Below are 57671 nucleotides of genomic sequence, written 5' to 3' on the forward strand. Positions count from 1 at the left end.
ACCCACTGACTGGCGAGCCGTATGCGGGAGAACCGCACGTACGGTTCTGAGGGAGGGGAGTCCGGCTCAACCGGACTTCCCTACCCCTATCAGGTTGAGTGGCTTCGAAACCACCGTTCAGCGAATGCGACGAATCAAGCAATTCGAGGAAGACCGGTTTGCTGATTCGTCCTGCTCGCCAATCCAACACATTTCCTTGTGAGTCGCAAACGATGGTGACCGGCGGACCTTGAACGGCGTAAGTCGCCATGACCTCCGCGTTTTCCGGATCGCCCACGTCGATTGCTACCGGAACAAACTCCGCATTGACCAATTCCTTCACCTGCAAATCGGCCCAAACTTGACGCTTCATGACCCGGCAGGGAACACACCAGTTGGCAGTGAAATAGAGAAGAATCGGTTTGTCAGCCTTGGCTGCTTGCTGCTTCGCCGAGGCGTAGTCATTTGCCCAAGCAATCTCGTTCGCGGGAACGTAGAAGCAATGCCAAGCATAGCCCAGCGACACCACAAGAAATGTCAGCCAGAAGCAACGCCAAAAATGAAACAGGGGCTTTGGCTGCGGGCTTGGATCCATCGATTCAACGGGCGGAAGGTCCGATTTGGTGTCGTTCATGATTGTTCTCGATTGACGGTCGGGTAAGTCCTCTACCTGACCCCCGCCATTTTCCCTCGCTGCCCGACACCGATTTTCAAAAAAAGATCTTTCACGCATTGCCGATTCAGATCCGCCCGCAGTTCAGCGAACAAATCGTCGCCGCACTCCGCCCGATTTCGAAGGAGAATCGTGGGCGAATCGGAAGCAGGCGACGAGACATGGAGCATCGTTCCGCTCTGGCGGTCCAAAACTCGGTGCACCGGCGCGTGCAAAAGATAGCTCCGAAACTCGCTTCGGTCCCCGCCACCACGTGCCATTCGTAGACTGCATTAGACACTGAAGTTTGTCCAACCTCCGTCGGTTTGATGTTGCCTGAACTCACTTCGGTCAATGAGCTGGGGGGCAAGACCACTCTAGCGGCGTGTCATTTTCTGTACCTATATCGAACTCCAATTGGATGGGCATTCGGATGATCGAAGTCAACACTTTTAGGCGTCAATGGCAAGCGAAACTACCGAGCAGAACCCCGATTGATGTTGACCGATGAAGATGCGTTGACAAGGCTGTTTACTAGATGTCGTTCAGGAAAATTTCTGCGGCGTTGCTTGTGCGGGTTTCAATAACGTTTCGGTCCCATCTCTCGTATGCGAGGACTTCAACGCTTCGTGGATAGTCCGTCACCCTTGCCTCCAAATACTTGGCTTTTTTTCGAGCCAAATCGAAATTCCCTGCCGACGAGTTCTTGCTTTTGCTCAAGAGGACCAGATTGCCAATTGAATTGACATACTCGTGCATGGAGTCTGCATCATTCCACTCAAGCCAATCACTCCCCGACGCAGGATTTTGCGGAAGCACATGCTCAATTGACTTGGCATCAAAAAGCTTTAGCACATCGAACTCGCACGATAGTAGTTCCAGCTTTAGCAACGCGTATTTGGCAAACCCGGCGCCGTAGATTTTGCCAGCGGATAAAGCCTCAATAATGGCGTCACGATTGTACGGCATTTCACTCAATACGCCCTCGGCATTCGTTGCCGTGTCAATGGCCCCTAATAGCCTGGCATAGACGGCAAATCGCTCATCCTTTCGAACGCCGAGTACCCATTGTTCCAAGTAGATCTTTTCTATCCTCTGGAGAAAGGATAGAATCGCGTCCTCGTCGTCAAAACGCTTGGCAAATTCCATTAAACACGCTCGCCACTCAGACGCAGGAAACTCCTTGTCCATTACGTAGAGTAGTGAAATGAACTTGCGACCTTGGACAGATTGATCGGACACAAAGTCTCGATCGACAAATAGTGCAGCGTAAATCTTCGAATAACAGAACACCAAGTCAAAAAACGATTCTCCCTGCTGCAGTTTTCTCGCTTTGAAGATTCGTTTTTCGAACTCCTTGAGAAGATCTTGTTGGGGCTTGTCCTTTAGTAGGATGAGCCGAATATGGTGAAAGACACTCTCAAAACGTTTTTCCCCAAGTTCCTTCTCCAGTTCCTCCCATCTTTGTGCAAGACGACTCCTGACAGTGTCCTTCGATATAACATCTGGTGCAATGTTGAGTGATTTCAATACATCAATTCTGCGCAGTTGTTTGCCACGATCATTTACAATAGTAAAGAGACGAAATGCGTCATCGAAGGTGGTTGCGGCGAGACAGATCACGACGCACTTTTGATTGATGAATTCAATGAGTAATTGCCTGTCTCGCTCCGAAAGATCTTCAATCTTCTCTCGGAAGACTTTAACAGCGCGAGCATACCGCCACTCCGGTTCCGGAAGATCTTTCTCACGCAGTTCCTGCGTAGTACCGTTAAGAGCCACCACGAATTTATTGAATATTTCTCGATCCTTTACTTCAAGGCGGATCTTCCTTGGGATGTCGTCGACAACGTCAGGCTCTTGCACAATCTTTTTTTGAATTCCGTTTTTGTGTTGTTCCGACTCAACTAAATCTCGAAGACAAGCAAGCAAAATTAGCAGCGAAGTCAGTCGCTGCTGACCGTCAACGATGTCGTGGTTGCCTTGATCATCTTTTCTTTGGAGAACGATGGTTCCTAAGAAATACTCTTGTTCTCGAGAGGCTTCGATTAAGTCCGAGATCAGGTCGTGAAAATGATCGTCTTCCCAAGAGAATGGTCGTTGGTAGTCCGGAACTCGAAAAAAGAAATCGCGGCTTAACAGCTTCCCGATCTGTAGTGTCTCTCCCTTTAAATCTTGCATTTTTGTTTCATCACTCGTTGTTACGCGGCAGACCTAGCTTTGGAGTACTACCAGTTTACCGGATGGCTCAGTAACGAATAGCTCCAATTAACCTTGGGTGTGCAATCGACCTAACAATGCCAAATTTTGCTTGTCCTTCGTTGATTTATTCTGGTTGAGCATCTGGTGGGCTGCGAAGTCCCGGAGGTGGGCGCAAACGCCTACTTGGTTAGACGAAGATCTTTAACCTGCCCGAGTGGCCGCACTGGAACTCAAGATGCATTTGGTTGGCCGAAACCGCTGCTGGTTCTTCGCTGCTCAAACGCACCGCGGTTGCATCGTCCGCTACCTCGAAGCGTTCGGCCGAAGTTGCTTCGATGTCTCGAAAGCGGAGACACCGACGCGCTGAAACAATTGCCAGGAACCTGCTCCGGTGGCCAATACCGGTGCGTGCGAGATCACGTGGGTTTGGGTGCGGAGGTGTGTTTGACCGACGCGGAGTTGGGTGGATGGGAATCCGCCTGGGCTGGTGCAACTCCGCAAGATGAAAATGCTCTCACGACATCCAAACCGAAACGATGATGAACAGGAGAGCAGCGAGGGCGAATGTGAACATCAGCCCTCCACAGCCAATGGAACTGTCGGATCCGCTCACATCGCCGAAAAGATCGAAGTCGTCTAGCAAGGTGCGGACTCATTGGTGGGTGGAGCGAAAGGCCGAAGTCCGTGAAGGCTGTTTTATTTTAAGCAGGTACGCAGGTGTCATCGGGTATGTGAGCCGTTTGGCGTTAGCCACGGTTCCCACGCAAAACCGGGGCTAACGCCCAAACGGCTCACAAGGTGAAACCCAATCATTCCTGCTTACCTGCTTCACCCGCAACAGGTCGGCAAATGTCTTTCGGCATTTGAAATGTCTTGGCAAGCGTGGTTGCTTCCACGTCCAACCGGGGCGAACGCTGGACTGCCAAATGTTTGGTGTTGACGCGGAAGATGCGTTGTTGGTTTCTGTTCTTTCCTCCGCCCCAACGGGGCAGATCTAAGATAGCCCCAGGCATCGCCTGGGGTTTCGTTACGGAGATTCCGACACAAGCCCCAACGGGGCGGCCCTAAGAAAGACTCCCCAAAACCCGCTAGGACCGCCCCGTTGGGGCTTTGTAATCTTGGTCCCGCCAAACCCAGGGCGTTGCCCTGGGCTGGCGTAGGGCTGCCCCGTTGGGGCGAAGTCGAGGAGCAAAACCTCCGCAGCTTAAAACGCTGTCAACGCCAAACATTTCGCAGTCCAGGCTATCGCCCAAGCGGCATCACATGCTGATGCCCGAACATTCCTGCCGATCTGCTCAAACAGTTGACGGGGTCGCTGCCGACGAGAAGAGGCCCGCAGAAGGACTGTCTTGTCAGACTGATTCGACTGATCTTCCCACCTGGAAGTTGGGCAAACCAACCTGAAGAACCATTCGTCAAACTCTTCCCGATAAGGAACCATTCGGAAACAACTTCGGGATTCAAAAGGTAGTGGAAGGGCGCGAGCCCTCCGGTGACACACCGGGCGGTTCGCGCCGCTCCGCTACAGCCGAACTTGATTCCGAACGGTTCCTTACGGCACCGCTATCGCGCGCGGGAACCCGCGGCTGGTTTTCACTCCCCGAAGTCAAAGCGTTTCGTATCTTCCGACTGGCCTTCGACCGGTTTGTCCTCGGCTGCTTTGGATCCATGTTGGCTGTGGAGGATCATCCGTCGACATTCTGGACAAAGCGAGTCCAAATCACTCGGCCAATTTCCTACGGAGTCAACGCGATGCGTTGGTTCCAGGAAATGAAAGAGACGACGACACTGCTGGCAATTGTTGAACGGCATCCTTTCATTGTAGCGGGCCGCTCACTACTTCAACCGGATCAGGACTTCGTTGCGACGCAGAGCCGCGGGAGTGAAGGGCGGATCGTAGGAAGCGGCTTCGACTCCGCTAGTGTTGTTCGACTCATCGTCTTCGTTGACGGCTGCGGTCAGACCCTTGGTCTCCATCCAGGCTCGTAGTTTGGCTTCGGATTCCTTGGCGAGCTTTTTGTCCAACTTGCCGGGGAATCGGAGCACGGCAAAGCGTCCGCCGGCTCGTTTGCGGACATCGACGTTGGGACCGGTTGGTGAGGGAACGCCTTCGACCGCGACTTCCTTGGGCATCACAAATCCCATCTGGACTTCGGAATCGGCTTGGTCGTTTTCCATGAAGACGGGAGTCGTCATGGAGATCTTTTGCTCGGCTTCGTTGGCTCCCGAGATGTAGCGAAAGAGCTTCATGAAGCTGCCGTCTCGGCCTTGAGCATCGATCTTGGTTTTCGTTGCGACCAGCATCAGATCGGGATACTCGCGGATTTCGAACTCGCCGTCGGACTCGATGACTTTGTATTCCGCCGATTCGTAACCCGCTCGCGTGGTTCGGCTCAGCAGGAACACTCCGCCGGTGACCAAAACGGCGATCGTTGCGACAGTCATGATTTTTCGACGGGACATCGGATTGCCTTTTGTCTGCGCTGGTTGATGGCGACAGATCGGAAAGCGAATCGTCGGCCAATGAACGATAGATGGCTGGCTAGTTCGATCGAATCGAGCTCGTTCAACACGGGAGGCTACCCCCTAACGTTTTTCGCGATTCCGCGAAGCATGACGGGGAAGACGAGGCCGTGCAGCGGCAACACCGCGTACCAATAGGCGAGTCCCAGCAAGCCCTTGGGACGGAACCTTGCGGTCATGACGACTTGTGTTGTTTCTGCCCCGGACGGTTCCAACTGGAAGTCGAGTTCCGCTTCGCCGGGCAGCTTCATTTCGGCTCGCAAGGTCAGGCGTTCGTTGGGAACCAGTTTCGTGACTCGCCAAAAGTCGACCGCTTCGCCGTAATGCAAATCACGCGGATGGCGGCGGCCTCGTCGTAGACCGGGACCGCCGATCGCTTGATCCATCCAACCGCGAACTTGCCAGAGGAAACCGGCGCCCCAGTATCCATTGGCTCCGCCGATCGATCGAATCTCCGCGAAGGTTTGCTCCACAGAACCTTCGACCGTGATTTCGCGACGGTCGGTCAACGTCGTTCCCCCGGACCAGTCTGGATCGCCCGGGATTTTGCCCGCGGTGGACCAGCGTGTTTCGATATCGCCTTGTTGCGTTTTACCCAACGCGGCTTCGATCGCGGCTTCGATGCCCAGGCATTCACCAGGCATCAATCGCACCGCGTCATCATTCCGGCACACGGTGCGGTTCTTCAATCCTTCGGCGAGTGGTCGGGCGATGCTGCTGCTGACCGGCGTCACCAAACCGATCCAGAGGCTGCTGAGGTAAGGAGTCAAATCGGGAACCGGCAAAATGATTCGGCGACGCAGTTTCAGCTTCTCCGCCATCACCTGCATGACATTGCGATACGACATGACGTCGGGGCCGCCGATGTCCAAGGTCTTGCCGGCCGTTTCGTCCACATCCAAACAAGCGACGAGGTAGCGAAGGACGTCACGAATCGCGACGGGCTGGGTTTCGGTTTTGACCCACTTGGGAGTGACCATGATCGGCAAACGTTCCACCAAGTATCGCAGCGTTTCAAAGGATGCGGACCCGGAACCGATGATCATCGCGGCGCGGAACACGGTGGTGGGCACCCGGCCGGATTGCAGGATTTCTCCGACTTCGTGTCGACTGTCGAGGTGTTCGGAAAGGTCCGCACCCAACTCGCCCAGCCCACCGAGGTAGATGATTCGTCGACACGAAGATTCCTGGGCGATGTCTCGGAAACCGGTCGCTAGCTCACGGTCTCGCTGAGCGTATTCACCCTTGGCGGACTGCATGGAATGAACGAGGTAGTATGCCACATCGATGTTCTCGAGAGCACGTCGAGTGGCCTCGGTGTCTTCCAGTTCGCCTTGGACGACGGTGAGTCGCTCGTGTTGTCCCCAAGAAAACTTGGTCAGCTTTTCGGGACTTCGTACGAGGCAAGTCACCTGGTAGCCCTCTTCCAGCAACCGTCTGGCCAGGCGTCCTCCGACATAGCCGGTGGCACCGCAAACCAGGATGCGTTCGTTGCGAGAAGCAGATTCCGACATGAACTGAACCGGGTTCAGGAGACTGGAGTTTGTGCGTTGTGACGTGCGATTCTTTTCGCCGCAGTTTGTTCGCGGCCGTCAACGCTCTGCAGAAAGGTTAGCAACGCGTGAACAATCAGTGACGATGTTAGCGGTGTGGCGCAAGCCGCCCGGTGAGGAACCGGAGGGCTCGCGCCCTTCCGCTACATCACTTATTGTTCACGCGTTGCTTCGCGGGAGGAACAGGTGGCGACATGGTTCATCCACAGAAAGGATCCGCCGGTTGCCGGGGAGTTGGCACGGGCTTTGCGAAGTTGGCTGACCATGTGCCGCTCGTCGGCGTCTGAATCGCCGCCAGCCTCCTACTGTTCTACGATGGATCTTCTCGCTCACCTCGATCGTTGCTTCGGGTTCCAATCCTTTCGTCACGGTCAACGCGAGGCTTGCGAGTCGATTGTGGCTGGCAAGGACACGATTGTGTTGATGCCAACCGGGGCTGGCAAAAGTCTGTGTTACCAACTGCCTGGCATTTTTCGCGATGGAGTGACGTTGGTGGTCAGCCCGTTGATATCGCTCGCGAAAGATCAGGCGGAACATCTGAAGGAGGCTGGTCAGCCAACGGTCGTGCTCAACAGCACCCGGACGGCGAAACAGATCGAGTCCGCTCGTTCAAAGATCTCGGCGGGAGAGGTCAAGTTCGTTCTCACGACGCCGGAACGACTTCAGAAAACCGACATCTGCGAATTGCTCGCGGGCGTGGGAGTTGGTTTGATGGTGGTCGATGAGGCTCATTGCGTCAGTCAATGGGGGCACGACTTTCGTCCGGACTATTTGTGCTTGCCATCCATTCGCGAGCGGTTGGGCAATCCGCCGCTGGCCGCGCTCACCGCAACCGCTTCGGAACGGACACTCGATGAAGTGCGATGCTCGCTGCGTTTGAACGATCCAACCATTGTTCGAACCGGAATCGACCGACCCAACCTTCGAATCGAAGTCGTTCGCTGCTACTCGGCGGAGGACAAGTTGAAGGAATTGCATCGTGCTCTCGAGATCGAGGGCATGCTGGAACGCACCGAGCCAGCGATTGTCTATTGCGGAACGACCAAGACGGCTGACCAGTTGGCGAAATCATTCGGTGGATTGTGCTACCACGGCAAAATGCGAAAGGCCGAGCGTGCGGAAGCCCAAGAGCAGTTCATGAATGGTCGCCCGAGCGTGATGTTTGCGACCAACGCATTTGGATTGGGAATCGACAAGCAGGACCTCCGACAAGTCATCCATGTTGAGTTGCCGGGTTCGTTGGAGTCGTACTATCAAGAGATGGGACGAGCCGGGCGAGATGGCAAGCGATCGCGTTGCACGCTGTTGTATGACCCGTCCGATGTGGATCTGCGGAAGATGTTTGCGGGCGGGATGATGGAGGCGAGCAAGATCATGACGGCGCATCACACGCTGGTTCGCGGAGTCAACGAGATTGGCAAAGACGGCGAGGTGGCTTTGTCGAAGCTGGCCCCGATCAGTCCGCTCGGCCGCGTCACGTTGAAGAACTGTTTTCAGTTGTTGTCGTCTCGCGGCATCGTTGCTCCCGCCGGACGAGGTCGATGGCGTTTGATTGTCGAAGAACTCGAGCACCGTATGGCTGATCGGCTGGAGGAAGCGACTCGGGTGAGATCCGAGGATCGCCAGGTGGCGCTACGTGAGATGGTGGAGTTTGCCGAGTCGTCCAGGTGCCGGTGGCAATCGCTTCGTGAACACTTTGGCGTCAGCGAAACGACGGGCTCGGATTGTCTGTGCGATCAGTGTGGAACTGTCGCGTCCGCGAGTGCTTGAGGGGCTGGTGGGAGACGCGTTGAAACCGGCGGCCGGTTTTCTTTTGCAGCTGCCATTGTGCGGTTGGCTGGAACGGCATATAGGCATTGTCCAAACACTTCTCAACCCAGGTGTTGTGGTCTTCCAACACGAAGGCCGCAGCCGCTTCCGCCAGTCCAGTTCATGAAACGTTCCCACGACTCGCTTCAAGGTTTTTTGCATCTGCTTCGGGCACTCATTCGTGAGCCGTCTGTTGTGGGCGTGGAGGACGCGTTCTTTCGGGTGCTGCGCCGCGAGTTGGAAGAGTTTCCGGTGACGATCACTCGCTACCACGGGCTGCTGGTGGCGCAAGGAGACGAACCGGAAAGCAACTATCTCTCCGCTCACGTCGATCGTCATGGATTGCTGTGCACCGGGCCGCGTGAGTTCCAATACGCGGCGTTCATTGCCGGGAACCGCGGGGAGCTGAATGGGGATTCGATTTCGGAGCAGTTCATGGAGTTGATCGCCGGCCGTTTTCGCGGCCAACGTGTGCAGGCTCACACGCCCTACGCGGGATCTTATCTCGGTCAAGGCACGATCACGGAATCCTTCATTTGCCCGCGCCGAAAGAACTTGATCTTCGACATCGATGGGTTGGACTTCCTTCAACCAGGAACACCCGTTTCTTTTGTCGATCGACTGAGAGAAGACGACGGGCAGATCTCAGCCCAGCTCGACAACGTCGTATCGGTCGCGATCTTGATCGAGATGATTCGTCGCGGTTTTCGTGGGACGGCGTTCTTCACGGCTGGCGAAGAATGCGGGCGGAGCTATCGATACGTTGCGGAGTGGTTCCAGCGATTTGATTTGAAGACTCAGCGGTTGGTCGTGTTGGACACCAGTCCCTTTCCAACCCAAGAAGACTTGAACGCACAAGAAGTGGTGCTTCGCAATCGCGACTCGGTGGCCGAGTTTGAGCCCACCGTGACAACCGAACTAAGAGAGATCTGCGATCAATTGAAGGTGACGCATCGATTCAAAGACGAATACGTGACTGAGATGAACAAGACTCGCGAAAAGCAAAGCTCGATCGGACGGACGGAGCTTGGACGATTGATCGACGCGACGAATGGCGAGGTCACCGGAACAACGTTGCAGTTGCCAACTTCGTCCTATCACACCCAAACCGAAACAGCCAACCTGTCCAGTGTCGAGGCGGTCTTGAAAGTCTTGACTCGGCTGACGGGTGCGGATCTGAAATCGTGAGATTTGTTTGGGAGCACCAGCCATCTCACTGATCGTTTGTCATTTGAGTTCGCAGTTGCTCGAAACGTTGTTTCTCAGGCAAGAGCCTTGAGCGAATTTCTCGGTTGATTTGCCAAATGGCCAGTCCCATGCAAATCGCAAAGGCGGGACCAAAGACGAGGTACAGCAAGTATCGTCGGGCGGGATCGATGATGAACAGGGCGATGATCAGTCCCAACACGTTTGGGACGGCGAACCACCAAACAAAGTTGCGCATTTGAGAGATGCGGTCATCGAGGCCATCGATCGATTTGTCGATCAACCCCCGCAAGGATTGTTCAAAGCCAAGGTGGCGATGTTGGCGATCCCTTCGCCATTTGAATAGCCAGCCGGCGGCAGCGAGACATACGATGCCAGGAAGGATCAAAACCAGATCGTGTCCCTGCAAAACGGGATCACGAAAGAACATCACGGCGACAAACAACAGCGTTGCGATCATGACTCCATCCGTGATGGCGGTGAGGCGTCGCAGCGATTGTTCTTTTTCGACCACCGCAAGCAGAATGCTTTCACGCTCGAGCGATTCTTTGGTCGCGGCTTGGGAGTTCCAAATCAGTTGAATTTCGTCAAAGTTCATTGGTGGTTTCCTGGTCGAGGAGCGAGGACAAATGTTTCTTGATGCGGTGCAGGCGGACGCCAACGTTGGTCACTGAAAGACCGAGTGTTTCGGCGATGTCACGGTGCTGGATTCCGTCGAGCATCATCAAGGCGAGCGAACGATCGATGGGATTCAGTTCGGCAATCTTTTCGTACAACCAATCCACGCGAGGATCCGGGTTGGGCTCGTTCGCGATCGGTTCTTCGGCAAGTGTTTGTCGCTTTTCGCGATGCTTGGAATCTTTGCGAGTCCAGCTGATGGCGGTGTACAACGCGACTCGGTAGATCCAGGTGGACTCGGCGACATCGGGGTTCAGGTTTGGAATCGAACGCCAAAGCTGCAATCCAATTTCCTGCAACAGGTCGTCTTGGTCATGTCGGTTGCGAGCGAAAGAACGAGCGACTTTGAGCAACAAGCCTTGATGTTTCTCCAGCCAAACCTGGAGCTGTCGTTCCTGCTGGCGTGGATTCATAAGAGATCATGGAAAGCGAGTGAGAGACTTGGTGACTCTGATGAACTAGTCGCGAGTGAGTGGCGGGATCTTACAAAGAAGAGCAGACTCCCCTCAATTTTTGAACGTTTTCCGGGGGACGAGAGCCGTGGTAGGGAAAGCTTCCGTATCGTCGACGCGAATCTTGAAACGCGGAGATGCGGAGGAGCGGAGTTTCGCGGAGATTGAGGGGAGAGTGTATTGAATCGGTGGTGTTTGAGAGGGAATCAAATGAAGTTGGCCGATGTGGTCATTGGTGGAGCGATCGAAGTGCTTCGTTGGCTTGGTCTTCTTTGCGTTTGATGAATCTAAATGCTTGCTGCTCAACAATTTTCACGAAGCAAAGTTCTTCGACGGTCTACATCGCATCGTCAAGCGATACGGAGGTGGCAAACCGAGTTGATCGCTGACCTCTCTCCGCGAAGCTCCGCCCCTCCGCATCTCCGCGTTTTAAATTACCCGCTGGTTTGGAATGTCGTCATTGGATGACGATTCGGGCCAGCCGCCCGGAGGAAAAAGCTTGCCGTCTTTCCGATGGGTGGGTTGGAATCTTTGACCTCCGACCAATTGCAACGGGGCGAGCTTGATCGATGCGAATCTTGAAACGCGGAGTGGCGGTGGAGCGGAGCTTCGCGGAGATTGGAGTGAGAGCGTTTCGAGCCATTGGAGATTGAGATGGAACCGAATGATGTGACTGACGTAATCATTGGAGCCGCGATCGAAGTGCATCGCCGACTCGGCCCGGGGCTCTTGGAGCATGTCTATCGGCGTTGCCTGGCCTACGAGCTTCGAAAGCGAGGCTTGGCGGTTGTGGAAGAGAAACCGGTCGCAATTGATTACGACGATCTGCACGAACCGTGTGCTTTTCGAGCTGATCTATTGGTGGAGGAACTGGTCGTCGTTGAACTCAAAGCGAAAACTCAAATCCACCCCATCGATAAAACGCAGACTCTGTCTTACCTGCGTTTAATGAATCTCAATGTTGGGCTGCTCATCAATTTTCACGAAGCAAAGTTGATCGACGGTCTGCATCGCATCGTCAACCGATACGGCGGCCCCAAACCAAGTTGACGCTCACCTCTCTCGGCGACCCTCCGCTCCTCCGTTTCTCCGCGTTTAAAGTTGCCTGCTGGTTTGGAATATCGTCATTGCATGGCCATTCGTGGATGACGATTCGGGCCAGCCGCCTGGAGGCAAGCATTGCCGTCTTTCCGAAGGGCGTGTTGGAATCTTTTACGGCCGATCAATTGGAACGTGGTGTTTTTGATCGACGCGAATCTTGAAACGCGGAGTGACGGAGGAGCGAAGCTTCGCGGAGTTGGGGTAGGAGCGTTTCGAGCTGGTGGGAATTGAGATGGAATCGAATGACGTGACTAACGTAATCATTGGAGCCGCGATCGAAGTGTATCGTTGGCTTGTTCTATTTGCGTTTGATGAATCTGGACGCTTGCTGCTCATCAATTTTCATGAAGCAAAGTTGATCGACGGTCTGCATCGCATCGTCAACCGATACGGCGGCGCAAAACCGAGTGGATGACGCACCTCTCTCCGCGAAACTCCGCTCCTCCGTTTCTCCGCGTTTAAAGTTGCCCGCTGGTTTGGAATGCCGTCATTGCGTGACCATGCGTGGATGACGATTCGGGCCAGCCGCCCGGAGGCAAACATTGCCGTCTTTCCGAAGGGCGTGTTGGGATTTTTTACGGCCGATCAATTGGAACGTTGTGTTGTTGATCGACGCGTCTATTGAAACGCGGAGAAACGGAGGAGCGGAGCTTCGCGGAGTTGGGGTAGGAACGTTTCGAGCTGGTGGAAATTGAGATGGAACCGAATCAAGTGACTGATGCAATCGTTGGTGCAGCGATCGAAGTTCATTTCCGACTTGGTCTCATCTGCTTTTGATGAATTTTGATGTTGCCTGCTCATTAATGTTTGCAAAGCGAAATTGAGCGATAGCCAATGTTGTCAACCGATACGCGGGCCCAAGCCAAGTTGACGCTCACCTCTCTCCGCGAAGCTCCGCTCCTCCGTCACTCCGCGTTTCAATGCTTCTGTGTCCGCTTGCGTAGTTGACGTTGAGTTTGCGGGTTGTTTGGGAGGGACTGCCACCACTCCGCAGCCACGCTCATGTTGAGCGGGTCTTGTTGTCGGCGAAATCAAAATGATGCCGATGAAGCGTGTGACCCCTACGATAGGAATCACTGGAATGCTCAAAATGAACCGTTCGACCCATGTCAGTCTTTCATCCCGTTCGCGTCGCTTACGACGAAACATCATTCGGGGGTTGGTCGCAGGTTGTTTGACATTCGCCACGCCTTTGGCCGTCCAATCCGCAGACATTGAGGTCGTGAACACAGACGACAACGGAGACGGGTCGCTCCGTCAGGCGATCGCCAATGCCGAAGCGGGTGACCGGATTGTTTTCAACATTGCCGGAGGTGGCACAATCAACTTGGCGTCTGATCTACCGGAAATCACCGACAACCTCTCATTCGCAAATCAGAACGTGGCGGCCGTCATTATTGATCGCCAAGGAAGGGCACCTCTCTCTGTGACAGGAGGCATCATCGATTTGGGTGAGTTGCAGGTCATGAATTCCGGTGGTGGACTTGTCGTTGACATTGAACTTTCCACGGCAGCCACATTGATTGGCAACGATGAACAAATCACTGCCAACGTGCAGGCAGCAGGGACCATCGCTCCAGGTGACAGCAGTGCCGCGGGCAGCATCGGTGAGCTGATCATCGATGGAGATCTGGATGCGAGTGATGCGACCATTCAGGTTGATGTGAACGGTGCCGGATCTCCAAACGATCTGGTTCAAGTCAGCGGGAACGGGACGGTGACCGACGCGACGCTGAGGCCCAACTTCATGGGCTCCAACTATTCGATCGGAGATACCTTCACCGTGTTCACTGCGGGGACTGGTTTAACGGGAACGCTGGCCAATTCTGCCGATGTGTTTCAGCTGTCTTCGAATCCATTCTTGGAAGCCATCATCAACTCCAATCCAAACGACCTGCAGTTGTTGATTCAAGACAACGGCGAATCCTTCACGACGGTCCTTCAGGGTTGCGGGCAAATGGGGGCGGTCACCGAGATCGATCGATTGAGGACCGCGGGGACCGTGCCTCAAATGAACGCGATCAGCAGTTTGCGGAACAGTTCAACGTTAGAAATCAACCAAGCGGTGGGACAGTTGGCAGGTGCGATCTATCCATCTCTGGTGGACGCGGAGATCAACGAAGTTCACAACAGTATGAACGGGATTCGCGATCGAGTGCTGTTGCAGCAAACGGATCTCGGCACGAGCGGTCATTGGTCACCCTGGGTTCGTGGCTATGGCATGACGTTGGACACCGGCGGCGACGCTTGTATGGCGGAAGGCTATCGCCGAACGGTCGGCGGGATCGAACTGGGGACAGGATATCTGGCCGCTTCCGGTCTTGGGGTGCATGGCTTTGCACAGTTGGGCGCTTGCGACACGGAGATGAATTCGCTTGGTCAAGGTGCGGACACGGATTCGTATCGCTTCGGCGGAACCGTGCAATATGTCGGCGACTATTTATACGGGTTTGGCTCGGGAGGGTTTGGCATACAAGAGCATTCGATTGATCGTTCCATGTCAGTTTTGCAACCTGGAACCACCGCAACCAGTGAGTCGGATGGTACCGCCCAATTCGCCTCGGTGGAGTTGGGCACCGTTCACCGAAGTGAGGATTGGTTGTGGTTGTCGTTTGTTTCGTTGCAGGGTGTGCAAGCGGACTTGGATGGCGAAACGGAATCGGGAGATTCTGATTTCAGGTTGACTGCCAGCGACGTGGACGGCGAGTCATTGCGAAGCATGGTGGGGGTCTCTTTGGCGGGAACGAATCAAACCGGGCTCGGGCCCGCGACCACGCAGCTGCGATTTGGTTGGCTGCATGAGTTCCTGGATGACCAGCAGTCGGGAATCAATGCAGTTCAGGCTGTCGCTCCTGTCGACTTTTTGGCGCAAAGTGCGGACACGGGCCGCGATTGGTTGTCGCTGGGGGCTCAGCTTGATTGGGGGTTTGTGCTGGGCGGTCAGTTCACGCTGGCTTACCAAGGCAACCTGAATAGCGACTCGACGTTCCAAAGTGGCATGGTCGGAACTCGCTGGATTTGGTGAGCGGTGACTTGGGCAGGTGGCTGGCACCTTCCGATGGCACTGGACTGCTGATCAATTTTCACGAAGCAAAGTTGATGGACGGTCTACATCGCATCGTCAACCGATACGGAGGAGGCAAACCGAGTTGATCGCTGACCTCTCTCCGCGAAGCTCCGCTCCTCCGTATCTCCGCGTTTAAAGTTGCCCGCTAGTTTGGAATGTAGTCATTACGTGACCATTCGTGGATGACGATTCGGGCCAGCCGCCTGGAGGCAAACATTGCCGTCTTTCCGAAGAGTTGGTTGGGATTTTTGATGGCCGATCAATTGCGACGGGGCGTGGTTGATTGACGCGAATCTTGAAACGCGGAGTGGCGGAGGAGCGGAGGTTCGCGGAGATTGGGGTAAGATCGTTTAAGCTGATCGCTTACTTCAACCAACGCCGAATTCTTGGTCTCCCCGTTCCATGTCTGTTGAAAACGAATCACCGCGACGGATCGGGCGGCCTCGGAACTTTGATCGCGACGAGACTTTGCTCGCGATCGTCGATGTGTTCTGGCGGCTCGGGTACAACCAAACCAGCTTTCGCGAATTGGAAGCCGCGACCGGTGAAGGCCGCCAAAGTTTGGTGAACGCGTTCGGTGACAAGGCGGCTATCTTTGAAAAAGCCATTCAGTGCTACATCGATCACCGCGTTAATGAAGTGATCGAGTTGCTTCGCGGCGAAGGCGAACCATTGGACCGAATCGCGAAAGTGTTGGCTCGATGGGAAGCCGATGCAAAGGCACCCGACCATCGCGGATGCTTGTTGGTCAACACGGGCGGTGAGATTGGCCCGAAAAATGCGGCCATCGCGGATCGGATGGCAAACTCGACCCAACGTTTGGTGAACGAGTTTGCCAAGACTTATCAACAAGCGATGAAAACAGGTGCGATCGCGACCAAACCATCCGCGAAATCGTTGGCTCGGCTCACCGTCGCGTTGGGCGATGGGGCGTTGTTGCAGGCTCGCGTCAGTGGCGATGCAGCAGCCGCGAAGCAAACGCTGGTGACGCTGGCGGAATTGATTCGCAGTCGCTGATGCGACAGTGAATGGATCGAACGCATGGCGGACTTGAATCATCGCTGTGCATTTTGGTTTTGAACACGCGTTCAAAAACGATGTGCATTTCCCTTTTGATGGAGACTCCGATGAATATTCAAGAATTTCGAAAACGTCAACAAACCATCTCGCTCGATGGCGTGATCCATGAACCGCTGGACGTCGCTTACACCGACGTGGGCGAGGGCGAGCCCATCCTGTTGTTGCATGGCATCCCAACCTGGTCGTTTTTGTTCCACGATGTGATTGACACGCTGGCTCAGCATTACCGAGTCATCGCGCCGGACATGATTGGTTATGGGTACTCCGATCGCCGCGACCAGTTTGATCGTTCGATTGAATTTCAGGCTGACTTCCTCGAGCGTTTCCTGGAACACTTGGACGTCGAAAGTGCCCACTTCGTTGCTCACGACATCGGTGGTGGCGTCGCATTGATCTTGGCCGACCGAAAGCCCGAACTGGTGCGATCGATGGTGTTGTCCAACAGCGTCGCCTACGACAGTTGGCCTGTGGATGAGATGCTCGCGATGGGGCACCCTCGCAACGCGAAGATGAAACCGGAAGAGATGACCGAGAAGTTGGTCGAGAGCTTCCAGTTCGGTTTGACTCGTTCGGAACGACTCACCGAAGAGTTCAAGGAAGGCATCGTGACGCCCTACCAAGAACGTGATGGAATCGTGAGTCTGGTTCGCAACGCGGCGAGTTTGAACACGAACCACACCACTCCACTGACCAGTCGTCTGGGCCAGATGCAGCAACCGACGCTGCTGCTGTGGGGCGAAGACGACAAATGGCAGCCGATCAGCACGGCGGAGCAGTTGGTGAAGGACATGCCTCACGCGGAACTGCATCCGATGAAGGACTGCTCGCACTGGGTTCCGCAAGACAACCCGGAAGAGTTCGCCAGTGCGACGCTCGAGTTCCTGCAACGGGTTCCTGTGGCCGTGTAGGGTGATTCAATCGCTGGCAACGGGATGGTTCAGGATCAAGATTCGGAAACCATCTCCGCCAGGGACTTTCACCGCCGGCCATTGTTCGATCTTCTGCTGGGTCGTTTCGCTGGACGTGCCGTCGAAGGGATTGAACCAGGTCAAGTTCATCGTTTGCCCGCGGACTTCGCTGGGCAGTCGCAGTCCCAAGAAGTCATTTTCTTTGGGGACGTAATAGAGAATTTGCCCGTTGTCGTTGTGGAGGCAGAAGCCAGCGTTGCTGCGTTTGTCACCGGCGATCAAATTGCCAAGGTCGTACTTTTCGACCAGAGTTTGCAGGTGGCGGTAGTAGTCCAATCGCGGGCGATCTTCGGGTTCGAGTTGGGTGATGTCGGGAACGATGACGTTCCACGCGGCGCCTTGCCAGTAATGAGTAGGGAACGTGCCTGCGAAGACGCACTGGTAGGCTCGTTCGAGGCAGACTTCCGGTGATGTGTAGTTGCCGTTGAAGACGACGTAGGGGCCTTTTTCGTAGCCGCCGTGTTCGATGTTGAGGATCGGTTTGCCAGGGATGTTTTTGCAGACTTCTCGCATCACGTGGTAGAGCTCGGATTGCCAAAGCTGAACGGAGACAAAATCAATTTTGTCGGCGAAGCGTCGGCAGTAGCCGTAGTCATGCACGGTGATCAAACGTTGGTAGGCATCCAACTCACGCAGGCGTTCGATCCGTCCGTGGATGTAGTTGACGTCGTTGTGCCCGTATCCGAGAGCTTCTTTGGAGATGTCCCAAATCAGGTTGGGATAGGCTTGGTAGCGGCGGACGACGTAATCGAAATAGCGGTTGTCGGCCTCGGAGTTGGCTTCTGGCCAGTTCACACGTTTGTTCCAGACGTAGACCATCAGGTGAGCGGCGATGCCCTTTTGATCGAGGTATTCGATCACTCGGTCGAGTCGTTGGAAGTACTCGATGTTGAGCTTCGAATGATCAGGTGATTCGTTGTCGCCCGCAAACGGATAGACGTTGGGGCTGCCGTATTCGTACTTGGAATCCAGACGATCGTCCTTGGCCCATTTGACGTCGTAAGCAAACACGTTCAGGACGACTTGGTTGAATCCGTTTTCGGCCAGCGTGTCGACGAACTGCCGCGTCTTGGGGATGTCGCCCGCGTTTTCAGCGTCGAGTGCAAACAGCCAATCGCATTCAAACGCGATCGGGTAATAGCGGTTTCTGTTTTGAAATTGGAACTGGCGGTCGTTGTCCGGATCGAGCTCGATTCCGCCACGACGTTCGTCGGCTGAGGCGGCTACATTCAGCGTGCCGGTTTGAGCGTTGAGCTCGGTGTTGGGTGAAGCCGTTTGGTAGGTCCACTTGCCTGCTGCGGACGGCGTGAAGCGGATGCAATAGGTTTGGTCGCCGTCGTAGAAGCCGGGGACTTTCAGTGTTTGGCCGACTTCGTTTGAGAAGGTTGCTGAGAACGGTGTGTCGACGGGATTGTCTGCCAGCGTGTCGACTTGGAAACGAAGCTCGGTGACCTCCCACTGCCTCGGTGTTTGGGGAGACGCTTCGTCGGCATGAACGAAGGAATGGCCGATCACGACGCAACTGGCGAGAAGCAGGTGGAGTGCGAAAGCTGGCAAACGCATGGGATTCATCTGGGGAAGATGGGGTGGGGAAGCGAGACGAGGCATCGTATTCCAGCCGGTGGGCGGCTTCTATTCGAGCGGACAGAAGAAAACCAGAAACGCCGTGATTTCCAGGGTGAGACGCGATCGGATTGCGCAAGGACTCTATGGATCGTGCCGGGTGGGGGATCGGCGGATGTCGAGGGAGAATCTGCATTGGTAGAGTTTGTGATCATCTCCCCCACAACCACAGGAACACACCCATGCGAGGCGTCTTGGTCACGAAGAACGACAAGGATATCAGCGCGACGTTGCAAGACATTGAGGAGCAACAATTGCCCGAGGGCAATGTGACCGTGCGAGTGCACTGGTCCAGCTTCAACTACAAAGACGTGTTGGCGATCACAGGAAAGATGCCGGTGATTCGTTCGTACCCCATGGTGCCCGGAATCGATTTGGCTGGCGTCGTCGAATCCAGCGACGTCGATCGCTATCAAGTCGGCCAAGAGGTTTTGGTGACGGGCTACGGAATTGGCGAAGCCCACTGGGGCGGGTACGCCGAACTGGCTCGTGTGCCGGGCGATTGGTTGGTGCCGCTTCCAGAAGGATTGACGATGCGTCAATCGATGGCGATCGGGACGGCTGGCTTCACCGCGATGCTGTGCGTGATGGCATTGGAACGTGGCGGTGTCACGCCCGACCAAGGGCCGATCTTGGTGACCGGTGCTGGCGGGGGTGTTGGCAGCGTCGCGATTGGGTTGCTGTCGAAACTGGGGTATGAAGTCGCGGCGGTTTCAGGGCGTCCAGAAGCGGCGGACTACTTGAAAGAACTTGGTGCGAGCGAAGTGCTGCCACGGTCCGAGTTTTCGCAGCCCGGCAAACCGCTGGGCAAAGAACGTTGGGCGGGCGCGGTGGATGTCGTCGGCAGTCACACGCTGGCGAACATCTGTGCATCGACGAAGTACGACGGCATCGTGACGGCGTGTGGGTTGGCCGGTGGCATGGAATTTCCCGCGACGGTGGCTCCATTCATTCTGCGAGGCGTGACGTTGGTCGGCATCGACAGTGTCCAGTGCAAGCAACCTCGACGCTCGGAAGCTTGGCAGCGTTTGGTGGAAGATTTGGACCTGGCGAAATTGGAAACCATGACCAACGAGATCCAACTCGACGACGTGATTGAGACCGCGAAAAATTGGGGCCAGAGCGATCACCGCGGACGTGTGGTGGTGGCGGTTCAAAGTTAGTTGGCCGCGAAAATATTAGCCGCACGGCGTTAGCCGCGGTTACGTGCAAGAGAGAACCGCGGCTAACGCCGTGCGGCTGATTGTTGTGCCGTTGGTCATGACAGAATCAGCCGCAAGCTGGTCGGCTTGTTGGAGGTTCAGGCCTCGGAGGACCCGAAGTCATCGACGATGGTTGGTTGGCGATGGATGCGAACCCAGTCGAATTGACCGATCAGTTTTTGGTGGATTTGATCGAGCGTCATGTCTTTCAGCGAGTCATCCGAATCGGGGCAAAGTCCCGATGTTTTCGCGGCCCAGCGGACGATCGTTTCAGGCGTCATGCCTTGTTCGCGAAAATGTGACAGGCGTGTGTCGCCGTGACGTTTGGCGAGCCGGCGACCGTCGGTGCCGGTGACCAGCGGCACGTGTGCGTGGCTGGGTGGGGAATGCCCCAATGCTTCGTAGAGTTGAAGTTGCCGAAAAGTGCTGAGGATCAAGTCGTCGCCGCGGACGACTTCCGTGACTCCCGCGTCGATGTCATCGATGACGACCGCGAGTTGATACGCCGCCAAGCAGTCTGCGGCTGTTTCGGCTTTTCTCGTGATGGGAAAATCGCCGATGTCTCGAATGGGATCGCAAGTGACTTCGCCGTGGACTCGATCAAAAAAACCATCGGGCGTCGCTTGCATTCGAAAGCGAAAACAGAACGGTTTGTCTTCCGGCAACGGGTCGCCGTTTTTCCAGCCCGCACAGGTGCCGGGATAGACCGGTGCATCGGGCGTCCATCCCGAGGCGGTGCTTTCATGCGGGGCTGATGCGGCGGCTTCGATGTCGCGACGCGTGCAACTGCATGGGTAGACGCGACCGGCGCGGAGCAATTGTTCGCGGGCTTGGTCGTACAGCGGCGAGCGTTCGGTTTGGATGATCGGGTCGCCGTCCCAATCCATGCCGAGCCATCTCAGGTCCGTGATGGCTTGTTCGGTGGCCCACGGTTTGATGCGTGGCGAATCGATGTCTTCGATCCGCAGAATCAAACGCGCGTTTTGGGAGCGAGCACTCCAGTACGCGATCAGGAATGTTCTCGCGTTGCCGAGGTGCTGGGCTCCCGTTGGCGAAGGTGCCAATCGGCAAACGGCACTGGACATCAAAATTCGGCGTTGCCCGGCGTGCGTGGGAACGGGATCACGTCGCGAATATTGGCCATGCCGGTGACGTACTGGACGGCTCGTTCCAATCCCAAGCCGAATCCCGCGTGGGGCACGGTGCCGTAGCGACGCAGGTCGACGTACCACCAGTATTCCGATTCGTCCAAGCCGCCTTCGGCCATGCGGCGTTGCAGCACATCAAGACGTTCTTCACGTTGCGAACCACCGATGATTTCGCCGACACCGGGAACCAAAACGTCCATCGCGGCGACGGTTTTGCCATCGTCGCTGACTCGCATGTAGAACGGTTTGATCGAGGACGGGTAGTCCGTCAGGATGACTGGGCCCCCGACGACGCTGGTCAAATACCGTTCGTGTTCGGCTTGGAGGTCCGTGCCCCACTCGACCGGGTACTCGAACTTTTCATCGCAAGCAAGCAAACGCTCGACCGCATCGGTGTAGGTCATGTGTTCGAATGGTTTTTCGATCACCGATTTGAGTTGGTCGATTTTTCCTTTTTCGATGCGCTCGTTGAAGAACTCCATGTCTTCGCCGCAATGCGAGAGGCAATCCGAGAAGACTCGTTTGAGGAATCTTTCCGCCAATTGCATGTTGTCGTGGAGGTCGTAGAAGGCGGCTTCGGGTTCGACCATCCAGAATTCGGCCAGGTGCCGCGACGTGTTGCTGTTTTCGGCGCGGAAGGTGGGGCCAAAGGTGTACACGCGAGACAACGCCGTCGCGTAGGTTTCCGCTTCCAATTGCCCGCTGACCGTCAGATGGGTTGGCTTTTGAAAGAAATCCTGTTTGGTGTCGAAGGGGCGATTCGAACCAGCCAGTTTTTCCAGGTTCAGTGTCGTGACGCGGAACATTTCGCCGGCGCCTTCGCAGTCGCTGGCTGTGATGATCGGCGTGTGCAGGTAGTTGAAGCCTTCGTCGTCGAAGAAGCGGTGGATCGATTGGCTGATCCGGTTGCGAACTCGCATCACCGCGCCGAGGGTGTTGGTTCGGGCTCGCAGGTGCGACCATTCGCGAAGTTTTTCGAACGAGTGCCGTTTCTTTTGCAGCGGGTAGGTTTCTCCATCGCACCTGCCGATGACGCGAACGGAGTTGGCGTGCAGTTCAGTGGCCTGGCCTTTGGCGGGGGACTCGACTAGTTCGCCTTGGACGACGACGCTGCATCCGGCCGTCAATTTTTGAATTTCTTCGGCATAGTTTTCCAGCTCGGCCGGGGCGACGACTTGCAGGTTGCCCAGCGAAGTGCCGTCGTTGACTTCCAAGAAGCTGAAGCCGCCTTTGCTGTCACGTCGTGTTCGAATCCACCCGCGAATTTCGACTGGGCGAGGCAACTCAGTGCTGGTGCGGCAGGCGTCAATCGTGGTCCAGTCCATGGGAGCAATCATCGAGCGTTGAAGGGAGGCAAAAGGATGAACTGTGTATCGTAGCGAATTGGTTCTGGATCGCCTCCACCACAACGGAAGCGATTCCCATTAAGCTAAGGGCTGACGTGTTTCCCTCCCCGCTCCTCGATTGCCCCCATCCTGACCCATGCCCACCGCGTCCGCGTCTGAATCCAGTTCCAACCAACCCGAATCCTCAAATGCGTCGGGATCGATCGATCACGTTTTGGTGGAAGACCGTTTGTTTCACCCGTCGGCCGAGTTCACTGCAAAAGCGGTGATCTCGACGGAGGAACAGTACGAAAAGCTGGCCACCGCCGCTCGCGAAAATCCGGATGAATTTTGGCGAGCCGAAGCACTGGAACATTTGCATTGGTTCGAACCGTTTGACACGGTTTGCGATTGGCAGCCACCACACGCGAAATGGTTCGTCGGTGGCAAGACCAACGCCAGCTACAACTGCGTCGACGCCCACGTGGCAGCGGGACGCGGCGATCGGACGGCGATCATTTGGGAAGGGGAACCCGTTGAGGACGGAAAGCCTCGCGATCAACGCACGCTCACCTTTGCTGAATTGCAAACCGAAGTTGCCAAGTGCGCCGAGGGGCTGACTCAGTTGGGCATTGGTGTTGGCGACGTGGTCAGCATCTACATGCCGATGACTCCGGAGCTGGCCATCGCGATGTTGGCGTGTGCTCGCATCGGTGCCGTTCACTCGGTCATCTTTGCTGGGTTCAGTGCCGCTTCCATCGCGGAACGAAACAATGACGCTTCCGCCAAACTGATGATCACATCGGATGGGCTGTACCGTCGCGGCAAGATTTTGCCACTCAAAGAAACGGTCAACGAAGCACTCGAAAATTCGTCGACCGTTGAGCACTGCTTGGTGCTTCGACGCACCGGTGAAGAAGTGCCGATGCAAGAAGGTCGAGACGTTTGGTGGCACGACGTCGTGGACAGCCAGCCGGGTGAGATGGCAGCGAAGCCGCTCGATAGCGAAACGCCTCTGTTCATCCTTTACACGTCAGGCAGCACCGGAAAACCCAAGGGCATCCTGCACACCACGGCGGGTTACAACTTGTGGGCCAAGCGAACTTTTCAGTGGGTGTTCGACCACCGCGAAGACGACGTGTATTGGTGCACGGCAGATTGCGGATGGATCACCGGTCACAGTTACATTGTGTACGGGCCGTTGTCCGCCGGGGCGACTTGTTTGATGTACGAAGGCGCGCCGAACTTTCCCGCGGAAGATCGGTTCTGGGACATCGTTGAGCGTCACAAGGTCAACATTCTTTACACCGCACCAACCGCTGTTCGAGCCTTCATCAAATGGGGCGACGAACATGTCGACAAGCACGATTTGTCGAGCTTGCGATTGCTGGGCAGCGTCGGCGAAGGCATCAACCCAGAAGCTTGGATGTGGTACCACAAAAAGATCGGTGCTGAGAAATGCCCGATCGTTGACACGTGGTGGCAAACCGAAACGGGCGGCATCATGATGAGCCCGCTGCCGGGGATCACGCCAACCAAACCAGGATCTTGCACGCGGCCGTTGCCAGGAGTTGTGCCGAGCATCGTCGATGAACTCGGCAATTCGGTGGACAGCGAGCACGGCGGAAAGCTTTGCATCTCGCAACCATGGCCCGGAATGTTGCGTGGGATCTACGGCGACGAAGAGCGATTCGTTGAGCAGTATTGGTCGGACGTTCCGAACAAGTACCTGACCGGCGACAACGCTCGCTGCGACACCGACGGGTACTACTGGATCATGGGACGCATCGATGATGTGATCAATGTGTCCGGGCACCGGTTGAGCACGATCGAGGTGGAATCCGCCTTGGTTTCTCACCCCGATGTTTGCGAAGCCGCCGTGGTGGGACGTCCGGATGATTGCAAAGGGCAAGCCATCGCGGCATTTGTCACTTCCAACGACCGCGGTCACGACGATGAATTCCGCAAGGAGCTGAAACTACACGTGCGAAAGGAAATCGGTGCGTTGGCTCAGCCCGACGACATCCGCTTCACCGCCGCACTGCCCAAGACGCGCAGCGGCAAAATCATGCGGCGTTTGCTGCGAGATGTTGCCGCGGGACGCGAATTGGTGGGTGACACATCGACGCTGGAAGACCTTTCCTCGCTCGCGAAATTGCAAGAGGAAGACTAGAGTGGTGGGGCCCTGACCTACTCCTTTGAACTTCAAAATCGGTTCCCGCGTGAACCGATGCATGCTCCATGCCCGGTGACCCGAAACGTCCTGACAGGCTGAATTCGATCGGCGGGTCGTCGATCAGTCGGTCCGTGGACGGTCGTTTGGCCGACGGAACGAACTCTTCGGAAACTCTCGGGAACGGCGGGCCGTTTTCATCTGCGATCTCCGCGGTTGGTGCTCAGGCGAATGCCGGCGAAATCTCAGATACCAGTTTGCGGACTTCGATGCAGCCGGCCCCCTGGTTCACTCGACGGCGGGTCGCGACTGGGATTTCCGCCCTGGTGATTTTGGTGATCGCCTGTCTGGCTGGGTCCATTTTGGCTTCCGCGATTCAGCGTGCGACCGAGAACCTGGTCGCTCACTCGTTGCAGTCCGTTTTGGCGGCCAACGTGCATTCCCTGGAGATGATGTTCTCCGATTTGCAGGGGGAATCGGAACGTTACGCTCAGGACGAAAACGTTCGCCAACTCAGTTTGCAATTGCTACGCAACGACGACCAGCCAACCCCGTACGAACGCGAGTCGATTCGGCAGAATTTGTTGTCGACCATTCCGCAACTGATCGGAACCGTTCCGTGGCTGATCATGGATCGCGATGGCGTCGTCTTGGCGAGCAGTCTCGAGTCGATGATCGGATTGAGGGTCGAGTATTCGAAGGTCAATCACGAACGATTGATTGGCGGGAACTCGACGCTGGCGATGCCACAACGTTTGCCGGGTTGGGAGAATCAAACTGCGATCATGGTCTCGATGTCGCCGCTGATGGACCGAAACCAATGCTTTGGTGCGTTTGGATGGGTGATGGAAGCGGACGATCGTTTCAGTGATCTGTTGGAAATCACACGGTCGGGTGCAACGGACGAGTCCTACGCGATCGACGGTCGCGGACGGATGTTGTCGACCAGCCGTTTCCAAGTCCAGTTGGCCGAGAAAGGATTCCCGGACAACAGTGTGCTGAACTACGAGGTGCGAGATCCGGGATCGGATATTTTGGCTCACGAGGCGATTGCGACTCCATCCCAAGCGTTGCCTTTGACTCGGATGGCCGATCAAGCGACCCGGCGTGCCGATGGAATGGAATTGGAAGGCTACCGGAACTACCGGGGTGCGATGGTCGTGGGGGCTTGGAAGTGGTTGCCTGAATTTGACATGGCGGTCGCGACTGAGATCGACGTGGCGGAGGCTTATGAGCCAGCAACCATCCTACGACGAGTTTTGATTCTGACACTCGCCGGCGTTGTCACGTTATCAAGCATCGCCTTGGCGCTGATCGCATATTCGAGACACCGTGCCCTTCGCAAACAGCGTCTGGCGGAAGAAGACGGTGATGGTCGACGGATCGGTCAGTATCGGATTCTCGAATTGCTGGGCGTGGGAGGCATGGGATCGGTTTACCGCGGAAGGCACGAGTATCTGCGACGCGACGTCGCGATCAAGGTGCTCGAGGGCGAGCGTTTGTCGACGCGATCGGTGGCTCGGTTCCATCGCGAAGTTCAGTTGACGTCGACGCTGCGTCACCCGAACACGATCGCGATTTACGACTTTGGTCAGTGCAGTGCGGCAACGGGCGAATCCCAAATTGGCAATTCGCGAATCGGTGACGAAGTCGATCCCGAAGAAACGTTTTACTACGTGATGGAATACATTGATGGGGTCTCGCTTCAACAGTTGATCGATTACTACGGGCCTCAAACTCCCGAGCGGACTGTTCACTTTTTATTGCAGATTTGCGGTTCGATCTCAGAGGCTCACAGTACCGGTTTGATTCATCGCGACATCAAGCCGGCGAACATTTTAGTGAGCGCCCACGGTGGGCTTTGGGACCACATCAAAGTGCTGGACTTTGGATTGGTCAAAGACATCGGTGGCGATTCGAATTTGACGCTGCAGGAAGGCGTGACCCATGCGGATTCGATGACCGGCACGCCGCTCTACATGGCCCCCGAAACAATTCGCGATCCGTCCGCCGCGTCGCCTCGCGCGGACATTTATTCGATCGGATCGGTCGGCTACGCGTTGCTGACCGGACGTCCGATCTTTGAAGGTGATTCGGTGATCGATCTGTGTTTGAAACAGCTCGAGCAAAACCCACCGCGTCCTGAGGATCGGTTGCAACGTCGATTGCCCGGAGACCTGCAGGACATTTTGATGCGGTGCCTGGATCGTTCCGCGTCGAAGCGATTCAAATCCGTGGCGGAATGCACCGCGGCGCTCGAGTCTCTGCCAGAAGCCGGCCGATGGACTCAGGCGAGGTCGGTCGAATGGTGGGCCAACGAATTCGATCAGGCGGCGAGAACGCAGCCGGGGCAAACCAAGAATCCAACCGTTGACGACGCTGCGTTGACGCGATGATCGGTTGGTGGCGAAGACGATGCGTCAGCGTTCGCTGCCAAAGCGTTTGTTGCCGCTTTGGAATCACGTCGACGGACTTGGAAGTCCATCGTACGGGGAACAAGTGCTTGTAGCGACTGGGCCGGAGCCGATCAGGCGGCTCGGCGAGTGGCGCGAAGCGTTGTCGAGTTCGACGCAGTGGATTGCCATTTGCCGTTGGTTTGACGCAGGATCATCGTGTCGGCATACGAGACCTTGCTCAGCACGGTGTCGAGCTCCGCCAACGTTTCGGCATCGAGCGATGGATCGAGGATGATTGCATCCATCATACCCAGGCGATGCAGAACCGTGACCACACCGCGAGCGGCGGTTTCCGGGATGATCGAGGGGCGAATCGCCAGCCCCGCCAATTGCCCGTGGAAGTCGCGAAGTTTGACGGTTCCGCCGACCATCTCAAACTGATCGATCACGGCGTACTTGAGCGCCGGGTTGGCTGCGGCCAAAGCATGCACCACGGCCGGAGTTCGTGAACCGTCGCCAACGCCGATTTCCAAAACGCTTGATGGTTGCAATTTGGTCAGCTGTTTCACCAAGCCATCGTGCTCGCCACGCGACAGCATCGACAGCACGCCTCGCGACGGACTGGCTGGTTTCGCCTTTGCAACCGGAGCGGGCGCGGCGGGCTGCGCGACTGGAGCGGCAACCGGTTTGGCGGCAGCGGTTTTTGCTTTGGCAGCGGGCTTGCTCGCTGACCTTTTGCGTTCCGCCGGTTTCGGGGCAGCAGCTTCCGGCGCGGTGACCGCAGGAGTCGGCTCGGAAGTCACCTTCGGTTGGGAAGTGACTCCACGCAGAGAATTCCAGAGCTTCTTCAGAGGCATTGCCTGAGATCCTTCCTAGCTGGCTCGTCTGGCGACGTGCATTGGCGGTGACCGATCCATCCAATGGTTCCCATCGGAATAAATCACACCGGAATTCATCGTCACAAACCAGAGTCTGGTTAGGCAAGATTGGAAAGAACCGCCGGGGCAGCTCACCCCATCCAGGCGGCTCGGTAGCTGAGACCAAGATTGAGGATTCGTTGGATCAGCGATTCATACGGGATGCCCGCGGCCTCGGCGGACTCAGCGAAGTCTTCCCCGTATTCGATGTTGGGGTTCGCGTTGGCTTCGATCACGTAGACCTCACCCGAGGGTGTCATCCGCAAGTCCATGCGAGCGTAGCCGCTCATGTGGAGAGCCCGGTAAACGCGTTTGCAAAGCTTGCCGATGTGTTTTTGCTGCAGTTCCGTCAAACCTTCGGCCGCGTGGCAGGTGATGTCGTGTTTCTCTTGGTATTTGCGGTCCCACTTCACGCGACTGGTGGCGATTCGAGCAGACTCGTCGGGCATTTTGCCAAAGTCCATTTCCCAGGCTGGGAACGTGACCAGCCGTGTGTTTCCCATCACGCCGACATACAATTCGCGGCCCTCGATGTATTGCTCGACGATCACGTCGCCGCCAGTTTTCTCATGCAGGAACGTGACTCGTTCGGCGAGAGTTTCATCGGTGTGCACGATCGAGGCTTGAGCGATCCCGAAGGAAGCGTCCTCGATCGTCGATTTCACGAACAGCGGGAATTCCAGCTTCTTCGGTCGACGCACCGCGCGACCGTTTGGGAACACGGCGAAACGTGGCGTCGGGATGCGGTGATACATCAGCAGCTTTTTCGACAAGGCTTTGTCTTTGCTGAGCATCAATCCACGTGGGTTGCAACCGCTGTAAGGTTGCTGCATCAGCTCGAGGTAGCTGATCACGGCGAAGTCGTAGGTGACCACGCCGTAGAACTCTTCCAGCAACATGTAGGTGATGTCGGGCTGGAAGTTTTGCAGAGCGGCACGAATGGGTGCCAAGTCGTCAAAAATTCCCAGCGGCAGCACCTCGTGACCGAGTCCACGGAGGGTCTCGCACACGTCGTATTCGGCCTTCCAGGGATCGGATTCTTTGTCGGTGAAACCATCCAGCGAATCAGGAGGAACGTTGCCTTCGCGGACCAACACCAGCACGCGCAGCTTGCTCATGACTGAGCTCCTGCGGCGAAGAGGTCGTGCCGTTTTACTTCACCCTCCCCTTGGAAGGAGGTCGTGCAGTTTTGAAGTGCCGTGCTCGCAAGGTTGAAGTCACCCTCCTGAACGGAGTTGGGGAGGGTCGGAATGCGAGCGTTCAGCGAGAATTCCGGGGAGGGGAGTGAGCGTCGTTTCCCATGCTCGGCCCTCACCCTCGCGTACGCCTGAACGGCGTCGCTCGACCTCTCCCCAAACTTCGTTTCGGGAGAGGTACGCCGTGTGTAAATCTGCCGAAAAGCGGCACTTAAAAACTGCACGACCTCGAAGGGTCGAGGGGAGCTGGATTCGCTCGCTTTAAACCGCTGCACGGTGGCCTCCTTCGTGCAGGAAGTTCGTCGTGCGGACGGCGACCAAGATCATGGCATCGCGTTTGGTTTCTTCCGGGGATGCACCAAGGCGAAGTTGCAATTCCCGGCAACGTTCGATCATTTCCTGAATAACTTGATCGATCGTGTAAGCGTATTCACCGGTCCACTTCGCGACTGATCCGCGAAGTTCCGTGCGAATGCGGCTCAGAAACGCGGCCGCGGTGACGTTGCGGCGGTGAGCGTCTTCGGAAGAAAACAAACGACGCAAATCGTTGTCGTAGACGCTGGGCAGATCCAATCCGTAGTGCTGGCGTTTACGCTCGTAGTGCGTTCGCAGTGTCCTGCGAATGCGACTGAGTGGATCCAAGGTCGCTCGGCATTGCACGCTTGGCTTTTTGCCCTGAAGCGACGTCATGAGTTCGTTCACCATCTTCAACTTTTCGATCGCTGGCCAATCTTTGTAGCGAGTTCGCCAGCGTGAACCGGGTCGCAACCAAACCGCGAACGTTTCCGCGAAATCCTCAAGCGGGTGGACTTGAGCGTACCACATGTCCAGGTGCAAAACGTAATCGCGACTGGATGGTTTGGGTTGATAGTATTCTGGGTAAGGCAGCGAGGTTTTGCCGAATGTGTTGCGGTAGATTGCCTTGCGTCGCAACCGGAACGCGGTGTCGATCGCATGCCCGGCTTCGTGCCGCAAGATCTTCATGCACCACTCGTGTGTGCCACCTTCGACCTCGAGCAACTGCTTTCGTTCCAGTCGCATCAGTCGGGGATGCGCCAAATAAAACGGAATGGCGATCCCAGGGATTTCATCGGGTGAAAACCAATCCTCACTTAACCAACAGTGGGGAGTGAATCGAAGATCGCGGTCGGCAAGCTCGGCGGTGAGTTGCTCGATGCGTCTCTTCAGCGGTGAATTAGCGATCGTGACCCCCAAGTCACAGATTCGCAGATCGAGCAATTGCTCGTCCGAGAGAGAATCGAGATCCGGTTTGCGTTTGGCCATCAATCCGTGGTGCTAAGAATCCGTTGAGGGAGTGGCCACTCAGGAACGTTCCGCCGAGACGTTTTCCTGATGACGTTCAGTCAATCCCCGCTCAGTGTATTCACGGTCCTTGCAGATGCGAGTTCAAAGACGATTGAAAGCGAACTCGTGAAACACGGGCGTGCAACTTTGTCAGTTGCCTTTGCTCTTGCCCTTCCAGCCGCGACTGCGTTCTTCGGGATAGAGTCGCTCTCCATTGCGTCGCGCGTGACTTCGCGGGCTGGGGTCCCAGTTTTTCGCGTCCCCTTCGGCGGTGATCAACGCAATGTCATCGAGCGAAATATCGTGCAAGGCGGCCAACTGACGCATCGAATTGTCGTGAATCGCTTGTTGGCTTTTCTCCATGGTGGAACGCACCGCGTTTCCATCCGGGACCAACAAGGGAGCCTCAATCGTTGTCCGGGCCGAGTCGCGAATTTGATCGTAGATGCTTTTGCGTTTGTCTTCGGGGACGTTCGCGATCGGCAGTGCTGCGAGTTCCTCTTCGCTGAGCACGACCAAAACGGGTTGGTCACTTTCCGCCGGTGCCTCGCCCGATGACGCTGAATCGCCGTTTGACGTTGCCGACGGGTTCGATTCAGGCATGAACGTCATCGCCAAAATGCCAATCAAGGCGATGAAGACGACCCCGCCCATCACTCCGGCAATGAGCGGTACGTTGATGTCACCACTCGACGAGGACGACGTTTTCTTCGTCGGCTTCGCAGCCGCGGATTGTGGTGCCGCGGCGATTTGAGCTGATTCGACGCTGAACACCTGGCCGCACGATGGGCATCGAGCGGTCACCACCGACGCGGGAAGGTTGGCGGTCGTTTTGCACTGCGGGCAGCGGACGGAACGGTGGCTCATGGGCGAGTCAGTCTGGGGTTGGGCGGAAATCAGAACGGAGCGAATGAATCGGACGTTGCTCAGCGGGTTGGCAACAACGCCGCGGAAAGTGAGCCGACCATCGGCAGCATCTGCTCAAAGCGTTGCTGGATCGAGTCAGCTCGATGCCCGGTCAGCCCATGCGAATCAATGTGACCGATTTCGTCCGCGAGGTCTTCCCAGATCTCGGCCAACTCCGCCGCCGTGCGTTGCAATCGATCCAGAGGCTGACGTCGGTCCAAGTCTTCGTGCAGTTTCTTTGCAACCTCGTACAAACGATCGGTCCCGCGAAGAACGTCTCGCTCGTAAGAATCCGGCGTCAGGTAGCGGGCGTAGCGTTTGAGGTCGGCTCGGAAGTACTCGGCCGATCCTTCCAGCGAAGCGGCTTCCGACATCAAAGCTTGACGTGTCCGAGGCGACAATTCGCCTTGGTTGGAGCCACCGCCTGGGAAACCGGGGCCGGGATAGCCCGCGCCGGGATAACCCGGGTATCCGGGCGACGGATAGCCTGGACCGGGAAGCGGCGTCGGGCGAGGCGGCGGAGGCATCCACAACAACGCATAAGTTTGGTCGCCACACTGAGCGATTCGGGCGATTCGGCGATCCAGAACCGGGTCACGCAAGGAAACCAATTCGTTTGCGTAGTCTTGCCAGCGAGCAACAAAATCGGTGAAGCGGCTGACGATCTCGTCGTACTGAATCGACTCGACTCGGTTGGCTTCTTCCAAGATCGCTTCTCGTAGCAAGCGACCTCGGTGCACCAGGTCATGGGCTTGGTCGGACGAAATACGAGCGGTTTCGACGTCGTCCAATAACGCTTGCATGTACGTCGCCGCGATGATCATTTGATCGTGCAATTCATGGCGATCAAATTGAGGTTCGATCTTCATCAGTCGCGAAATTTTGCGACCAGATTGGTCACAGCTGGCCACGATCGCTCGCAGTTGATCAGATCGATCGGGCAGCGAACGAACCTGGAAGGAAAGCTCTCGCCAACGTTGGTCCAAACTGCGATAGGGATCGCGCAGCCGCGAAAGCGAATTGGCACCGTCGCATTGATGCAGCACCGTTCGAGTGAGTGCCTGAACTTGGTAGGTCTCGGGAAGCAACGCACGCACGCCTGCATCGCGTCGTGACAAGGTTTGCAGGGCGTCTTTCAGGGCCGCCAATTCGCGATCCATTTGAATCAGCAGCTCAGCGAACTGACGAACCTCTCGCGAATTGGTGCGGATCGTTTGGGGGCCGTTGTTGCGAGGGTCCTCGCGAGGTCGGTCAGGCCGTGTTGGCGGGCGACTGCTCGGCGGGCGATTGGCTGGTACAGCGGGGCCAAGTGGTCCAGCGGGAAAATCACCGGGACGTGCCGGGGACGCGGGAGGCCGACCGCCACGATCGGTTTCGCGTTTGGACCGTTCTTCCTCCAGCTTTTTTTCAGCAATGGACCGAAACAAGCTTTCGAGGAACGATCCGTTCTGCGCACTGGCGGAAGGTGCGGTCATCAAACTGAGCGTCATCGCCGCCAGCAATATTCCGATAACGTCAATGGGCGACCGGTCAGAGGCATCCGAAGCACAGCGAGTCGAAGGGCCGCTGAGAAGAGAAGAGAGCATTTGGGGCCCGCCTGATTACAGGTCGTGGAAGGCTCAGCCGTGGATGGGGTGACCGACGCAGAGCAATTGAAATGATTGTTGTTATCGTAACACTTTGCCAACGCCGCGCCGTCGTTCCGTCTGGTATTGCCGCCAAGACCTAGGCGGCCAACCGAAGGTGGGTGGAATCTTTCCACTTGGCGGGGTTTTGAGCTCAGTTGAGACAGCAAGAATGTCGTTGGCACGAGCATATGAATCGCTCTGCAACCAAAATGAACGAACGTTCCCCTCGGTGGGCAATCGGTCGCTCGGCTTACGCGCCGATGGTCGACCGCAGTGTTGCGTTGCGAATTGAAGACGATCGTTTGATGCTGGTGATCGCCAGCAAGTCAGCCGACGCGGTTCAATTGAACGAACCCGCTGATGAGATGATCGTCGATCAGGTTCGCTGTTCCGATCCAGGTGGTTGGATCAATAGCGGCCGATGGACCGAGATGGTGGAAGCTCTGGCCAAGTTGAAGCAGCGCCATCAAATTGGTGATTCGCCCGTCGCCGTTTCGCTCAGTGGTGACTTTTGCGTCACGCGAATTTCGGTGGGGACGGTGGAAGACGTCGACCGCGATCTCGCTGCCTTGGCGGGACGCATTCCTCGTTACTTGCAGTTGGGACCGGGCGGCAAAGTCACTGGCCACACGAGGGAAACGATCGGGCCGGGCATGGAGCATGCGTTGACGGCGGTTGGCAACCGCGTGCGTTTGCAAAACTTGTACGAAGTCTTTCGGATGTGCGATGTCGAGATCGCATGGGTGGAGCCTTCGCTCGTCAGTTTGTCGCGATTGGTCGGATGGTTGGGGTTGGACAACCACGCTCCCGTTTTGATTGCCGATTCATTTGGTCGATCGTGGGAAGTTGGAATCTCGTTCCAAGGTCGTTTGCTGTTGGACTACCGACCGGCCGCGGCTCGTGATGGCAGTGAGTTCGCAGACGCGATTGATCATCACCTCGAACGATTGCAGCGTTTCTGCCAGCGTCACCGCGGGATGTCGGATCACCGTCTGGATCAGTTATTCGTCGGTGGCGGTGTCGACAAAGTCACGCCCGTCGTTCGGCGGTTCGCCAATGATTCGAAGTTGTCGGTTTCAGCGATCGATCTGACAACGGCTGCTTGGAAGATCGAGCGGAACAAAGTTGACTCTGGCGCAGATGAAGATGCCACCGTCTGTGAAGTTCCTGTTGCGGAGACCGACACCGTCGCGGTGATGGCAGCGGTGCTGCCTCTGATCACCAACCCTGAGTTACCGAAAACGGATTTGCTTCAAGAGATTCGGCGTGATCGAGGCAAGTCACTGGTTCGTCGCATAGCGAGTACGTATTGGCCCGTCGCTGCAGCCATGGTTTTGCTGATGTCGGGATTCGCGTTGGTCGCCAATGAACGCTCGCGATCAGACCGGCAGAGTCAGCAACGCGATTTTGTTGAAACGCAAATGCGGCAAACCCAAGTGCGAATGTCGGGTGTGCAAGAAATGCGAGAGTTTGTCACTCACTTACAAACCATCGAATCGAAGACGTTTTCGCCGCACGTGAATCAGATCGTCACTCAGATGGCGCAGTGCTTGCCCGCACAAACGCGTTTGCGTTCGATGGTGTTGGATTCTGAACGGCATATTCACTTGGAAGGCTGGACGGCTCAGGAGAACGACATCTACGACGTGATCAGCTATGTCCGTCGTGTGCCAGAGATCAATCAAGTCGCGTTGCTGGGGACCAATGCCAGCGCCGACGACGATGGATTGGTGTTCCAGATTCGGTTGGGAATGCGTACTGACCGCTCGGCGGATCAACCGGGAGAGGCTCGATCCCATGAATAAACCGAACGACCGGCTAATCCGGGTGATCGTCGCCGCTGGAAGTTTCCTTGTGTTGATAGTGATCGGAAAACCACTGGTCGATGAATACAACGAGCTTCGTGCTGGACACAGAGAACTGTCAAAGCTCGAAGAAGAGTTTGACACGCTGCAATCACGCGATGTGCGTTTGCGACGAATCGAAACGACGTTGAAAGAAGAACGCGAAAAACTGTTGGAACGGTCGACCACACCGGACAAAATTCAACAGGTTCGTGACACTGTGATCGGCATCGTTCGGCAAAGCAGTGCCACACTGCGAAGTTTAGAAATTGAAGACGGGCAACGTCGACGTTGGGCAATCGACAATGATGATCCACACAGTCGGCGGTTGCCCGAGATGGACATGGAATCAGACTTCGAGTTGCATTCGCACTCGTTGACGCTGGTCGCTGACGGGACGTTGGATGCGATCATGGAAGTGACGGAGAAAATCAACGGGCAGAAGTGGCTGATGACCGTTGAGACGCTGGGATTGGAACCAGCCGGAACGAATGGAAAGTGGATTGGTTTGGAGTTGCGGATCACGCTGTACGGGCTGCAGCGTTCGGTTCGCGAGAAGGACGATCTGGTCGCTGCGAAAGCATCAACGCGGCTGAAGTGATCCAACGCAATGTTGGGTCGCACAATTTTTACCTTTAGGAATCAACGCATGGCCAAGGAAGGCTCCGCGTCACAAGCAGCACGCGTCATTTCAACTCCGAGCAATTTGCTCGCGAGTCCGGTGACCCTATGTCGTTCGAAAGTTCGACGTGCGATTGCTTCATTGATTCATTCTGCGTCGATCGGTGCGGGATTGTCGTTGGCGATGTGCGCGACGACTTGGAGCGGATCTGAAGCCATTGCCGCTGAGTCAAACGTTTCGCCAAGCGTGGCCGCCGGTGCCCCATCCGCTGAAGTCAACGCTGATGCGGTTTCAAATTCGCTACCGGCAACCGAAGTTGCGTCACCAGCGGCCGCTGTCGAAACCCAAGTCCAGTTGACTGGGCCACCACTTGCCATTGATGAAGTTCTTTCGCAACGCGGCAGCATCACGTTTCGCAAGACATCGCTGCAAGAGGTGGTGTTTCTGCTGTCGGATCTTTGGAACATCAACATCGTCGCCGGTGAGAAGGTGACGGGAAACGTCTCGGGAGTCTTCAAAGAGGCACCGCTTCGAGATGTGTTGTCAGCGATCCTGACATCATCCGGGTACGGCTACATCGCGGCAGGAAATAGTCTGGTCGTGTTGCCGCTGGATGAAGTGGGCATCGGGCATCCCGACTTCGAATCGCGTACGCTGCGTTTTCAAGCAGCCGACGAAACGGAAATGACCGCAACCATCGCGGCGGCGCAATTGTTGTTGTCCGATCGCGGGCGGATTCAACCGGTCGGTCGCGGAGCGATGTTGGTGGTCGACAAAAAGACCAATATCGATCGTGTGCAGCAAATGCTGATCGCGATGTCGCCGCAGGCTTCGGGGCAACGCTTGAATGATTCGGGCGATTCATCGTCAGCTGGGATGCAGCGTTCGGCATCCCCAAACGTCTACGATGCGATGGCGACCGAGCTCATCTACCTGACGCCTCAATACACAGAAGCATCGGAGATGCGCGAGTCGTTGGAAGCGGCACTCGGTGAAGACGCGATCGTCGCGGTCTATGAGGCTGAAAACCGCATCATGGTCAAAGGCAATCGTGCTCAGTTGCAATTGGCGTCGCAAGCATTCAAGCAACTCGATGTGCCTCGCGCGCAGGTTCGAATCACCGCGTTGATCTACGACGTGACGTTGGCAGAACTCGAAGAGCTCGGGGTGAATTGGGGCCGTGATTTTCGCTTGAACACCACGGACGAATCGGCACTCGCTGACTTCGCAGGCAACATCGAACAAGCGGTCACGTTTGGAACCCTCGGTTCGGGCGGAGCCACGTCGATGGGCATCCGAACTTTGACGGACAACTTCGACACAAGCTTTTTGCTCAGCGCTTTGGATAGCAGCGACGAAGCCAAGCTGCTGGCTGACCCATCGATCACCGCGATTGATCGACGTGAAGCCTCGATCAAGATTGTTCAGCAAATCCCGATTATCGCCGCGAACGCCGCGGAAGGGAGCAATGTCGTCTACGCTCAGGTTGAGTTCAAAGACGCCGGGATCATCCTGAAGGTGACACCTCGGATCAGCAACGACAACACAATCGAGTTGAAAGTTCAGCCCGAATACAGCGTCCAGGTTGGCGAGATCGAAAACAATCCGGTGATCGACAGCCGGACCGCAGAGACCACCGTCCGGGTTGCAAACGGTCACATGTTCACGTTGGGTGGTTTGCGACAAAAGCGAATCATTGAAGACGTCAGCGGCGTGCCTTACCTGCGAGATCTGAAATACATTGGCAAACTGTTTCGCAACCACAGCACCCAGGTGCGTGAGAGCGAACTGATCGTGTTTCTGAAGCCAGAGATCATTTCGCCTTACGACCATGGGAACCAACGATCTCGACAAGCCCAGTGTGTCGCGACGCGCCAGTTGGACTCGATCCCGTACGCGTCGGTATGCCCGCAGACACCCTACTGTCATGATCTGAATTGTCCCAACCACCATCCGCGACCTCGTCTCAACGGTGGGACCTACGATCTTCAAATGTTGGGTGGTGAAGGCATGGCACCCATGGAGCTGTCCTATCCCGGATTGATCGATCCCGGACCAGTCGTCACAGGACAACTGACGCCAACGTATGAACCAGAAGAGGTGATCTCGGATTCCTTTCTGTTCGATTCCGATGCGGTGATGTTGGAGTCCCCGACTCCGAGTGGTTCGACGGATTCGTTGCCAGTTCCGATGCTGAATCATGGATCGCAGATGATGCAGGGGCGACTATCCAGCCCGAGACCTTCCGGTTCGACGGTTGCTCCGACGAGTCTTCGGAACCAAGCGAGGTTTCAACGAGACTCGATGATCGTGGCACCGGCTTCATCCAGGATGACACCCGTGAAAGTGGAGTCGTTTCGATCGCTGATCAACGAGCCACTGCGTGCAGATGTGCCCAACGAAAGTGCGAAAGATGAATTCGCAGGCTATCCAACGGTCCATGTTCGTCCGATGGAGCAACCGTGATGGCCGAGCAACGTTTTGCAAGTGAGACGGAGTCTTCGCATCAGGTGGTCAACAAGAAAACCATGTCGCGACTTGCTGGCAAGTCCAGATCGCCTCGTTTGAAGTGGGCGGCGTTGTTGGTGCTGTTGTTCGCGAAGGTCGTCGTGTTGCCAGGTTGTGGCGTGGACCCCGAGTCGATCAACACCATTCGGCGAGTCGCGTTGCAGGACAGGAACACTCAGTCGGACCTTGGAATCGGTGGTGGCGAATCAACTTTAGGCTCAGTCGCATCCCCGAGAGCCTTTGAGCCACCTTTTCCGGATCGCAAAGACCCGTTTCACATCAACCAGTCTGCTCCGTCCATCGTCGCGCGTCCGACCAAGGCTTCCGAATACTTGGTGCTCGGATTCGCGGACGTGGGAAAGACACGGGCGATCATCCGGTTCGGCGAGGAGACCCAGTTCGTCTCCAAAGGGGACACGATTGGCGACGCCGAGGTCTTGGAGGTCATCCCACCACGTGTTCGTTTGAAAAACGGAAGCTTCATCTGGGAAGCCAGCATGTTCCAATCGCCATAAGCTTTCGCATCAAGGCATCGTCGACAGTTCCATCGCGGCCCGTATGAACCAAATCATGCGGGCCGTTTTTTCGTATCTATTTGGCGTTGCATCATGAATTCCTCGGGAGGAATTGGGCTGTGGAGGCCAGAGCGGTTTCTTCAGTTCTGGCCATCTGATAGGCTTGCGTTTTGCAAACCTTTTCAGCGCGAACCGGCCAAGCAATCTTGGGGCTGCTCGCATCACCCCGACGGAAATGAAATATCTGGTGCCCTGGAGGCAGTTCGTTTCTCCGCCCGCTATTCTCCGCTTTTTTCGCGGTCATCGGGTGGATCTTCCTGATTCAGGCCTCGCCTGTCGCCGGTCAAGAACCGTCGGATGGTTTTGAAGCGATCGCGACGGTTGCCTTTCCGCCAGAGATTCTCGAAGAGCCGATCGTTTCTCGCGAAGGCTATTTTCAGCTGACTTGGGCGTTGGAGGGAGTCCCGGATTTCGAAGGGACATTTCGCGTCTCAGAATTGAGCGATCGCGAAACGGAATCCGTTGGCGACGGCTTATCGGATGGTCAGCAGGCGTTGCAGTCAACGTCGCAAGACTTCGAGTCCACTTCTCCGCAGCGCGTCGTTTATGAAGGCGCACTTCCGATTGCATTTGTATCGGGACTTCCGGACGGAACCTATCGCTACCGCGTTGAAGCGTTGGATGCAAATGGAGTCTTGATCGCAAGTTCAGACGTTCCCGCGACGGTACAAGTTTCGCATTGGCCGGTGTGGCAAGCGATGGTGCTGTTGGTGATTGGTGCGATTGTGTTTTTGGCCGTCATCTTTGTGATCGTTCGAGGCACGTGGATGCACCGTCCCGCAAGCTCGCTCACCTCTTCATCTCCCAGGGATCCGGCACTCGAGGAACCATCGGAAGGAAGCCGATCATGAACCATGTGTTGTTGGCAGAATCCGGGTCCATCCTCAGTGCTCAATCCGGATACATCCTGCTGGCCATCTTTGGCGTCCTATGGATTGCCCTGGGATGGTGGTGGGGCCGTCAAGCGAAGTCGTACGACGGATTCGCGGTGGCGGGACGAAACGTCGGGCTCGCCATGGGCACCGCGACGGCTGTGGCGACTTGGATCACATCCAACACAACCATGTTGGCGCCCCAGTACGCACTGCAACTTGGGATTTGGGGAGCACTGGCATACTCCACGGCCAGCTTCGGGCTGTTTGCGTTCGCTCCCATGAGCGGCCGCATTCGGCAGTTGATGCCGAAGGGGTACACCGCGGTCGAATTCATGCGTCGTCGCTATGGTTGGTTGGGAACGATTCCGTTTTTGATTATCTCGTTGTTCTATGCGGTGACGTGGCTGGTCTCGATGTCGATGGCGGGCGGCAAGCTGCTGAATGTGTTGTCGGGTATCCCCTACGAGCACGGGATGACGGTGGTTGTTCTGGTCTGTGTGGCCTACACGTTGTTCGGCGGAATGTATGCGGTCATCGGGACGGATTTCATTCAAAGCCTGATCATTTTGGTGGGGCTTGTCGTCGTCGCGATTGCAGTTCTGACTCAGGTTGAAATTCGCGAGGTTCACGAGAGGCTCAACGAAGAGCGACCGATGTTGCTTTCTGCGTTTTTCCCCGCCGCTTTGATGGCGCTCTTCAACAACATGCTGTTTGGTTTTGGTGAGATCTTCCACAGCAATGTGTGGTGGAGCCGCGCGTTTGCGTTGCGGGAGGGTGTCGGGCCGAAGGCTTACGCACTGGGCGGTGTGCTGTGGTTGCCCGTCCCGATCGTGGCGGGCTTCTTGGGGCTTGCCGCTCCGGCGCTGGGCATCGGAATCAGTGAACCCGACACGGCGGGCCCGTTGGTGGCCGCCACGCTGCTGGGAACCGGCGGCGCGTTGTTGGTTTTTGTGGTCGTTTTCTGTTCGCTTGCTTCCAGCATTGATAGTTTGCTGGCGGCGACATCGGACTTGATCGTCAACGACATCGCCGAACCGATTCAGGTTCGAGTGACCAAGCGGCACGTAAGTGACCCGTCCAAGCGAAAATTATCTGCGATTGCAATCGTCGGTTTGGGAGCACTGGCTTGGATCGCGGCGCTTCCGAATGTGGGCTCGTTGGCGACGGTCCTTTTCTTTGCTGGTCCCATGGTTGGCAGCTGCATTTGGCCGATTTTGTGCGGTTTGTACTTTCGCCGGGCCAGCCCCATCGCGGCGTGTGCGTCGATGGTTCTGGGCAGCGCGATCGGATTGGTGGCCTATTTCCAAATTGGTTGGTTCACGGCATCTTTGATCGGTGCGGCAGTTTCGGGCGTGACGTTTGCCGTCTGCTGTCAGATTTGGCCGGACGACTTTGAATTCGCAACTTTGGCGGACGACTGAACCCATGTTTTCGGTTTTCTTCTTACAATTTCTTGTGATTGGCAGTCTGGTGCTTTGTGTCATCGGCGTAGCGGTGCTGATCGGATTTTTATGGATCGACTTGCGCGACAAGCAAATCTGGTAGTCCAATGAATTCACTTTCCAATCAACAAGTTTCCGAAGCTTTGAGCTCGTCGGCGGCCAACTCCAAAGGTAAGAAGTTGTCGTCGTTGTCGTTGCTGGATGCATTCGATGGCAACATCGACCGTGAAACGCTGAAGGCTCTCGCCGGGCAGTCAATTCTCAATCCACGTCAGTTTGATCGACGTACCATTTTGGCGATTGCGCAGTTGGCGGCGCTGCTTGAGTCTCGCAACGTCGAAATGGACAAGCCGCTGGATGGGAAGATCGCCATCACGGCTTTCTTCGAACCCAGCACCCGAACTCGGTTGTCGTTTGAAAGTGCCGTGCAGCGACTGGATGGAAAAGTCCTCTCGGTGCCTGATGGGCAGGTCACCGGCATCGCCAAAGGTGAATCGCTGGCCGACATCGGCGAGATGTTCAATACCTACGGCGACGTCGTCATCATGCGGCACCCCGACACAGACAGCATGGACGAGATTCAGAAAAATCTGCAACGTCCACTGATTAACGCCGGCAATGGATCGGGACATCACCCAACCCAAGCCTTGATTGACTGGTACGCACTGCTGAAGTGGCGTCCCGAGTTGCACTCGGATCAGTGCCCGCCCGAAAAACGTGTTCACCTCGGCATCATCGGAACCCCTGGATCGATGCGGGCGGTGAAGAGCTTCCTGCGTTTGTCGCTGATGTTCACGGGCGCTGTCAGCAAGATCACTTTGGTTAGTGAGATGGCGGACCCGGTTGGTTTGGATTTGACCGAACCGATCGAACAGTCGCCGATTCCGATCGAGATCACGAACGATGTTCAGGAAGTCCTTCCGCAACTGGATGTGGTTTATGTGAACTCGATCGCGTTTTTGGGCGACAGTTATCGCAACCTGGACTCTCGTTACAGTCTCGATGTGAGCAGCCCGTTCAAAGATGGTGCCGTTGTCCTGCACCCGCTCGCTCGCAATGCTGAATTGAGCGAAGACTTGGACGAAACCGAACACAATCTCTACTTCGCCCAGGCGGCTGGCGCGGTATTTGTTCGGCAAGCTCTCTTGGCGGCCGTTTTGGATCGAACCGACCGAATCAGCGGCATTTAGATCGCGGCGTTCGATCCTTTCTTTCAATCCATCTCTACGAAACACCAACACCATTTATGTGTGGCATCACCGGATTTTGGAATCCATCTCGCACCAACGAACGCGAATTGCGTTTCTCGCTCGACCGCATGCTCGACGTTTTGGACCACCGAGGTCCTGACGAGCGTGGCAGTCGTTTCTTTCAGGAACGCGGGTTGGCGATGGGACACACTCGGTTGTCGATCATTGGATTGGCGTGCGGGCACCAACCGATCGAAACCGACGATGGTGACTACGCGGTCACGGTCAACGGCGAGTTGTATGACTACAAACGCATTCGCACGGCGCTTGCCTGCGAAGACTACAAATGCGATGGAAAGAGTGACAGTGCGATCACGCTGCCGTTGTACCTGAAGCATGATCTCGCGATGGTCGACCACCTTCGTGGTGAGTTTGCCGTTGTACTTTACGACGACCGCAAAGAACGCCTGATCCTGATTCGCGACCGCTTTGGAGTGAAGCCGCTTTATTATGCGGTCAAAGACAACGGAATCGTTTGGGGATCCGAAGTCAAATCCATTCTGCAGCACCCTGACATCGAACCGCGGTTGTGCCCGAAGGCTGCTGTTCACCAAATGATGCAAGTGATGGTGCCGGGATCGACCGCGTTCGAAGGCGTCGACGCTTTGTTGCCCGGCCACATGTTGGTGGTTCAGCGCAACGGTGATTCGTTGGAAGTTCAAACCAAACGCTGGTGGGATTTCGAATTTCCCGAATCGCACGATGAGAACGCAGATCCGGAACCGTTCGTCCAAGGTGTCCAAGATCGCTTGATCGATGCCGTTGCAGCACGTTTGGAGGCTGACGTTTCGGTCGGATGTTATCTGTCCGGCGGGATCGACAGTTGCTCGATCATCGGGCTGGCCACGACGCTGCAACAGTCGCCTGTCAAAGCGTTCACGATCGCTTTCGATAGCGACGAATATGATGAATCAAACATCGCGAAACGGATGGCGGAACGAACGGGGGCCGAGCAAGAGCTGCTGCGGCTCACTGAGAAAGAGCTTTACGGGCCCGCGTTCGAACGAGCGACTTGGCACGCCGAGCGGACTTTTTACAACACGTTGGCGGTTGCCAAATGGCACATGAGTCGCCGTGTTCGGGCTTGTAATTATAAAGCCGTGATCACCGGCGAAGGCAGCGACGAGCTGTTCGGCGGCTACCCGTTCTTCAAGCGGGATTGGCTGGGCCGTGACGACGAAGGCGGCATCTTTGCGGGCGCGATTCTGGCCGAAGAAGACTTGCAGCACAGTGCCTGGCAAGACTTGTGTGGGTTCACCCCGTCGTGGATTCAGCCCTGGATGTTAGTGCTGAAGCGATTCGAGCCGATCTTGTCTTCATCGCTGACGGATTTGTTGCGGGAATATGATCCGGTCGGCGAAGTCGCCAACGCGATCGACCCGGCTCAAGTTCGCGGTCGTCATCGTTTGGACGTGTCGCAGTACACGTGGAGCAAAACGATGCTGGAGGGTCAGATCCTGACTTGGGGCGGTGACCGAATGGACATGGCGAACAGCATGGAAGCCCGCCCGGCATTCCTGGATCATCATGTTGCTGAGTACGCGACGACGATTCCGCCGAACATCCGAATTCGCAATGGCGTCGAAAAATGGGTGCTTCGCGAAGCAATGGTCAACGTCTTGCCACGCGAATTGTACGAACGCAAAAAGTTCGCTTTCATGGCACCGCCCGCCCACACCGACCCCGTCAAACGTGCCGCGGTTCAGGAAATGATCGACCATTGGCTGACGCCGTCGCGTGTCGATTCGGTTGGGTTCTTCCAGCACGACAAGTTGATGCAGTTCATCGATGACGCTTGGAAAGAAACAGATGGGACGATCGCTCGTCGAAACGACATCGTCATGAACCACGTGTTGCAACTGCACATGCTGCACGGTCAGTACGTCGAAGGTCTGCCGTTGCCGGCAGTGGATTGATTGCCATGCAAGTGAATTTGGAACGGATCAAAGCCGATATTCTGGAACTATCGCAGATCGGTCGGAACTCCGATGACCATGGCATTTACCGGATGGCGTTCACGGACGCTGACATCGAAGGGAAACGCTGGCTGATCGACCGAATTGAAGCGACTGGCTTGCCAACTTCGATCGATGGTGCGGCGAATATCTCAGCGACTCTTTCCGGCAAGACCGATCTGCCGCGCGTGTTGGTCGGATCGCACATCGACACCGTGCCCTGTGCCGGCGCACTGGATGGAACGCTGGGCGTGGTGGCTGGACTGGAATGCCTCCGCTGCTTGAAGGAATCCGGGGCCCAGCTTGATCGGACAATCGAGTTGGTTGCCTTCAGCGATGAAGAAGGCCGGTTTGGCGGGATGTTTGGATCACAATCCGTTTGTGGCCAAATCAACCCGGAAATGATCGCAACGATGACGGACATGAACGGCGTTCCTTTGCAGGACGAAATGTCACGGCATGGTTACGACCCAGTCGCAGCTTTGGACGCCGCGAGAGACCCCGAGAGTCTGCATTGCTACTTGGAAATGCACATCGAGCAGGGGCCGGTGCTGGATCGATTGCACAAATCTGTCGGGGTCGTCGACCAAATCACAGGTTTGTTCACTTGGTCGGTGCGACTCAAAGGTGAGGCCAATCACGCGGGCACGACGCCGATGGACATGCGACACGACGCCTTCATGGGACTAGCGGACTTTGCTCATGAAGTCCCGCGGATTTTGGAGGAGAACGGCAGTGACCGAAGTCGTGCAACGATCGGCAAGGCTCAGATCCTTCCCGGGGCGACCAACACGGTGCCGGGCTTGGTGGAGTTTGCCTTGGATGTTCGCGACACGTCGATGGACGTGTTGGAAGATCTGGCGGACGCCTTTCGAAAAGCTCTATCGGCGATCGCACGCCGCCGCAGTTTGATGTTCGAGTTCGAGCAGAAAAGTTTGATCAGCCCGGTGCAGTGCGGCGGTCAGATCGTGAAAACGATTCAGCAGCAAACCGAAAAATTGCAGCTCGAATACGAAATCATGCCCAGTGGGGCTGCCCACGACGCCCAAATCATGGGAAGAATGATCCCGGTAGGTATGATCTTTGTCCCCAGCAAGTCCGGACAAAGTCACTCGCCCGCGGAATGGACCGCGTGGCAGGACATCGAGGCGGGAGCCAACGTCTTGCTCCATTCACTCGCCGAATTGTCCGGCAAACCAGATTGACCGCTTTGAAAGCCCTCCATGAATGAATTCGCACCGCACGACGAGCACCCAGATCCCCTTCGCGAAATTTATCACGAGTCGTTCGTCGACAATCCCGCTCACGGCGAATTCCTGGTCGGCCGGCACACGGCGCTACTGTGCATTGATTTGCAGTATCTCGATGCGGCACCGGGCTGCGGTGTTTTTGCCGAAGGGAACAACCACGGCGTGTCTCCCGAAGGCCAGAAGTACTACTTCGATCGGTTGAGTGACACGGTGCTGCCCAACGTGCGGCGTTTGCAGGAAGCGTTTCGCCGCCGCAATTTGGAAGTCATCCACACTCGCATTCAGTCGCTCACGCAGGACGGACGCGATCGCGGGAAAGGGCACAAGCGGCTGGACCTGCTTGCGGCACCCGGTTCACGCGAGGCGGAGTTCTTGGTGGAGGTGGCTCCTCAACCAGATCGAGATGAAATCATTATCAATAAGACCGCCAGCGGCGTGTTCAGTTCGACGAACCTGCACTACGTGCTCAAGAACATGGGCATCGAATCTTTGTTCGTGGTCGGCGTTTACACCAACGAATGCGTCGAGACCACGGTTCGCGACGCTTGTGATTTGGGGTACCTGGTGACCGTCGTGGAGGACTGCTGTGCGACCGTGACGCCGGAATTGCACAACGCCACACTGGCAACGCTCCGCGACCGCTACGCCCGAGTCATGACGATCGGCGAAGTCATCCAAACCGTCGTGAACCTGATCCCAGCCAAAACCGACGCCTGATTATCGCGATGCACTCCGTCGTCACGTGACACGCGACTAAGCTAAGCTGGTAGCAAGCCGATCTGGATCCGGTAGCTTAGTGTTTGCGAGTTCGTTGGATCCAATCGGTGCTGGGGATAGAACTACGCGGTAGGAACTGAGATTTTGAATTACAAACGCGGCATAGTGTTCGTGGTGATCGTCGCGGTCGTCGGCTGGTTTGGGTACAGCATGATGCAAACGAAACGCGACGATGATCGGTTTCGTGATTTGGTGAAGAGCCAGCAACAGCGAAAGAGCAGCGAGGCGGAGTCGTCGGCTTTGCTGGAGGCAACCAAAGTCACCGCCCCGCCTAGCGACATGTTGGTGAACTTGATTCCCGGGAACGTCTGGTTCGTTGGGAAATACGAAGATGGCGGCGGTGTCGAGATTCCATTCCGCCCCGGCGAGTCTCCGCAGAAAACGGACGACATAACTCCCCACCACGAAAACCCCGGATTCGTCGGCCCCGAGCAGTGTCAGGAATGCCATCGCGAGAAGTATCAGTCGTTTCTCGCAACGGGGCACTACAAGACATGTCGCCCAGTCAACGAGCTAACAATCGACGGAATCTTTGATTCCGGCGGCAATCGCTTTCAAACTTCCGATCCCAATGTGTCTTTCGAGATGATTCAGCAAGGGGATGAGTTTCTACAGCGAGCCCACTTCTTCGACTGGAGCTTTGACGTCCCGATGGAGATCATCATGGGGTCGTCCAAAATGGCTCAGACCTATCTGTATTGGCACAGGGACGGGCTCTACCAACACAACGTGACGCACATCACCGATGGCGATCAATGGATCAATAGCCCTGGTTACATTGACGGGGATGCCGCCTATGCCCGGCCGATCCCGCAGCGTTGCCTCGATTGCCACATGACGTACTTTGATTTTCGTGGCGAGAAGAATCACTACACGCCAGGTTCTTTGATCATGGGTGTGACCTGCGAACGGTGTCATGGGCCGGCAAAGGATCATGTGGATTTCCACCGGGATAATCGGGACGCTCTTGAAGCCGTCGGGATCACCAATCCGGCTGAATTAGAGCGTCAGCTTCAAATGGACATTTGTGGGCAGTGTCATGGTGGCTCGCGGGAACTGAAGGGCGACGCGCTTAGTTTCCGTCCGGGCGATCCGTTGGAGGAGCATTACTATCCTCCTGATGAAGAAGCCGATGCGAAGAACAGCGTGCACACCAGCAATCAGTTGAATCGATTGTCTCAAAGTGAGTGCTTCCGGCAATCTCAGATGACCTGCATCGATTGCCATGACCCTCACCACAATGAACGAGGGAACGAAGTCCTGTTCTCGAGCCGGTGCATGAACTGTCATGAGAGCGAGAGTGATTGCGGTTACTACCCGCACGAAGGTGTGAACTTTGCCGAGAACTGTGTCGACTGCCACATGCCACGTCGGTCAACGGAAAAGTTGCGGTTGGAGAGCGTGCAGGGCGATGTCTTCCCCCCGCTTCGCGATCACTACATTCGCGTCGACCAAGCTGCGACCGAGCGATTCCTGAATGGATCGGAAGATGATGACTAGTCGTGTCGTTTGACTCGATAGTTTGAAGCCTGAGCAACGACTCTCTGTATGAGCGATCTCATTTCAGCAGCGCATCAAAAAACCTCGCCCGCGGGATGCGAGCGAGGTTTCGATTGTTACTGAACTTTGTGACTTCTAAGTCTTAAAGTTCGATGTCAACGACTTCTTTGACGTCACGTGTTCCGAGGGCACCCCAGACTCCGTATGGACTCTGCGATCCAGGTGGAAGTCCAGGTCCATTTCGGCAGACGGTGCTTGCCTCCAGGTTGCCCGTGTCGATGCTGTCCGTGATGAACTTCACCGCACCGTCACCCATCAGCACGTGAGCACCACCAGCGTGACGACTGCCGGCAGTCGAGATCACCCCAGAGTGGTTGCCATCGTTGTTGGAGTGAACGCAGTTGGCACCGTTTGGCGCTAGGATGGTATGGAACGCCGTGTAGTACGGTCGCGAATCAGCCCAGCGAGCGTGCTTGGCTTGCGACAAGCTTCCGCTGACGGTTGCACTTGGGTCGTAGAACTGTGGACGTGTCGGATCGATGTGAGCACCAGACGCACAACGAGCTGGGATCAGGATCGTGTTGTTCGGATTCGCCATCGCGGTGATGTTTCGAACAAAGTCTGCATTGATTTCTCTCTTGCCACCCGAAGTGACAACTTCACCAGCGGCGATTGTATTGGACAGACCATCCAAGACGTCGCGGAATTGGGTCTTGTTACGATTCCAAAAGAAACCACGTTGTGCAGCACGTGCACGAGTCACGGCCCAGTTTTCATCACGGTTGTTTTGATTGCCGAAGTATCCGTAATCGTTGACGCCACCATTATGACCGCGGTCCACTGCATCACCAACCGAACATGCGTAGTTCGAACGTGCGAGTTGACCAGGACCTTGGGCTGCTCCCGTGTCACTGGGGCAACGATAGGCAGGCACCTGAGTGACCCAAGGGACGTACCGAGTTTGCCATGGGCATGCACCCATCGCTGGCCAAGCACCATTCACGCTACCAGGCAAAGTTTGCCCTGGTGTGACATTCGTGCTGGGGTTTGAGATCTGCTCCCACAATCCTTGCTGTTCGATGTAGGGCAGAACAGGAACAAGCCAACTCAGGAAAAGGCGATTGCTCTGGTTCGTGGCATCGGACATGCCGATTTCACGCTTCGTGCCAGTTCCGTTTGTTGGAACTTGGTTGAAGGCACTGTGGTAGTTGTGAATCGCAAGCCCGATTTGCTTGAAATTATTACTGCACGACATACGCCGTGCTGCCTCTCGAGCGGCCTGAACAGCAGGCAGCAAGAGACCGACGAGGACGCCAATGATGGCGATGACGACCAAAAGTTCCACCAGTGTGAAACCTGATCGTGTGCGATGAGTTCTTTGCATGGAAGACTCTCCTAAGGAAGACAAGCACTTAAACGGGGAAAGAAAACCCCCAAATGGAGAGCCGAGGTTAGCATTTCAATGTGGCTTAGTGGAGCCTGAGGTTCAATTTACGCCCTCTTAAGGTTGCGTTGGTTCACGTTAAATGTGAAGCGCCGGATTTCGGTGTGAGCAGCAAAGGTGGCTGCTTGAGCGTTTTCGTGAACGGGGGGTAGGGGTTTTGACACTCGTGTTTGATTGGCGTTCTGCCACGCAGTGAGTTTTCAATGTTCGATTAGCCGTCGAGGACATCCATCGCTCGGTCATTTCGCGAGACTTCATCGGCTGTTGTCAACGACGGATCGTAATCAGCCAATCGCTATCGATGCAGAGGCAAGACGATAGCGAGCAACACGGCCACAACCAGAATCGCAGCCACCAATGCGATTTAGGGTGTGCTCAATGTTGATTGGATTGCATCCTGGATCTCCGGTGCATAACCCGATATCCAAATGGCTCGGCCCGCATCATTGAGATGGCAGTGATCATCAAAGAGTGTTTCGCCAGGAATGCCATGTGGTTCCGCGTTGGCGATCATTGATTCAACATCGACGATAGGCAGCGAATACTCGTCGGCCAGATTTTTTAGGATGTTGTTTTCTAACTCGCTGCATTGATGCCGGCCTGTCGTTTCGGCCAAGATCTGCTTTGCAAGCTGAAGACCTTCGTCCTTCTTTCCGTCTTTCCAGAGTTCGTACACCCGTTGATATCTCGCCGCCGCTTCGCGAGGTAAGTAGGGCTGAAGCAAGTTGGATGAAACGGTGCCCATGATGACTGGGATCTGCTGGTTCTTCGTTGTCGTCAGAATCAATTTCAGGTTGTGTTCGAAGCTCTGCATGCGTTCTTGCACATCTTGCTCACCAAAATCATGTGACCAGGCTCGGGCAAAGTTGGAATCGCTGACTGGTTCCTCGCGGGCCAGCAGTCGTTGGTTGTGTTCTTTCTCGAGACGGTCGACTTCGTAGTCGGCTCGACGATCGCGAAGGAACCTGATGATCGCTGAGTGGCTGATCGTTCGTTCGAATGACAGTTTGTCCACGCCGGAAAGCGAGAGCTGTTCAACCTCCTCGAATTCGTTGTGACCCGTGTAAAGAAGCATCAGGTCGGGTTGGTACTCCAGCATCTCACGCATGACCAACACCAACCGATGACTTCCGTAGGCCAAGCCGCCGCAGTTGATGATCTCGATCTGTTTGGATTCGCTGCTGAGTTGACGTTCCAATTGCTCGAATTCAGGCTCGAGGTAATTCACCGACGAACCACCCAGAGCCACGACCCGAAAAACGTCCGCTGGCTTTTCACGAAGGAACCGTTGTTTCACAAAGCTGACACGCTTGGCCGGATCGGTTTCCATGTAACCCGGGTGGATCTTCGAATCGATGAAAATGCGGCTGTCGTCGTTGAACCCGAGTCCGAAATCGACATGGCGCGGCGGCCAAAAGATCTCCATCGCACGGAAACTGATTTCGGCGACGCAAAAGAATGACAGGGTGACAAAGGCGCTGAAAGCGATCCGCTTCTTCAGGCTGAGCCGGACTCGATTTTGATTCATGGTTCGGTCATCGTCGGGCGTGGCATTCAACGGCAGGTAGAGGTGACGTAGGTGGCAGTGAAGCACATGGGATTGAAACGGACAGATTGTAGCGGAACAACCGGATTGGTCCTGCCATTGGCGATCGCCGCATGAGCTGGGAAGGGCGAGTCACGCCTTAACAATCGATTTGCGATTGATACGAAAAAACCTCGCCCGCAGATTGCGAGCGAGGTTTCGATTGTTGATGAACTTTATGACTTCGAAGTCTTAGAGTTCGTAGTCAACGACTTCTTTGACGTCACGTGTTCCGAGTGCACCCCAGACTCCGTATGGACTCTGTGATCCTGGCGGCAAGGCTGGTCCATCTCGACCGACTGTGCTTGACTCGAGGTTGCCTGTGTCGATGCTTTCCGTGATGAACTTCACGGCACCGTCACCCATCAACACGTGAGCACCGCCTGCGTGACGACTGCCCGCAGTTGAGATCACGCCTGAGTGGTTACCATCGCCACCGTCGTGCACGCAGTTGGCGTCGTTTGGCGCCAGGATTGTGTGGAAGGCGGTGTAATAGGGTCGCGCGTCCGCCCAGCGTGCGTGCTTGGCTTGAGACAAACTTCCGCTGACATTTGCACTTGGGGCGTAGAACTGGGGACGCGTCGGATCGATGTGCGCCCCTTCTTTGCAGCGTGCGGGAATCAAAACGGTCTCGTTTGGATTCAACATCGTGGTGATGTTCCGAACAAAGTCAGCATTGATTTCTCGCTTGCCGCCCGAAGTGACAACTTCGCCCGCAGCGATCGTGTTTGACAGACCGTCGAGAACGTCGCGGAACTGGATCTTGTTACGGTTCCAGAAGAAACCACGTTGTCCGGCACGTGCACGAGTCACGGCCCAATCTTCGTCTCGGTTGTTTTGGTTTCCGAAGTAACCGAAGTCATTCACACCGCCATTGTGACCTCGGTCAACCGCATCGCCGACCGAACATGCGTAGTTCGAACGTGCGAGTTGACCAGGGCCTTGAGCCGATCCAGCATCGCTGGGGCAGCGATAGGCGGGGATTTGAGTGACCCAAGGAACATAGGTCGTTTGCCAAGGGCAAGGTCCCATTGCAGGCCAAGCGCCATTCACACTGCCAGGCAAGGCTTGCCCGCGTGTGACTTCTGTGCTTGGGTTTGAGATTTGCTCCCAAAGTCCTTGCTGCTCGATGTATGGCAGGACCGGAACCAACCAGCTCAAGAACAGACGGTTACTTTGGTTGGTACCGTCGGTCATGCTAATTTCTTGCTTTGTACCGGTTCCGTTCGTTGGAATTTGGTTGAAAGCACTGTGGTAGTTGTGAATCGCAAGCCCAAGCTGCTTGAAATTGTTGCTGCACGACATGCGTCGTGCTGCCTCTCGAGCTGCTTGAACAGCTGGCAAAAGGAGGCCGACGAGGACGCCAATGATGGCGATGACGACCAACAGTTCCACCAAGGTGAAACCTGATCGCGAGCGATGAGTTCTTTGCATTGAAGATGCTCCTGAAGAAAGCAAAGGGACGAAAGGGGAAGATAAAACCCCGAAGATTGAGCATGAATTTTAGCTCGGGATCACCTCTTTGTAGAGGGGAATTTCACAATTGTGCCTTGGTAGGGCGTCTAAATTGCCGTTACTGTAAACAGAGCGAGTTCAGGGCGAACGCCAGATTGCTCAATGTGAAGATTCAGCGGGGCCGGTTGAGGGCTTCCGAGGCTCGGAAGTCCGTCGGATCGAGGGCCAATGCCCGCTGATATTGCTCGATCGCTTGCTGTCGCATTCCGGACATTTCGAACGCTTCACCCAATTGCAGGTGCACTCCCACCAGCCTTGGATCAAGAATCAGAGCGTTCTGGAAGCATTGAGCGGCTCGCCCAGGCTGCTGGCTCATCATGTAGGCTCTGCCAAGATTGACGTATCCCTCCGCCATTTCCGGGAATTCGGCAATCGCCTTCTTCAGCAAACGGATCCCCGCCGGAAGGTCGCCCGCCTTGCTGGCTGCGATACCCATGTTCATGTAGCAGCTGGCTTGGAGCGATCGCTCGTCATAGACGGTGATGTTGCAGAGCGCGGCTGAGAGAGCCAAAACCAAGCCCGCGGCACCGAGCGATCGCCAATGTTGTTCGCGAAAACGCTGGTACAGGTCGACGGCACCCGCCGCCGCGAATGGAACGAACAGAATCGCGACGGGGTTGCGGTATCGCCCAAGAATGAAGAACAGCACCACCGCGGCGACCATCGATAGCAGCAACAGGTAATGCAGCCAAAGTCGTCGCCAGTCACCCCGAGTGACCAACAATCCCCAAATTCCCAACGGGCACAGGATGCCAAAGTGCCAAATTCGGCTGAGTTGCAACGCAAAGGAGAATTCCCGGTAAACGTACATGCTTTCGACATCGGGAACTTCATATCGATTGAAAACCATGAACGTTTTCGCGACCATCAGCTGCAGCCAGCGACCTGGGGCCTGCCGAGTCTCTTTCCACGCCCGTGACATCCAGAATTGCGAAACTTCGCGAGAAGAAAGCTCGTGACCGACCGCTTGTTCCGCCAATCGCTGTGCATCCGCACGCTCGTGCATCGGCGTTTCGTGACCCGCCACCAACGGAATATAGATTCCGCTGGCTTCCAGATTATTGCCGATGTAGAAATTCGGCCCCGCTTGGAATGTCGTCGGCGACCACTCGCCTCCCAAGGACGCGTTTCTCGCCGCGACGGGCACCACGATCAAGGCGAGTCCACCTGCGAAAGCACCGACGAGCGTCCATCGACGCACTCTGGTTTCATCCATGCCGAATAGAATCCAAAGCGGAATCAGCGGCGTCCAGAGCAACGAATTTTCTCGCGTCAGTACCAGCAGGCCCAAGGAAATGCCCGCGAAAACAGCGTATCGGCGACTCTTGTTGCTCTGAAGGTAAACGCATGCGGTCACCAAGACGCACAGCAGGAAAGTTGCCAAGGAGGCCTTCTGGATGATGCCGTCGTAGTAGATGGCGGGAGGGTAAACGGCCAGCATGAATGCCGAAACCAATCCGACTTTCTTTGAGAACAGCTTGCGGCCTGACGAGCCAATCAGGGCCACGCCAGCAACGCCGAGCAACATCTGAACGACGCGGATCAGCGTGATGCTCGGGCCGAAAACTGCGATCAGAACCGCAAGAAAGTATGGGTACAGTGGTGCCTGATAAAAGGTTTCCGACCCATACCAGTCGCCGTCGCTGATGCGAATCGCCCAGTCAAAATAGCCTTTGGCATCGCCAAGCAATTCAATCAGCGTCGGGACTTCAGATGTCTGCAGCACGTTCACGAGGCGCAGAAAAAAAGCGAGCCCGCAAATGCTCGCTAAAAGGATCGCGTACGAAACGCGATCCGTCAGTTCCAAGTTCGTGGAAGAGCTCTCAGGATTTGCAGGCGTCTGGCCAACTGCGTTTGCTCGTTTTCTTCGGCTAACCACGATCTACGCCATGCCTTTCATCCTGCCTTCCAAGCCAGCGAACTAGCTGTTTGTAGCGGAACTAGCAGTGTCTTCCATTTGCTTTTCGTAATCATCTTGTTCTTGTTGCACTTCGGCTGGTGAGCGAGTGTCTTCGAGCACTTCGTTGCCGCCGCCTCCGCAACCAACAGTGAAGACAGAAACGCTGAACGCAAACAGGGCGGAGAAAAACAATCGCGACATTACTATTGCTCGATGGATACAAGGGATGGATCTAAAAAATTGTCCGAGAATTAATTCTTCTACGGATCAGTCTGCGATGCAAGTAGCCAAAGGTAATTTGGTCGCGGACGTCGACTGCCATCGAAAGCGATCTCATTCGATTGGATCAAAAAAAATGCGTTCGGCGAGTTGCCGAACGCATTGTGTTCTAGGTTGGTTAACGGGATCAATCGAATCACTTCTTTGCCATTCGCGGAATCTCGATCGTGTCACCATTCAAGGTCACCTTCGTCGCCAGCAACACCACGCGATCTCTCACCTGAACGGCAGGACCGTTGATTGTCACTTGGCTTCCTTCGCTGATGTTGGCATCCAAGTCTTGCTTGCGTCCCAAGTCGACGAGCATCTTTTTACCTTCGTCAGTTTTGATTCTTGCAAGTTGTCGTTGCTGCCCTCGGACGTCAACTGTCTTCGTGCTTTCGATCGTGCCGGTGTATTCACGACCACTGCGTTCAACCTGCATCTGTTGACCGTCGTGCTCAATTGATCGCGACAGCAGCACGCTGGTGTCTCCGGTCTTGAACGGTGAACCCTTGACCGTCAGCGTGTCGTTCAGTTGCGGCATTCGGTCGAGTTGATCAGCGGGACCCAAGTCGGCAATCATTGACTTGCCTTCACTTTGGTTCTGAAGTTCCACAACGATGTTGGTCGTTGCTGGTGTCTTCACCTTCTTGGCTCGAGTGATCTTACCGGTGAACGACTGACTCTTGGCCGATGAGTTTTGTCGATCGGCTTTTTGCTGAGCAGTCTTTTGCGAGTCGCTTTGTTCGTCGCTGTCGGAGAACGAGACATAAGTGGCGTCGTCATAGACGCCATCGCCATCGGTGTCGGTGTAGGAAGCGAAGGCGTCGTACACACCATCGTTGTCGTAGTCGTAGTAGTTCGATGTGTACTCGTAGTTGCCATCGTTGTTGGAGTCGCCGTAGTCCGAATACCCGTGGTCGTAGTAGTCGTAGAACCACGTGTCACTGGACTTCGTGTCGGCGTAGTAGCCGTGGTCATTGTTCGTCCAGTCGATGTCGTTGTCAGAGTCGCCGGACGTCAAGGCTTCGTCGCGGTCGTACGTTTCGTTGTCCCAACGGCCGATCGCTTCATCGGTTGGGTTGTAGTCGTTGCCATCGAACCATTCGCTGACGTCGTACCAGGCGTCGTCCTCATAGTAAGGCGATCCGGTTTCCCATTCCCATCCAAACCCCGCCTGGGCAGTGGTCACAGCGGCCATTGGCGTGATCAATCCAGCTGCGACTGCAAGGGCAAGACGTCGTTGGCGTGTAGGTAGTCGCTTAGTCATTTCGGTCTCCTGTGTAGGGGCACAAATTGACGCGTGCGTTTACATTCACAGAGCGTCGTTCAGGAGAGAAATGGCCGCAAAGTCGATGCCAAAGAGGGCGACGACACGGCGAGAGTTTGATATCCAAATCGCTTTGGCGGGAAACTCTCACGCAGGGCAGTTCGCCGCGGTGAACCACGCAAACAACTGTGTTTGCCGCGGTGAAGTGCTGCTGCAGATCAACCCATTTCGGCTTTGATCAGGTCGATCAGGTCTTGGGTTTGCAGCTTTGCGGCGGCGTCGGTTCCGTCGAGGATGCCGGCGACGAGTTCGCGTTTGTCGGCGTGCAGCTGAAGGATCTGCTCCTCGATCGTTCGCTCAGCGACCAGTCGATAAACCGTGACGGCGCGTTCTTGACCGATGCGGTGTGCACGGTCGGTCGCCTGGTCTTCCACGGCTGGGTTCCACCATGGATCCAAGTGCAGCACGTAATCCGCAGCCGTTAGGTTCAATCCCGTTCCACCTGCTTTCAGTGAGATCAGGAACAAGTCGCCTTCGCCGTTTTGGAACGCGTCGACGCGGCGTTGCCGTTCATGAGACGGTGTCGCACCATCGAGATACTGGTAGGAAACACCGAGTTCGTCGAGCGCCGTGCGCACCACACTGAGGTGTTTGACGAACTGGCTGAACACGAGCGCCCGGTGATCGCCTTCGCGAAGTTCTTCGACCAGCGACAAGAACAGTTGCAGTTTGGACGAAGTGCCCTTCCAGCTGGGTTCGACGAGCGACGGGTGACACGATAGCTGACGCAGTCGGGTCAGCCACGACAGCGTTTGGATGCGACGTCGGCCTTCGTGCGATGGAGCACCACCGCCGGCGGTGAGTTCCGCCAAGGCAGCCAATCGGGCGTCTTCGTACAGCTTGCGTTCGGGAGCCGACAATTCCGCGCGAAGCGTGATTTCGGTGCGAGGCGGCAATTCCTTCAACACCTTGTCTTTGGTTCGACGCAGCACAAACGGACGGACCAAGCGAGCGAGTGACTCACGACGATCTGCGTCGCTGTGTCGTTCGATCGGCTCCGCGAACCGGCTGCGGAATCGTTGCCATGAACCCAGCAAGCCCGGGCTCAGCGTGCGGAACAGACTCCACAATTCACCTAAGTGGTTTTCCAGTGGCGTACCGGAAAGCCCGAGCCGCCAATCGGCCTGAATCGTTCGAATTGCTTGCGAAGTTTTCGTTTGCGAGTTCTTGATGAATTGAGCTTCATCGAGGACCAGCGTGTGCCAAGCTCGCGAAGCGAATCGTTTCGCGTCGCGTTGCAACAATTGGTAGCTGACGATCAACAAGTCATTGGGACCCGCGGTTTTGATGACTTCGTCTCGATCGCAATCGCGGTACAGTTTGCCGGTCAGAGCGGGCGTGAATTTCTCCGCTTCCCGGACCCAGTTTTCACCGACACTGGTTGGTGCCACGACCAACGCGGGACCCGTTGGGCCACGTTCGACCAGAATGCCAAGCGTTTGCACTGTTTTACCGAGACCCATGTCATCGGCCAGGACGCCGCCGACTCCCCAGCGACTCAGACGAGCCAGCCAACGGTAACCGTCCAGCTGATAGTCACGCAGATTCGCGTCCAGGCCTTCGGGACGATCCGGTGACCAATCTTGCAGCGAATCCAGACGCTCGATTGCTTGATGCCAAGCCGCGGTGGTTTCGAGTGTCACGTCATCGCCCAGCACGTCGCGTGCGAGCGGAACGGCGGCGCCAGCCAAACGCAGTTGACCTTTTTCGCTGACCAGCGTGTCGCCCAACTGAGTCAGACGTTTGCGGAACGCTTCGCTGATCTTGGCGAACCGGCGATCACCAACGCGAACGAGTTGTCGATCTTCGCGGACCGCCATCAAGAGATCTTGCAAAGGCACATCGACACCATCGACGGTTACCGTTCCCGTCATGCCGAACCAATCGGGTGAATCATCGATTTTGATTCGCAATGACTTCGGTGTGATCTCGCCACGAACGCGGAACGT

At 55.9% G+C, this 57671-nt stretch carries 42 protein-coding genes (1 of these 42 running past the window's edge); 21 read left to right on the top strand and 21 right to left on the bottom strand.

Features of this window, described 5'->3' with window-relative positions; translation table 11 throughout:
* The 4 genes from CEE69_RS26505 to CEE69_RS26535 all read right to left on the bottom strand — a co-directional run.
* Positions 1-613 (bottom strand): thioredoxin family protein (locus CEE69_RS26505; RefSeq protein WP_099263601.1); only part of this gene is annotated, 613 nt, incomplete at its 3' end.
* Positions 614-1165: 552 nt separating this feature from the next.
* Positions 1166-2812 carry a DUF262 domain-containing protein gene (locus CEE69_RS26515; RefSeq protein ID WP_099263602.1) on the bottom strand — a complete coding sequence of 549 codons (1647 nt, stop codon included), beginning with the start codon at positions 2810-2812 and terminating at the stop codon, positions 1166-1168.
* A gap of 1857 nt (positions 2813-4669) precedes the next feature.
* Entirely contained in the window at positions 4670-5296 is a 627-nt protein-coding gene (locus tag CEE69_RS26530) for an SOUL family heme-binding protein (protein ID WP_099263605.1), read from the bottom strand.
* Positions 5297-5412: 116 nt separating this feature from the next.
* Positions 5413-6870 carry an SDR family oxidoreductase gene (locus CEE69_RS26535; protein ID WP_099263606.1) on the bottom strand — a complete coding sequence of 486 codons (1458 nt, stop codon included), beginning with the start codon at positions 6868-6870 and terminating at the stop codon, positions 5413-5415.
* Between the two features lie 354 nt (positions 6871-7224).
* Between CEE69_RS26535 and CEE69_RS26545 the strand changes: the two genes are divergently transcribed.
* Complete coding sequence (locus CEE69_RS26545; RefSeq protein ID WP_099263607.1) at positions 7225-8679, top strand: RecQ family ATP-dependent DNA helicase; 1455 nt, start codon at positions 7225-7227, stop codon at positions 8677-8679.
* A 162-nt stretch (positions 8680-8841) separates the two neighbouring features.
* On the top strand, positions 8842-9906 hold the full coding sequence (locus tag CEE69_RS26550) for a zinc-binding metallopeptidase family protein (protein WP_099263608.1): 1065 nt from the start codon (positions 8842-8844) through the stop codon (positions 9904-9906).
* A gap of 25 nt (positions 9907-9931) precedes the next feature.
* Here the strand turns inward: CEE69_RS26550 and CEE69_RS26555 are convergent, their stop codons facing one another.
* Positions 9932-10522, bottom strand: a complete 591-nt coding sequence (locus CEE69_RS26555) for a hypothetical protein (protein ID WP_099263609.1) — start codon at positions 10520-10522, stop codon at positions 9932-9934.
* Entirely contained in the window at positions 10512-11015 is a 504-nt protein-coding gene (locus CEE69_RS26560; protein ID WP_099263610.1) for an RNA polymerase sigma factor, read from the bottom strand. Before CEE69_RS26560 ends, CEE69_RS26555 begins: the two co-directional genes overlap by 11 nt.
* A gap of 708 nt (positions 11016-11723) precedes the next feature.
* Here CEE69_RS26560 and CEE69_RS26570 point away from each other — a divergent pair.
* The 5 genes from CEE69_RS26570 (at position 11724) to CEE69_RS26600 (ending at position 17210) form a co-directional block, all read left to right on the top strand.
* Entirely contained in the window at positions 11724-12104 is a 381-nt protein-coding gene (locus CEE69_RS26570; protein ID WP_233215672.1) for a GxxExxY protein, read from the top strand.
* 298 nt (positions 12105-12402) lie between these two features.
* Entirely contained in the window at positions 12403-12570 is a 168-nt protein-coding gene (locus CEE69_RS26575) for a hypothetical protein (RefSeq protein WP_233215673.1), read from the top strand.
* A gap of 666 nt (positions 12571-13236) precedes the next feature.
* Positions 13237-15180 carry an autotransporter family protein gene (locus tag CEE69_RS26585; RefSeq protein WP_099263614.1) on the top strand — a complete coding sequence of 648 codons (1944 nt, stop codon included), beginning with the start codon at positions 13237-13239 and terminating at the stop codon, positions 15178-15180.
* Positions 15181-15624: 444 nt separating this feature from the next.
* Positions 15625-16239 carry a TetR/AcrR family transcriptional regulator gene (locus CEE69_RS26595; RefSeq protein ID WP_099263615.1) on the top strand — a complete coding sequence of 205 codons (615 nt, stop codon included), beginning with the start codon at positions 15625-15627 and terminating at the stop codon, positions 16237-16239.
* Positions 16240-16349: 110 nt separating this feature from the next.
* Complete coding sequence (locus CEE69_RS26600) at positions 16350-17210, top strand: alpha/beta fold hydrolase (RefSeq protein WP_233215674.1); 861 nt, start codon at positions 16350-16352, stop codon at positions 17208-17210.
* A 6-nt stretch (positions 17211-17216) separates the two neighbouring features.
* On the opposite strand, the gene CEE69_RS26605 is transcribed toward CEE69_RS26600, so the two are convergent.
* Positions 17217-18833 carry a DUF5060 domain-containing protein gene (locus tag CEE69_RS26605; RefSeq protein ID WP_099263617.1) on the bottom strand — a complete coding sequence of 539 codons (1617 nt, stop codon included), beginning with the start codon at positions 18831-18833 and terminating at the stop codon, positions 17217-17219.
* 242 nt (positions 18834-19075) lie between these two features.
* On the opposite strand from CEE69_RS26605, the gene acuI reads away from it, so the two are divergent.
* Complete coding sequence (gene acuI, locus CEE69_RS26610; protein ID WP_099263618.1) at positions 19076-20056, top strand: acrylyl-CoA reductase (NADPH); 981 nt, start codon at positions 19076-19078, stop codon at positions 20054-20056.
* Between the two features lie 137 nt (positions 20057-20193).
* Here acuI and gluQRS read toward each other — a convergent pair whose 3' ends face one another.
* Both gluQRS and asnS read right to left on the bottom strand, forming a co-directional pair.
* Positions 20194-21180 carry a tRNA glutamyl-Q(34) synthetase GluQRS gene (gene gluQRS / locus CEE69_RS26615; RefSeq protein ID WP_099263619.1) on the bottom strand — a complete coding sequence of 329 codons (987 nt, stop codon included), beginning with the start codon at positions 21178-21180 and terminating at the stop codon, positions 20194-20196.
* Positions 21180-22580 carry an asparagine--tRNA ligase gene (asnS, locus tag CEE69_RS26620; protein ID WP_315852547.1) on the bottom strand — a complete coding sequence of 467 codons (1401 nt, stop codon included), beginning with the start codon at positions 22578-22580 and terminating at the stop codon, positions 21180-21182. Before asnS ends, gluQRS begins: the two co-directional genes overlap by 1 nt.
* A 145-nt stretch (positions 22581-22725) precedes the next feature.
* Between asnS and acs the strand changes: the two genes are divergently transcribed.
* Positions 22726-24741, top strand: coding sequence for an acetate--CoA ligase (acs, locus tag CEE69_RS26625; RefSeq protein ID WP_099263620.1), 2016 nt, complete (start codon positions 22726-22728; stop codon positions 24739-24741).
* 68 nt (positions 24742-24809) lie between these two features.
* Positions 24810-27137: a serine/threonine protein kinase gene (locus tag CEE69_RS26630; protein WP_099263621.1), complete on the top strand. Its 2328-nt coding sequence runs from the start codon at positions 24810-24812 to the stop codon at positions 27135-27137.
* Between the two features lie 131 nt (positions 27138-27268).
* Here the strand turns inward: CEE69_RS26630 and CEE69_RS26635 are convergent, their stop codons facing one another.
* The 5 genes from CEE69_RS26635 to CEE69_RS26660 all read right to left on the bottom strand — a co-directional run bounded on the left by CEE69_RS26635 (position 27269) and on the right by CEE69_RS26660 (position 33047).
* Positions 27269-27994 (bottom strand): hypothetical protein, encoded by a 726-nt coding sequence (locus CEE69_RS26635; RefSeq protein WP_099263622.1) that lies wholly within the window; start codon positions 27992-27994, stop codon positions 27269-27271.
* 152 nt (positions 27995-28146) lie between these two features.
* Positions 28147-29172: a D-alanine--D-alanine ligase family protein gene (locus CEE69_RS26640; protein ID WP_099263623.1), complete on the bottom strand. Its 1026-nt coding sequence runs from the start codon at positions 29170-29172 to the stop codon at positions 28147-28149.
* 339 nt (positions 29173-29511) lie between these two features.
* Complete coding sequence (locus CEE69_RS26650; protein WP_099263624.1) at positions 29512-30534, bottom strand: putative zinc-binding metallopeptidase; 1023 nt, start codon at positions 30532-30534, stop codon at positions 29512-29514.
* Positions 30535-30705: 171 nt separating this feature from the next.
* Positions 30706-31422 (bottom strand): zinc ribbon domain-containing protein, encoded by a 717-nt coding sequence (locus CEE69_RS26655; protein WP_099263625.1) that lies wholly within the window; start codon positions 31420-31422, stop codon positions 30706-30708.
* 59 nt (positions 31423-31481) lie between these two features.
* Positions 31482-33047 carry a hypothetical protein gene (locus CEE69_RS26660; protein WP_233215675.1) on the bottom strand — a complete coding sequence of 522 codons (1566 nt, stop codon included), beginning with the start codon at positions 33045-33047 and terminating at the stop codon, positions 31482-31484.
* A gap of 230 nt (positions 33048-33277) precedes the next feature.
* On the opposite strand from CEE69_RS26660, the gene CEE69_RS26670 reads away from it, so the two are divergent.
* The 11 genes from CEE69_RS26670 to CEE69_RS26725 all read left to right on the top strand — a co-directional run bounded on the left by CEE69_RS26670 (position 33278) and on the right by CEE69_RS26725 (position 47687).
* Positions 33278-34894 carry a type IV pilus biogenesis protein PilM gene (locus tag CEE69_RS26670; RefSeq protein ID WP_099263626.1) on the top strand — a complete coding sequence of 539 codons (1617 nt, stop codon included), beginning with the start codon at positions 33278-33280 and terminating at the stop codon, positions 34892-34894.
* On the top strand, positions 34887-35534 hold the full coding sequence (locus CEE69_RS26675; protein ID WP_233215677.1) for a hypothetical protein: 648 nt from the start codon (positions 34887-34889) through the stop codon (positions 35532-35534). Before CEE69_RS26670 ends, CEE69_RS26675 begins: the two co-directional genes overlap by 8 nt.
* 48 nt (positions 35535-35582) lie before the next feature.
* Positions 35583-38021, top strand: a complete 2439-nt coding sequence (locus CEE69_RS26680; protein ID WP_099263627.1) for a type II secretion system protein GspD — start codon at positions 35583-35585, stop codon at positions 38019-38021.
* Positions 38021-38578 (top strand): hypothetical protein, encoded by a 558-nt coding sequence (locus tag CEE69_RS26685; RefSeq protein ID WP_099263628.1) that lies wholly within the window; start codon positions 38021-38023, stop codon positions 38576-38578. Before CEE69_RS26680 ends, CEE69_RS26685 begins: the two co-directional genes overlap by 1 nt.
* Before the next feature lie 497 nt (positions 38579-39075).
* Entirely contained in the window at positions 39076-39489 is a 414-nt protein-coding gene (locus CEE69_RS26695; protein ID WP_233215679.1) for a hypothetical protein, read from the top strand.
* Entirely contained in the window at positions 39486-40934 is a 1449-nt protein-coding gene (locus CEE69_RS26700; RefSeq protein ID WP_099263630.1) for a sodium:solute symporter family protein, read from the top strand. Before CEE69_RS26695 ends, CEE69_RS26700 begins: the two co-directional genes overlap by 4 nt.
* A 128-nt stretch (positions 40935-41062) precedes the next feature.
* Positions 41063-42145, top strand: a complete 1083-nt coding sequence (locus CEE69_RS26705) for an aspartate/ornithine carbamoyltransferase family protein (protein WP_099263631.1) — start codon at positions 41063-41065, stop codon at positions 42143-42145.
* Between the two features lie 56 nt (positions 42146-42201).
* Entirely contained in the window at positions 42202-44121 is a 1920-nt protein-coding gene (asnB, locus tag CEE69_RS26710) for an asparagine synthase (glutamine-hydrolyzing) (RefSeq protein WP_099263632.1), read from the top strand.
* Between the two features lie 5 nt (positions 44122-44126).
* A complete protein-coding gene (locus CEE69_RS26715; protein WP_099263633.1) occupies positions 44127-45365 on the top strand; it encodes a Zn-dependent hydrolase in 1239 nt (412 codons plus the stop codon).
* Between the two features lie 18 nt (positions 45366-45383).
* The gene (locus CEE69_RS26720) at positions 45384-46127 is read left to right on the top strand and encodes a cysteine hydrolase family protein (RefSeq protein ID WP_099263634.1); all 744 of its coding nucleotides are present in this window, start codon (positions 45384-45386) and stop codon (positions 46125-46127) included.
* 144 nt (positions 46128-46271) lie between these two features.
* Positions 46272-47687, top strand: coding sequence for a multiheme c-type cytochrome (locus CEE69_RS26725; protein WP_099263635.1), 1416 nt, complete (start codon positions 46272-46274; stop codon positions 47685-47687).
* 142 nt (positions 47688-47829) lie between these two features.
* Here the strand turns inward: CEE69_RS26725 and CEE69_RS26730 are convergent, their stop codons facing one another.
* The 7 genes from CEE69_RS26730 to CEE69_RS26760 all read right to left on the bottom strand — a co-directional run.
* A complete protein-coding gene (locus tag CEE69_RS26730) occupies positions 47830-49071 on the bottom strand; it encodes a DUF1559 domain-containing protein (RefSeq protein WP_099263636.1) in 1242 nt (413 codons plus the stop codon).
* 424 nt (positions 49072-49495) lie between these two features.
* Positions 49496-50659 (bottom strand): SGNH/GDSL hydrolase family protein, encoded by a 1164-nt coding sequence (locus CEE69_RS26735; RefSeq protein ID WP_233215680.1) that lies wholly within the window; start codon positions 50657-50659, stop codon positions 49496-49498.
* Between the two features lie 249 nt (positions 50660-50908).
* A complete protein-coding gene (locus CEE69_RS26740) occupies positions 50909-52150 on the bottom strand; it encodes a DUF1559 domain-containing protein (RefSeq protein ID WP_099263659.1) in 1242 nt (413 codons plus the stop codon).
* Positions 52151-52343: 193 nt separating this feature from the next.
* Entirely contained in the window at positions 52344-53957 is a 1614-nt protein-coding gene (locus CEE69_RS26745) for a tetratricopeptide repeat protein (protein ID WP_099263660.1), read from the bottom strand.
* A 195-nt stretch (positions 53958-54152) separates the two neighbouring features.
* Positions 54153-54332, bottom strand: coding sequence for a hypothetical protein (locus tag CEE69_RS26750; RefSeq protein ID WP_099263637.1), 180 nt, complete (start codon positions 54330-54332; stop codon positions 54153-54155).
* Between the two features lie 214 nt (positions 54333-54546).
* The gene (locus tag CEE69_RS26755) at positions 54547-55662 is read right to left on the bottom strand and encodes a hypothetical protein (RefSeq protein WP_099263638.1); all 1116 of its coding nucleotides are present in this window, start codon (positions 55660-55662) and stop codon (positions 54547-54549) included.
* A 218-nt stretch (positions 55663-55880) separates the two neighbouring features.
* Positions 55881-57671, bottom strand: partial view of a DEAD/DEAH box helicase gene (locus tag CEE69_RS26760; protein ID WP_099263639.1) — the 3' portion only. 1740 nt of this gene lie beyond the right edge of the window; 1791 of the gene's 3531 nt are visible here — the last part of the coding sequence; its start codon lies off the right edge, out of view; the stop codon is at positions 55881-55883.

Source organism: Rhodopirellula bahusiensis, from assembly GCF_002727185.1.
GTDB lineage: Bacteria > Planctomycetota > Planctomycetia > Pirellulales > Pirellulaceae > Rhodopirellula > Rhodopirellula bahusiensis.

What these genes read in the sequence shown, in the direction of transcription:
- CEE69_RS26515 (WP_099263602.1), bottom strand. Translation starts at nt 2,812, where the DNA reads ATGCAAGATTTAAAGGGAGAGACACTACAGATCGGGAAGCTGTTAAGC.
- CEE69_RS26530 (WP_099263605.1), bottom strand. Translation starts at nt 5,296, where the DNA reads ATGTCCCGTCGAAAAATCATGACTGTCGCAACGATCGCCGTTTTGGTC.
- CEE69_RS26535 (WP_099263606.1), bottom strand. Translation starts at nt 6,870, where the DNA reads ATGTCGGAATCTGCTTCTCGCAACGAACGCATCCTGGTTTGCGGTGCC.
- CEE69_RS26545 (WP_099263607.1), top strand. Translation starts at nt 7,225, where the DNA reads ATGGATCTTCTCGCTCACCTCGATCGTTGCTTCGGGTTCCAATCCTTT.
- CEE69_RS26550 (WP_099263608.1), top strand. Translation starts at nt 8,842, where the DNA reads ATGAAACGTTCCCACGACTCGCTTCAAGGTTTTTTGCATCTGCTTCGG.
- CEE69_RS26555 (WP_099263609.1), bottom strand. Translation starts at nt 10,522, where the DNA reads ATGAACTTTGACGAAATTCAACTGATTTGGAACTCCCAAGCCGCGACC.
- CEE69_RS26560 (WP_099263610.1), bottom strand. Translation starts at nt 11,015, where the DNA reads ATGAATCCACGCCAGCAGGAACGACAGCTCCAGGTTTGGCTGGAGAAA.
- CEE69_RS26585 (WP_099263614.1), top strand. Translation starts at nt 13,237, where the DNA reads ATGCTCAAAATGAACCGTTCGACCCATGTCAGTCTTTCATCCCGTTCG.
- CEE69_RS26595 (WP_099263615.1), top strand. Translation starts at nt 15,625, where the DNA reads ATGTCTGTTGAAAACGAATCACCGCGACGGATCGGGCGGCCTCGGAAC.
- CEE69_RS26600 (WP_233215674.1), top strand. Translation starts at nt 16,350, where the DNA reads ATGAATATTCAAGAATTTCGAAAACGTCAACAAACCATCTCGCTCGAT.
- CEE69_RS26605 (WP_099263617.1), bottom strand. Translation starts at nt 18,833, where the DNA reads ATGCGTTTGCCAGCTTTCGCACTCCACCTGCTTCTCGCCAGTTGCGTC.
- acuI (WP_099263618.1), top strand. Translation starts at nt 19,076, where the DNA reads ATGCGAGGCGTCTTGGTCACGAAGAACGACAAGGATATCAGCGCGACG.
- gluQRS (WP_099263619.1), bottom strand. Translation starts at nt 21,180, where the DNA reads ATGTCCAGTGCCGTTTGCCGATTGGCACCTTCGCCAACGGGAGCCCAG.
- asnS (WP_315852547.1), bottom strand. Translation starts at nt 22,580, where the DNA reads ATGATTGCTCCCATGGACTGGACCACGATTGACGCCTGCCGCACCAGC.
- acs (WP_099263620.1), top strand. Translation starts at nt 22,726, where the DNA reads ATGCCCACCGCGTCCGCGTCTGAATCCAGTTCCAACCAACCCGAATCC.
- CEE69_RS26630 (WP_099263621.1), top strand. Translation starts at nt 24,810, where the DNA reads ATGCCCGGTGACCCGAAACGTCCTGACAGGCTGAATTCGATCGGCGGG.
- CEE69_RS26635 (WP_099263622.1), bottom strand. Translation starts at nt 27,994, where the DNA reads ATGCCTCTGAAGAAGCTCTGGAATTCTCTGCGTGGAGTCACTTCCCAA.
- CEE69_RS26640 (WP_099263623.1), bottom strand. Translation starts at nt 29,172, where the DNA reads ATGAGCAAGCTGCGCGTGCTGGTGTTGGTCCGCGAAGGCAACGTTCCT.
- CEE69_RS26650 (WP_099263624.1), bottom strand. Translation starts at nt 30,534, where the DNA reads ATGGCCAAACGCAAACCGGATCTCGATTCTCTCTCGGACGAGCAATTG.
- CEE69_RS26655 (WP_099263625.1), bottom strand. Translation starts at nt 31,422, where the DNA reads ATGAGCCACCGTTCCGTCCGCTGCCCGCAGTGCAAAACGACCGCCAAC.
- CEE69_RS26660 (WP_233215675.1), bottom strand. Translation starts at nt 33,047, where the DNA reads ATGCTCTCTTCTCTTCTCAGCGGCCCTTCGACTCGCTGTGCTTCGGAT.
- CEE69_RS26670 (WP_099263626.1), top strand. Translation starts at nt 33,278, where the DNA reads ATGAATCGCTCTGCAACCAAAATGAACGAACGTTCCCCTCGGTGGGCA.
- CEE69_RS26675 (WP_233215677.1), top strand. Translation starts at nt 34,887, where the DNA reads ATGAATAAACCGAACGACCGGCTAATCCGGGTGATCGTCGCCGCTGGA.
- CEE69_RS26680 (WP_099263627.1), top strand. Translation starts at nt 35,583, where the DNA reads ATGGCCAAGGAAGGCTCCGCGTCACAAGCAGCACGCGTCATTTCAACT.
- CEE69_RS26685 (WP_099263628.1), top strand. Translation starts at nt 38,021, where the DNA reads ATGGCCGAGCAACGTTTTGCAAGTGAGACGGAGTCTTCGCATCAGGTG.
- CEE69_RS26700 (WP_099263630.1), top strand. Translation starts at nt 39,486, where the DNA reads ATGAACCATGTGTTGTTGGCAGAATCCGGGTCCATCCTCAGTGCTCAA.
- CEE69_RS26705 (WP_099263631.1), top strand. Translation starts at nt 41,063, where the DNA reads ATGAATTCACTTTCCAATCAACAAGTTTCCGAAGCTTTGAGCTCGTCG.
- asnB (WP_099263632.1), top strand. Translation starts at nt 42,202, where the DNA reads ATGTGTGGCATCACCGGATTTTGGAATCCATCTCGCACCAACGAACGC.
- CEE69_RS26715 (WP_099263633.1), top strand. Translation starts at nt 44,127, where the DNA reads ATGCAAGTGAATTTGGAACGGATCAAAGCCGATATTCTGGAACTATCG.
- CEE69_RS26720 (WP_099263634.1), top strand. Translation starts at nt 45,384, where the DNA reads ATGAATGAATTCGCACCGCACGACGAGCACCCAGATCCCCTTCGCGAA.
- CEE69_RS26730 (WP_099263636.1), bottom strand. Translation starts at nt 49,071, where the DNA reads ATGCAAAGAACTCATCGCACACGATCAGGTTTCACACTGGTGGAACTT.
- CEE69_RS26735 (WP_233215680.1), bottom strand. Translation starts at nt 50,659, where the DNA reads ATGAATCAAAATCGAGTCCGGCTCAGCCTGAAGAAGCGGATCGCTTTC.
- CEE69_RS26740 (WP_099263659.1), bottom strand. Translation starts at nt 52,150, where the DNA reads ATGCAAAGAACTCATCGCTCGCGATCAGGTTTCACCTTGGTGGAACTG.
- CEE69_RS26750 (WP_099263637.1), bottom strand. Translation starts at nt 54,332, where the DNA reads ATGTCGCGATTGTTTTTCTCCGCCCTGTTTGCGTTCAGCGTTTCTGTC.
- CEE69_RS26755 (WP_099263638.1), bottom strand. Translation starts at nt 55,662, where the DNA reads ATGACTAAGCGACTACCTACACGCCAACGACGTCTTGCCCTTGCAGTC.